This window comes from Allobosea sp. NPDC003192, from assembly GCF_050275675.1.
GTDB lineage: Bacteria > Pseudomonadota > Alphaproteobacteria > Rhizobiales > Beijerinckiaceae > Allobosea.
On record NZ_JBNNPK010000008.1, the window covers coordinates 114,325 to 170,651 of the forward strand.

Below are 56,327 nucleotides of genomic sequence, written 5' to 3' on the forward strand. Positions count from 1 at the left end.
AACTCGCCGAGGTCGAGGCGACGATCCGTGCGATCAACCCCTATGCCAAGCTGCACAAGACGACGCGCTGCGACCTGCCGATCGCCGACCTGCTCGACCGCAACGCCTTTGATCTCGACCGCATCCTCGACATCGAGCCCGACTTCCTCGAGGCCGGCCACCATCACCATCATTCGGAGGACGTCCGCTCGATGTCCTTCACCATCCCCGGCGATGTCGATCCCGAAAAGTTCATGCCCTGGATCAATGACATCAGCCAGGTTCAGGGCCCGAACATCCTGCGCTCCAAGGGCATCCTCGCCTTCAAGGACGAGCCGCGCCGCTTCGTCTTCCAGGGAGTGCACATGATCCTCGACGGCGACTTGCAGCGCGACTGGAAGTCCGGCGAGAAGCGCGAGTCGCGTCTCGTCTTCATCGGCCGCGATCTCGACGAGGCGGCGCTGCGCAAGGGGTTCATGGCCTGCGCGGCTTGAGCTAAAGCGTGGGCATGGATTCGATCACCAAACCCGTCTCGCTGCGCGAGCATGTCGTTCCCGTCGAAGCTGGCGAGCATGTCGTCGGCGCCGTCTGGCTGAAGCAGACGCTGGCGCTCGCCCTTGCCGATGGCCGGGTGCTGCGCTGGCGCGACGGCGAGACTGAAAGCATCGAGGCGCATGGCGGCGGCCTGCTCTGCACAGCTTCGGACGGCACGCGCCTGATCAGCGGCGGCGATGACGGCCGCGTGGTCGCGATCTCGGCCGATGGCGCGCCGGAGGAGCTCGCCCGCGATCAAAAGCGGCGCTGGATCGATGCCGTGACGGTGTCGGCCTCCGGCAGCATCGCCTGGAACAGCGGCCGTGATGTCCACGCCCGCGACGACAAGGGCAAGCTCAGGTCGCTCGACGTCGCCTCGACGCCGCAGGGGCTTAGCTTCGCGCCGAAAGGCTATCGCCTCGCCATCGCCCAGATGAACGGCGTGCTGCTCTGGTATCCGAACACCGAGGCCAAGCCCGATTTCCTGGAATGGAAGGGCTCGCATCTCGACGTGACCTGGTCGCCGGACGGGCGCTTTGTCGTCACCGCCATGCAGGAGAATGCGCTGCATGGCTGGCGCCTCGGCGAGAAGCCGAACCATATGCGCATGACCGGCTATCCGGCCAAGCCGCGCTCGCTGTCCTGGTCGCATGACGGGCTCTGGCTCGCCTCCAGCGGCGCGGATGCCGCGATCGTCTGGCCCTTCCAGGGCGAGGGGCCGACCGGCAAGGCGCCGCGCGAATGCGGCGCGCGCCATGCCAAGGTCACCCGCGTCGCCTTCCATCCCAAGGCGCTGGTGCTGGCCGTCGGCTACGACGATGGCTGCATTTTGATGATCCGCCTGACCGACGCCTCCGAACTGCTGGTGCGCCCGGCCCAGCGCGGCAGCGGCATCACCGCCTTCGCCTGGGACAAGCTCGGCAAGCGCCTCGCCTTCGGCGCCGAGGACGGCGCGGCCGGCGTGCTCACGCTGCCAGGGGGCTGAACGGCAATGCGCTTCGGCCTGTTCGGCAAGGACAAGCGCGAGGCCGCCGGGGCGGATGTTGCGGCGCAGGTCAAGCGGCAGGTGCGCGAGCTGCTGGCCCTGCCCGACAACGCCGTGATCGCCGTCAACGAGATACTCTGCGCCGATCCGGCCTGCCCGGGCACTGAGACGGTGATTCTGGTGATGAAGCCCGGCGAGAAGACCCGGGCCTTCAAGGTGCAGATGGCTCTGGCGGAGCTGACGCCCGAGGCGTTGGCGCAGGCGCTGTCCGAGGCAAGCTAGGCCGCGACGAGGCCACCGCCATGATGTGTCAGCAGATGGCGGCGATGCGCCTTAACCTTTCATGGTGGCATGGCTAGCTTGCTCCCATGGCGACGCGACCGCGAAAAATCCTGACACTCGACAAGGCGGAAGCGCGCCGGATCTGGCTTCGAGCCCAGAAGCTCGATGTTCGTGAACCATTCGGGGCAGGGCCGGCAGCCACCACAGCAGCTGTCGCCCATCTCGGATATGTCCAGATCGATACGATCAACGTCGTCGAGCGCTGTCACCACCACATCCTCTACAGCCGCATTCCGGGCTACAGCCGCGACGATCTCGCGCAGGCACAGTCGCAGGACAAGGCGGTGTTCGAGTACTGGACGCATGCGCTGTCCTATGTGCCGACCACCGACCTGCGCTATTTCCTGCCGGCGATGAAGGCGCATCGCGCCGAGCCCAAGCGCTGGGCCTCGGTCGGCAGCCGCGAGGAGACGCGCAAGCTGCTGCGCCGCATTCGCAAGGACGGCGCGCTAACCATCCGCGACATCGACACCGACGTGCTGGTCGAGAAGACGCATCTCTGGGCCAGCAAGAAACCGTCCAAGGGCCTGCTCGAACGCGCCTTCTACGATGGCGAGCTCGCGATCTCGGCCCGCTCCGGCATGCTCAAGACCTATGAGCTGATCGACCGGCATTTCGGCTGGGAGAAGCAGCCGGCGCCGGCCTCCGAACGCCAGGTTGCCGCCTACAAGCTCGACCGGGCGCTGCGGGCGCAGGGCATCGTCAGCCTCGATTCGATCTGCCATCTCGATGCGCCCAGCAAGAAGGCGATCGCGGAGCTGATCGCCGGCCGCGTCAGGCGCAAGGAACTGGTGCCGGTCGCGATCGAGGGTGCCGAGAAGACGCCACATTGGGCGATGCCGGAGGTGCTGGAGCCATCCGGGCCGGCCGATGACAGCCTGATCCACATCCTCTCGCCCTTCGACCCGCTGATCATCCAGCGCAAGCGGCTGAAGCTGTTCTTCGGCTATGACCATGTCTTCGAGGCCTATCTGCCGAAGGAGAAGCGCGTCTTCGGCTATTTCGGCCTGCCGGTGTTGGCGGGGGATCGCATCGTCGCCGTCGCCGACCTCAAGACCGACCGGGCGGCGCGCAAGCTCCTGGTGCAGCAATGGACCTGGCTGGGCGCCGAGCTGTCGGCGGAGCTGAAGCGGCAGGTCGACGAGGAGATGCAGCGCTTCGAGCGCTTTCAGCTGGCCTGAGGCGGCCTCAGTTCGGTCGCGGCCAGCGGAAATCGTCGGCGCGGCCGGGGCGCGGTTCGGGCGCGATACCTTGGCCGAAGACACGGTCGAGCCCAGCTGCGACATCGCCGCGACCGCGTGCCTCCTGGATCGAGGCGATCAGCGCGGTGTCGCCGCTTGCGGCGGCTGCGCCGGTCAAGGGCAGGATCGGGCCGGCGAGCGGCCTGGGCGGGATCACCGGCACGAGCGGAAGATCGGTCGGCACGCCACTGACCATGCGATCGATCAGGCGCTCGATGTCGGCGGGCTGCGGCGCCGGTGCTGGCGCGCCGCCTGCGTCCGACGGGACAGGCAGGGCGATAACGTTCTGCGTCGGCGTCTTTTCAAGGATTCGGCGGATGACGACGTCGACGAAATGCGCGGCCTTGCGGGCTCCGGCCTTGGTGAAATGCACGCCGTCGCCGAGCCGCAGGCGGGCGACCTGGCCGTTCACGTCCGGCCCCATGGCGGTGTAGCGGTTCTCGCTGTCGACATAGACGCCCCAGAGGTCGACGAACTCGCCGCCGGCTGCCTCCGCGCCCTTGCGGAAGAGGTCGTTCAGCGTGGTGAGATCGGCCGACAGGCGGGCATTCTGCATCGGCGGCGCGCCGACCCAGATCAGCGGCACGCGCTTGGCGCTGAAGGCGGTAGCGACGGCCTCGATCCGCGCCCTGTAGAGCTGGAGCCAGCGCTCGCTGAGCGGCTCATGGGTGATCTCGCCCTCGCGGATCACCTGGCGGTCGTTTGGGCCGAGCGTGATGACGCCGACAATGATCTTGGCGTCCGCCGCCAGGAGCTCGCCGGCCGCCTTGGGCCAGTCATAGAAGTCGGTGCGGACCAGCCCGCTATCGGCCTTGGCCTTGTTCTCGACGGCGACGTCGGCCCGGTCCTGCAGGCTGTCCTCGAGCCCTTCGGCGATCTGCCCGGCGAGTGTGTCGCCGACGACCAGGACATGGTGGTTGACGTCGACCTTTGGGATGACGGGATCGTCTCGGACGACGACGCGGGTTGGCGCCCGGCGCTGCACCGGGGCGACGCGCTGTCGCGGCTGACGCGGCTGAGCTGCCGGCTTTTCCGGAATCTGCCAGAACATGTTGAACAGGCTGCGGCCCTGCGGCGGCGCTTGCGGTATCCGACCGGGCGGCACAGGGTTCTGGGCGATCGAGATTGGCCCGCCAGTCACGAGCACGAGCAGGGCCGAGGCCAGAACCATGAAGAGCGAACGCGGGCGCATCGTGCTCTCGATCGGCGCCGGGCGAGGGTGGCGCCTCCCGGCAATATAGTCGCGATCTCCCGGTTCGTCAGCGTGGCGCCTTCATCCGCGCCAGCAGCGCCGGAGTCGGGTAGCCGTCGGCGAGCATGCCGACGCGCAACTGGTACTGCCTGACCGCCTCGCGCGTGCCCGTGCCGATGCGCCCGTCCGCATCGTGATTGTAGAGGCCGAGGCCTTTCAGGCGGCGCTGGACATCGGTGATCCCGACCTTGTCGAGGCGTGGCGCCTTCACCGGCCAGTCGCCCTGCAGGGCCGGGCGGCCGACGATGCGGTCGCCCAGATGTCCGACGGCAAGAGCATAGGCATCGGACGAGTTGTACTTCTTGATGACGTCGAAATTCGCGGTCAGCAGCATGGCCGGACCGGTATGGCCGGCGGGGTAGAATAGCCTGGCCTCGCCGGAGGAGGGCAGCGAGCCGCCATCGGCACGGCGGACTCCCGCCGAACGGAAGCTGGAGAAGCTGGCGCGGTAGAGATTGTGGTCGAAGCCTTCGGGCACCACGACCTCGATGCCCCAGGGCAGGCCGGGGGTCCAGCCATAGCCCTTGAGGTAATTGGCGGTCGAGGCAATGGCGTCGCTGGTCGAGGTCCAGATGTCGGCATGGCCGTCGCCGGTCTGATCGACCGCGTATTTCATGTAGCTCGACGGCATGAACTGGGTGTGGCCCATGGCGCCGGCCCAGGAGCCGCGCAGTTCGCTGCGCTCGACATAGCCCTTCTCGATCAGCTCCAGCGCGGTCAGGAGCTCGTCGCGAAAGAAGTCGCCGCGATAGCGGATGTTCGCCAGCGTCGCGAGCGAGCGGATCACGTCCTTGTCGCCCTTGAACGAGCCGTAATTGGTCTCCATCCCCCAGATGCCGAGAATGATCTCCTTGGGGACGCCGTAGCGGGACTCGGCCTGGGCCAGCACACTGGCATGGGCGTCCAGCATCTCGCGGCCGCGCGAGATGCGCGAGCCGCCGACCGCGCTGTTGAGATAGCTCCAGATCGGCGCGACGAATTCCGACTGCTTGCGGGTCAGCGCCACGATGGTGGGATCGGGCGTCACACCCTGGAAGGCGAGATCGAAGGTCTTGCGCGAGATGCCGCGCGCCTGCGCCATCGGCCAGAGCGTCTTCAGGAAGCCGTCGAGGCCCGGCGCGGCCGGGCGCGCCTCGGGCCTGGGAGTCTGCGCCCGTGCCGGATTGATCGAACCCGTCGTCTGCGCGAGCGCCGGCCCGAGGCCGAGCGCTACGGCGAAGGCGAGAACGGTGACGGGGCGCATGGTTGCTCCTCTGGCTCGGTCGCAGGCTGTTTCCAACACAGCGCCCGAACGAGGTTAACCATGGGTTAACGCCGAGCCAATTCCCGTTGCTCAGCTCGCATTGCGCTTGCGCAGGCTCTCCTCCCAGGCCAGCGCCTGGGTGACGATCTCGGTGAGATCGTCATGCTCCGGTCGCCATCCGAGCTCGGCGCGGATGCGGTCGGCCTTGGCGACGAGCGCAGCGGGATCGCCGGCACGGCGCGGCGAGAGCCGCACTGGGAAATCGACACCGGAGACCTGCTTCACCACCTCCGTGACTTCCTTGACCGAATAGCCGCGGCCATAGCCGCAGTTCAGCGTCAGGTTCTCGCCACCGGCGCGCAAATGGTCGAGCGCCGCCAGATGGGCGCGGGCGAGGTCGGTGACGTGGATGTAGTCGCGCACGCAAGTGCCGTCCGGCGTCGGATAGTCGGTGCCGAAGATGTCGAGTCCGGCGCGCTGGCCGAGGGCCGCCTGGCTCGCGACCTTGATCAGATGGGTCGCATTGGCGCTGGACTGGCCAGAGCGTCCCTTGGGATCGGCACCGGCGACGTTGAAATAGCGCAGCGCGACATAGGTCAGGCCATGGGCGCGGGCGACGTCCCCGAGCATCCATTCGCTCATCAGCTTGGAGCGGCCATAGGGGTTGATCGGGTTGAGCGCGATCTCTTCCGGCACCGGCGAGACCGGCGGCTCGCCATAGACGGCGGCGGTCGAGGAGAAGATCACATGCTTGACGCCGCCGCGTACCGCGCTCTCCAGCAGCGCGCGCGTCTTGACGGTGTTGTTGTGGTAGTAGCCGAGAGGATCGGATACCGAATCCGGCACGACGATCTTGGCGGCGAAATGGGCGATCTCGCTGATGCCGTGCTCGGCGATGGTGCGCTCGACCAGGGCCGGGTCGCCCATGTCGCCGCGCACGAGCGTCGCTTCCTGCGGCACCGCCCACCAGAAGCCGGTCGAGAGATCGTCGAGCACGACCACCTTCTCGCCGCGGTCCAGGAGTTCGAGGACCATATGGCTGCCGATATAACCGGCGCCGCCCGAAACCAGAATCGCCATCTTCTTCTCCTTGTCACGTGCCCCGCATAGACCGGAATCACGACAGTTCGATTCACCCTGTCGGCGCGAGATGGCTAATCTCGGGCAGGCCCTGGGAGAAGCCATGCAAGAATGATGGCCAGGGCAGCGGATGCGGCAGAGTACGGGAAAAGCATTGACGTATCGGCAAGGCCCGACTGGTATTCGATAACGGAGTTGGCCCGGCTTTCGCCAGAATCACCGGCCAGCCTGAACCGGCCGGCAGGAATGGGGCAAAGCCGGCTCTCCCTAAGCCCTCCGATTTTCAGCAGGCGCGCGCTGCAAGCGCGCGAGATGGACGCGCATGATCAAGAAAATCCGCAAGGCGGTCTTTCCCGTCGCTGGTCTCGGCACCCGTTTCCTGCCCGCCACCAAGGCGATCCCGAAGGAGATGCTGACCATCGTCGACCGGCCGGTGGTCCAGCATGTGGTCGACGAGGCGCGCGCCGCCGGAATCGAGCATTTCGTCTTTGTCACCGGGCGCAACAAGGGCGTGATCGAGGACCATTTCGACATGGCCTACGAGCTCGACGATACGCTCGCCAAGCGCGGCAAGGTGAAGGAGCTGGAGGCGCTCAAGCTCGATCTGCCGGCCGCCGGCACGGCGAGTTTCACGCGCCAGCAGGCGCCGCTCGGACTTGGCCACGCCGTCTGGTGCGCCCGCGACATCATCGGCGACGAACCTTTCGCCCTGCTGCTGCCGGACATGCTGCACCATGATCAGGGCAAGGGCTGCCTCGCCGAGATGATCGAGGCCTATGACAAGCATGGCGGCAACCACATCGCGGTCGCGCCGGTGCCGGACGACCAGACGCATCAATACGGCATCGTCGGCGTCGCCGACGCCAAGGCCAAGGTCTCGCAGATCAGCAAGATGGTCGAGAAGCCGCCGAAGGGCACGGCGCCGTCGAACCTGCACATCACCGGCCGCTACATCCTGCAGCCGACGATCTTCAACCTGCTCGCCAACCAGGAGACGGGCGCCGGCGGCGAGATCCAGCTCACCGATTCGATGATCGCCCTGTCCCACCAGGAGAAGTTCTTCGCCGTGCGCTTCGACGGCGACATCTACGATACCGGCTCGAAGATCGGTTTCCTAACCGCCAATGTCGCCTATGCGCTCGAGCGCGGCGACCTTGGCCCGCAGCTGCGCAGCGAGATCGAACGCCTGCTGGACCGGTAAGGGCAATGCCAAATCGCCATGGCCGGGGCAAACCCTGCCATGGCGAGATCGGTGCTGCGGGGCGTCAGCCCTACTTGGCCTTCTTCGCCCGCTCGATCGCCTCGACGATCAGCTGCTTGGCCTTGGCGGCGTCGCCCCAGCCGGTGAGCTTCACCCATTTGCCGGGTTCCAGATCCTTGTAGTGCTCGAAGAAGTGCTGGATCTGGTCGAGCGTGATCTGCGGCAGATCGGTGTAGTTCGTCACGTTCTCGTAGCGCTTGGTCAGCTTCGGGACCGGCACTGCGATGATCTTCTCGTCGCCGCCGCCCTCGTCCTCCATCATCATCACGCCGATCGGGCGGACAGCGATATAGGAACCAGGGACCAGCGGGCGCGTATTGGCGACCAGTACGTCGCAGGGGTCGCCGTCTTCCGACAGCGTATGCGGGATGAAGCCGTAATTCCCGGGGTAGCGCATCGGCGTATAGAGGAAGCGGTCGACGAAGAGCGTGCCCGCTTCCTTGTCCATCTCGTACTTGATCGGCTCGCCGCCGATGGCGACCTCGATCACGACGTTGACCTCTTCCGGGGGATTCTTGCCGATGGCGATGGCGTCGAGCCGCATGTACCTGACCTGTCTATGATAAAACTTCGGGGGCCTTATGCGCGCTCGCGCCCCAAAGGCCAAGCCCGGCTTTTAGTCGGAGTTACCGATTTGCGCAGCAAGGCTTGCGCTGCTATCGGGCCGGAATGACAGGTGCGATTCCATGCTGAACCGCTGGCGGCGGCCGGAAGACCGCTATGCGAGGCGCATGGCGCGGATCGCGCGCTGGGACCGGCCCTTGAATGGCCGGCTCGACCGTGTGCGAGCCTGGACCAACATGCTGTTGGCCGATCACGGCATCTTCCGGCTCGCCTATCTCAACGCCCATCGGGTCACGCCGCAGCTCTGGCGCGCGGCCCAGCCGGCGCCGACCGATATCGCCTGGTTCGCCCGCCAGGGCGTCAAGACCATCGTCAACCTGCGCGGTGGCCGTGAGCACGGCGCCTGGCCGTTGCAGAAGGAGGCCTGCGAGCGCCACGGCATCGCGCTCGTCGAGTTCATCCTGCGCTCGCGCGGTGCGCCCGACCGCGACACCATCCTCGCCGCGCCGGCCTTCTTCGCCGGGTTGAAGACGCCGGCGCTGGTCCACTGCAAGTCCGGCGCCGACCGGGCCGGTTTCTTCGCCGCGCTCTATCTGCTGGTCCATGAGAAGCGGCCGCTTGCCGAGGCCATGGCCGAGCTTTCGCTGCGTTACGGCCATTTCCGCTTCGCCAAGACCGGTATCCTCGACGCCTTCTTCGAGGCTTATGCCCGCGAAGGCGCAAGCAAGGGCACGCCCTTCCTCGACTGGGTGGCGAAGGAGTACGATCCCGAGCGGCTCGAGCGCGAGTTCAAGCCGGGCTTCTTCTCCTCGCTGCTCGCCGACCGTCTGATCCGGCGCGAATAGCTGGCGCTCCTAGCTGGCGGCTGCCATCCGCCGCTCGCCGATGGCGGTCCAGGTCAGGCGCAGGTGCAGCAGCAGCCGTCCCAGCGAGACCAGGCCGATTGCGGCAAGCAGCACCGGAGACAGGTTGCCGAACCCCCAGATCACGATCACCACCGTGGCCAGAGCCACCGCATTGGCCGTCATCTGGCTGTGCGGGCGCGACGAGAAGGCTCCCATCTCCTGAAGGGGCCCCGCCATCGCGCTGCAGCCATAGAACAGGGCCATGATCGCCATCACCTCGCCGATGCCGCCCCATTTCGTGCCGTTCAGGACGAACTCGTCCGTACCGATGGCGAACAAGGCGAGCGAGATGAAGAGCATGGTCACGATTGCCACCATGCCCAATGTGAGCAGGCGGGCGCGGCTCTGGCGATCACGGCCCTGATGCTTGCGCAGGTCGCTCATCACGAGGGGAACCGTCACGGCTCCGAACATTTGCGCGGGCATGTCGAGCAGGCGCGTTGCCAGCGCGACATGGGCTGCCAGCACCGGGTTGCTCGACATCGGCAAAGTCAGCAGCGGCGCGGCCGAGAAGCCGAATGAGAGCAGCGCCGAGGGCAGCAGGAAGGTCGGCGAGCTGCGCCATTGCCAGGCCGCCGAGGCCAGCTCGGCGGGCGACCAACCGGACGGCTGCATCAACCGCACCAGGGAATGGCGTCGCCGCCAGACGAGATAGCAGGCAGCGACGACATGGCCGAAGGCGTCCGCGGCGAACAAGGCCAGGGCAGTCGGCCCGAGCGGCCAGATCAGCAGAATCATCATCCCCGGCTGGACCAGGGCCTGGACGACGTTGCTGTTACCGATCGTGGCGAAATCGCCTTCCGCCGTGGCTTCCGCCAGAAGCAGCCGGATCACCGCCCGGCCCGCCAGGGAGATCAGGAAGAGCGCGCCGAAGCCACGCAGGATCCAGTCCTGCGATGCAGCGAACACGACCGCGACCGTAGCAGCGCCAAGGAAAACCGCACCGGCGACAACGGACAGGCGGAAGGCCCGGCCGAGCCGCAGCCGGTCGCTGTTCTGGAAGAATACGGCCTCGAACCGCAGCAGGGCGGCGATCGACCCGACATTCGCCAAGGCTGCGAAGATCGCAAAGTCGGCGAAGACCTTGGGTGGGCAAAGAGCCGCTGCCAGCAGCAGGCCCCAGACCGAAAGCAGGCGCGCCTGGACGAAACGCAGCGCCAGCATCGCCCCGTTGCGGAAGCCGGAATTCCGGGTGAGCGATGTCAGCACGGCCTTGGGACCGGTTGCGTGCGCTGTCGGGCTGGCAAGGGCCTTGGCCAGGCTGGCCCGTGCCAGGGCAAGCTGCGCTGCCATCTCAGCGTCCTCAGCCGGAGCCTCGTGCAGGTCTTCCGCGCCGGCCGGCTGGCCGTGGCGCTCGCCCGTCGGAGCCGGTGCGCGATCAATCGGATCGATCACGTCGCCTCGCTCCGCGGGTTGAAGGCTGCGCCTCTATGGTTAACGCTTGGTAAATTCTCGGTCTTTCACGGCTTTGCTGGACAGCGCCAACCGATATGGCGCTGCTTATGGCGGAAAAGAGGCGGCCGACGTCATTTATGGGTGATCGGCTGCGGTGTTCAGCGCGGCGGCCGACAAGAATGCGCCCCGCCGGCGGACGGAAGGAGGCTCGGATAGCCTGTCCGGGCAGCCGAAGCTACCCGTGTTCAGGCGAAGTCGCGCTTCAGCGCCTCGAAGCGGGCGACCTGATCGGCGAGCAACTCGCGCGCCTCGTCGCGGCGGACGAAGACCTTGAACATCGCCTCGCCGGCGCCGTTGAAGAACTGCACCGAGCAGGAGCGGCGGCCGTGGAACAGGCGATCGACCAGATAGATCGCGCTGCAGTTGCCGGCCTTGATGTGCCCGCCGATCGGGCTGTCGCCATGGATGTTGTAGTAGCCATGGCCGAAGGACCCGACCGGCAGCGAGCCCTCGCATTCGAGCACGATATCGGGCGTGTGCACGATGAACAGCACCGTGCCCCAGGTCGAAAGCTCCTGCCAGAGCGCCTCGAAGCGCTCGGCGGCGATGAAGCGGCGCTGCTCCTCGGGCGTTACCTCCAGTACGGCGAGCGTCGAGACGCCATGCTCGCGCGCGACCGCCTCGATCACCCCGTCCGGCTTGGCGGCGAGCGCTGCCCGGACCTTCTCCATGGCCTCGGCGGGGGCGGCCGCAGCCAATGTTTCAGCGAGCGACATGATGCTCAGCCTCTCACTCGGCCGCCTGGCGCGGCAGATGCGGGTTGTGCTCGGTCAGGATCGTCTCGAAGCCTTCGAATTCCGGATGGCCGAGATAGAGCGGCGTCGGCCGCGGCTGGCCAGCGCTCCGGTGCGACTCGCGGAACTGCTCCGACTTGGTCCAGGCGGTGAAGTCCTCCTTGGAGGCCCAGGTCGTGTGCGAGGAGTAGAGGGTGTGGTCTTCCTTCTCCGGGCCCTTGAGCAGGTGGAAGGCGATGAAGCCCGGCATCTCGTCGAGGCGGGTCTTGCGCGAGGACCAGACCGTCTCGAAGGCCTCCTCCTCCCCCTTGACGACCTTGAAGCGGTTCATGGCGATGAACATCAGGAAATCCTCGGCGGTTCCGGAAACAGGGTAATCGGGCAGCTGGCGCCGCTCTTGACCCTCCTTAGTAAAGCCGCATATCACCGTCAACAATGACTCAATTAATCGTTGTTTTGAACGGTTATAAATTGAGAAAATACTTTGGAATGACTTCAGCGTAGCGGAGGGCTCATGGCGCCGTTGCTGCGCGTCGTCGTACGCACGAGATCGAGCATGGGCACCCTGCCAGCGCCTTCGTCCACTTCGCTCGCGAGTTTCAGGGCCAAGCGCCTCGGCCGCGAGGTCGCAGCCGCGGCGATCATCACCCTGTTGGCGGTTGCCGGCCCAGCCGGACCGTTGGAACGGCTTGTCGGCGTCGTCGCCGCCCAGGCCCAGACTGCCGAGCGCATCGTCGCGGCAGGCGGCGTCGTCACCGAGGTGCTCTATGCCCTTGGCCTGCAAGACAAGGTCGTTGGCGTCGACACCACCAGCCAGTGGCCGCCCGAGGCGCAGAAGGACAAGAAGAGCGTCGGCTATGTCCGGGCGCTTTCGGCCGAGGGTGTGCTCTCGCTCAAACCTTCGCATGTCATTGCGGTCGAGGGCGCGGGGCCGCCTGACGCGCTCGCGCTGCTCAAGGAATCCGGCACCCCGATCACGATGATCCCGGAGGCGCTGACGCCTGAAGCCGTCGTTTCGAAGATCGCGGCCATCGGCAAGGCGGCCGGCGCCGCGGAGCCGGCGCAGCAGCTCGCCGCAAGCGTCAAGGCCCGCTTCGACGAGCTCGACAAGCTGCGCACAGGCCTGCCGAAGCAGAAGCGCGTCCTGTTCGTGCTCTCGCTGCAGAACGGGCGCACGATGGTCGGTGGCAGGAACACCACGGCCGACGCGATCATCGCGCTCGCCGGCGGCGTCAATGCAGCCAGCGCGGTCGAAGGCTTCAAGCCGATGACGGATGAGGCGATCATCACCGCCGGACCCGACGTCGTGCTGATGATGCGTCATTCCAGCGCACACAATGCGGGGCCCGACGAGCTCTTCGCCATGCCGGCCTTCTCGCAGACCCCGGCGGCGAGACAGAAATCGCTGATCCGCATGGACGGGCTCTATCTGCTTGGCTTCGGCCCGCGTACCCCCAATGCGGCGCGCGACCTGATGGCCGAGCTCTATCCCGAGGCCAAGGTCGCCCAGCTTTCCGCCGCGAAATGACTCTCGCCGTGAAGCAGACCGCGAATGCGAGCGCTGCCGCGCTGGCGGCGCTCACGGCCGGCCGCCGCCGCAAGGGCGTTATCGCCGTCGCGGCGCTGGTCGGGCTTTGCCTGCTGCTGATGCTGCTCTCGCTCGGGGCAGGGGCCTTTTCGATCGCGCCCGGCCGCGTCGCCGACATCCTGCTTGCGAAGCTCGGTTTCGGCCCCATCGATCTGCTCGACAGCCGCGAGGCGCTGGTCGTTCTCAACATCCGCATGCCGCGCCTGCTGCTGGGTGCGTTGGTCGGAGCGGCGCTCGCCATTTCCGGCGCCCTGATGCAGGGCCTGTTCCGCAATCCGCTTGCCGATCCCGGCCTGGTCGGCGTCTCCGCCGGTGCCGGCCTCGCCGCCGCCGCGACTATCGTCCTGGGCGACCGCTTCTTCGTCGCGGCTTTCGCGATGAAGCTGCCTTTCGCGGTGCTGCCTTTCGGCGCCTTCTTCGGCGGCCTGGTCTCGACGCTGGCGCTCTATCTGATCGCGACGCGCCAGGGCCGGACTTCGGTCGCGACCATGCTGCTCGCCGGTGTTGCGCTGGGTGCACTGGCCGGCTCGCTCACTGGCCTGCTCGCCTTCATCTCCGATGACCGGCAATTGCGCGACCTGACCTTCTGGTCGCTCGGCAGCCTCGGCGGCGCGAGCTGGACCAAGCTCTCGGTGGTGGCGCCGATCGTGCTGCCCCTGCTTTTCGCGGTGCCATTGCTGGCGCGCGGCCTCAACGCGCTGATGCTGGGAGAGGCCGAGGCCTATCATCTCGGCATCCCCGTCCAACGCATCAAGGCGCTCGCGATCCTGCTGGTCGCGCTCGCGGTCGGCGCCAGCGTCGCCGCGGCCGGCGTGATCGGCTTCGTCGGCATCGTCGTGCCGCATCTGATCCGGCTCTCGATCGGACCCGATCATCGCCTGCTGCTGCCGCTGTCGGCGATCGGCGGCGCAGCCCTGCTGGTCGGCGCCGACATCATCGCCCGCCTCGTCGTGGTGCCGGCCGAACTGCCGATCGGCATCGTCACAGCCTTCATCGGCGCGCCCTTCTTCCTCTGGCTGCTGCTGCGTCGCGGCCGGATCGCGGAGCTCTAGCGATGGCAGCGATCCTCGAAGCGGACGATCTCTCCTTTGCTGTGCGTGGCAGCACTCTCGTGCGCGGCGCCTCGCTGGCGCTCGAAGAGGGCGCGACCACGATCGTCGTCGGCCCCAACGGCGCCGGCAAGTCGACCCTGCTCAAGCTGCTGACCGGCGAGTTGTCGCCCTCGCAGGGCTCGGTCCGCATGGATGGCGCGGCGCTGCCGCAGATCCCGGCCTGGGAACTCGCCTGCCGCCGTGCCGTGATGGTGCAGAACCAGCGCCTCGCCTTCCCCTTCAGCGTCTACGAGGTCGCGCGCCTTGGTCTGGAGGGGGTCGGCCGGGCGCAGCCGCGCACCCGCAAGGAGCAGATCATCGCCCAGGCGCTGGAGACTGCCGGTGTGATCGGCCTCGCCGGCCGGCAGTACCAGACACTCTCCGGCGGTGAGCAGCAGCGCGTCCAGTTCGCCCGGGCGCTCTGCCAGCTCGAAGCCGGCCGCAGCGTCGCGCAGCGGCAGATCCTGTTCCTGGACGAGCCGATCGCCAGCCTCGACCTCTGCCACCAGCTCTCGCTGCTCGACGCTGCCCGCAGCATCGCGGCGCAGGGCGCGGCGGTGCTGGTCGTGCTGCATGACCTCAACCTCGCCGTGACCTATGCCGACCGGCTGGTGGTGATGCATGAAGGCGCGATCGTCGCCCAGGGCGAGCCGTCTGCGATCCTCGACGACAATCTGCTGCGCGGCGTCTTCCGCGTCTCGCTCTCCTTCAGCCGCCTGCCGCCGGCCGGCCAGCCCTTCCTGCTGCCGCAGCAGCACCTGACGCCGGTCCCGCCGGGCGGTGTCGTGCCGCTGCGCGCCGCGAGCGCCTAGCGGGAGGCCGGCGCGACAACTTTGCGGTTGTGCGCTGCGATAACAGGTCTATAGCGGGCGCTCCGGCGCCGTCCCGTCGACCAGGCGAGCAGGCGCATCGTTGGACTGTCGAGCGCGCCATGAACCTCCCCACCGACCGGCTTTCCTTTCCGAAGGACCGCCTCCGCGTCCTCCTGCTCGAGGGAATCAACGATTCCGCCGTCGCCGCCTTGCAGCAGGCCGGCTACACCAACCTGACCCGCCTGCCAAAGGCGCTCGACGAGGCCCAGCTCATCGAGGCGATCGAGAAGACGCATATCCTCGGTATCCGCTCGCGCACCCAATTGACTGAACCGGTCTTCGCCGCCGCCAAGCGTCTCTTCGCCGTCGGCTGCTTCTCGGTCGGCACCAATCAGGTCGATCTCGACGCCGCCCGCCTACGCGGCATCCCCGTGTTCAACGCGCCCTTCTCGAACACCCGCAGCGTCGCCGAGCTGACCATCGGCGAGATCGTCATGCTGCTGCGCCGGATCCCTGATCGTTCGCGCTCGGCGCATGAGGGCGGTTGGGACAAGTCGGCCAACGGCTCCTTCGAAGTGCGCGGCAAGGTGCTCGGCATCGTCGGCTACGGCAATATCGGCAGCCAGCTCTCCAACATCGCCGAGGCGATGGGCATGCGCGTGATCTATTACGATCACACCGACCGCCTGCGCCATGGCAACACCGAGCCGGTCGAGAGCCTGAAGGCGCTGTTCGCCAACAGCGACATCGTCTCGCTGCACGTGCCGGAGACGCCGGCCACGCACAATATGATCGGCAAGGCCGAGATCGCTGCGATGAAGCAGGGCGCCTATCTCATCAACAATTCGCGCGGCACCGTCGTCGATTTGGGTGCGCTCGCCGAGGCGCTGCGCAGCGGCGCGCTCGCCGGTGCCGCCGTCGATGTCTTCCCCAAGGAGCCGGCCTCCAACAGCGAGCGCTTCGTCACTCCCATCCAGGGCCTGCCCAACGTCATCCTGACCCCGCATATCGGCGGCTCGACGGAGGAAGCGCAGGAGCGCATCGGCGCCGAGGTGGCGCGCAAGCTCGTCGATTACTCCGATGTCGGCTCGACCGTCGGCGCGGTCAATTTCCCGCAGGTGCAACTGCCGGCGCGCCCGGCGGGCACGCGCTTCATCCAGGTCCAGCGCAATGCGCCGGGCATGCTGCGCCGCCTCAACGATGTCTTCGCCAGCCGCAACATCAACATCGCCGCCCAGAATTTCCAGACCGACGGCGAGATCGGCTATGTCGTGATGGAGGCCGATCCGGTCGGCGAGGTCGCGCGCGAGATCATTGAGGAGATCCGGGCCCTCGACGGCACGATCCGCGCCCGCCTGCTCTACGAGCGCGGCTGAACGGCTGGCGGCCGACGGACGCTAATCCCCGAAGGGCTCGACCACCATCTCCATCCGCTCGCCAGCGAAGACGCTGTTGACGATGTGGATCGGCGTCAGGTCGGGCAGGGCGTCGATCGCATCCGAGGTCAGCACGGCGGCTCCTACCTCGATCTTGAGCAGCGCCGCCTCGCGCTCGCCCGCGAGCCGCGCCGCCAGCCGCGTCGAACGCCGGACGTAATCAGGAATGCCGCAGGCCTTGAAGGCGGCGGTGATCGATGAGCCCGCCTGCGTCAGGATATCGTCGAAGCGCGGGAAGCGCGCGACGCTGAGAAAATGGATGCCGGTGCCGACCGGCGTGCCGCCGGCCCGGCTCAAGGTCTCGATCGCCCAGAGCGGCGTGCCCTCCGGCAGCCCGAGCAGTTCGCAATGCTGCGCCTCGCCGGCGACGATCTCTGAGGCCAGCACGGCGCCTGAGACCGCAATGCCAGCAGCGCCGAAATTGGTACGCATGCTGACCCGGCGGCCGAGCTTGTAGGGGAAGCGCGGCGCCGTCACCTGCGTGCCACGGCCGCGTGAGACCGTCACCAATCCGCGCTCGGCGAGATGCCGGAAGGCTTGGCGCACCGTGTGCCGGTGCACGCCATAGCGCTCTGCCAGTGCGACCGAAGCCGGCAGTGTGTCGCCGGGCTCGTATTCGCCCTGCTCGATCGAGGTTGCGAGCGCGTCGGCGATCCGCCGCCAGGCCGTGCCGCCATCGCCGCCCCGATTGTCCGGCGTCTCCGTCATCAAAGTTTCATCCAAAATGTATAGACCTTTTCCGGCAAGGGACTTATCTTAGTCTAGACATTAGCGCTTGGCGAGAGGCCGACACGGCATGACGGACATCGCGACACGCCAGCATTGGATGGCAGTCCTGGCCCGTGCGACGCAAGGCGAGATCGACGCCTTGCTGCAGCAGGCGGGGCCGCTGCCGACGCATGAAGTGCTCAAGGCGCCCGAGACCGGCACCGTCATGGTCGAAGGCCGGGCCGGCGGCGCTGGCCGCCGCTTCAATCTCGGCGAAGCCACGGTGACGCGCTGCGTTGTCCGCCTCGAAAGCGGTGCCATGGGCTTCTCCTACGCACTCGGCCGTGACGGCCGCAAGGCGCGGCTGGCGGCGGTCACCGATGCGCTTCTGCAAAGCGAAATCGAGACCGGCTCGCTGCGGCGCGGCGTCTTTGCCCTGGCGCAGAAGCAGCAGGCCGCCCGCGAGCTCGCTTCGCGCAAGGCGGCGGCCACCAAGGTCGATTTCTTCACGCTGGTCAGGGGCGGCTGATGGTTCACGACGACACCCTCATCGGCGCCGGCTTCGCCGATCCGGTCTTCCAGTCGCAAGGCGCCTTCCGCGCTCTGTTGGCGGCGCTCTCCGAACCGGGTCTCGCCTGCGACATCGGCATTTCCGTCGAAGCGCCAGCCGGGCTCGAGCCGGCGACTGCCGTCGCGCTGCTGACGCTGGCCGACTACGAGACCCCGATCTGGCTGCCGGCCGCCCTGCGTGACGGCCCGGTTGGCGCCTGGCTGCGCTTCCATTGCGGCGCCGCCCTCGTCGATGATCCCGCCCGCGCCGCCTTCGCGGTGATTGACGGCGTTGCGACCGAGCCGAAGCTCGCCGCTTTCAATGCCGGTGACGACCAGTTTCCCGATCGCTCGACCACAGTCCTCGTCCAGTGCGGCGGGCTCGCCGGCGGTGAGGCGGTCACGCTCGAAGGCCCGGGCATTCCCGGCCAGCGCGTCGTCGCTCCGACGGGCCTGCGTGCCGGCTTCTGGGCCGAGGTCGAAGACAACGCTGCGCTCTATCCGCTCGGCGTCGACCTGCTGCTGGTCCAGGGCGCGCAGGTGCTCGGCCTGCCGCGTTCGACGCAAATCGTGGAGACCCGTTGATGTATGTCGCGGTCAAAGGCGGCGAAGCCGCCATCCTCGCCACCCATGATCTCGTCGCCGAGGCAAGGCGCGGCGATGAGAGCGTGCCGGAGCTCGCCGTTTCGCAGATCCGCGAGCAGATGGGCGTCGCCTGCGGCCGCGTCATGAACGAGGGCTCGCTCTACGATCCCGATCTCGCCGCGCTGGCGCTGAAGCAAGCCCAGGGCGATGCGATCGAGGCTGCCTTCCTGATGCGCGCCTATCGCACCACCCTGCCGCGCTTCGGCTCCTCCGAGCCGCTCGATACCGCGAAGATGGCGATCCGCCGCCGGGTGTCGGCGACCTACAAGGATCTGCCGGGCGGCCAGGTGCTCGGCCCGACCTATGACTACACCCACCGGCTCTTCGACTTTTCGCTGATGGAACCGCGACAAGCCCCCTCTCCCCTTGCGGGAGAGGGCCGGGGTGAGGGGTCGCGCGACGCTTCCCGCAAAACCTCTACCGAGAGCGCCAACGATACCGGCTTCCGCGACCCCTCATCCGCCCCTTCGGGGCACCTTCTCCCGCAAGGGGAGAAGGAAAGGGAGCCGCTCGACGCTTTCATGCCGCGCGTGCCCGACATCCTCGGCGCCGAGGGGCTTATGGAAGAGGAAGCACCGCCCGCAGGCGATCCGCGCCCCTTCGATCTCACCCGCGAGCCCGTCACCTTTCCGGCCGAGCGCGATGTCCGCCTGCAGGCGATGGCGCGCGGCGACGAGGGCTTCCTGCTCGGCCTCGGCTATTCCGTGCAGCGGGGCTATGGCGGCAACCACCCCTTCGTCGGCGAGGTCCGGGTCGGCGAGGTCGCGGTCGAGTTCGTGCCGGAAGAGCTCGGCTTTTCCGTCGATCTCGGCGACGTCACCCTGACCGAATGCCAGATGGTCAACCAGTTCGCCGGCTCCAAGGAGGTCCCGCCGCAGTTCACCCGCGGCTACGGGCTCTCCTTCGGCCATAGCGAGCGCAAGGCGATGTCGATGTCGCTGGTCGATAGGGCGCTTAAATGCCGCGAATTCGGCGAAGCGGCGACCTATCCGGCCCAGCAGGACGAGTTCGTCCTCTACCACTCCGACAATGTCGAGGCGGCCGGCTTCGTCGAGCACCTGAAGCTGCCGCACTATGTCGATTTCCAGGGCGAGCTCGAACTGATCCGCCGCATCCGCAAGGAGCGCGAGCAGCGCCTTGCCGAGCAACAGGAAGCCCTGCCGGAGGCCGCGGAATGACCGTGCACCAGAGCATCGCCGACGAGACCAGGCCAGCCTACAACTACGCCTATCTCGACGAGCAGACCAAGCGGATGATCCGCCGGGCCCTGCTCAAGGCGGTCGCGATCCCAGGCTACCAGGTGCCGTTCGGCTCGCGCGAGATGCCGCTCGCCCGCGGCTGGGGCACCGGCGGCATCCAGGTCACCGCCGCGATCATCGGGCCCGACGATACGCTGAAAGTGATCGACCAGGGCGCCGACGACACCACCAACGCCGTCTCGATCCGCCGCTTCTTCGAGCGCACCGCCGATGCCCGGACGACCGAGGCGACGCACGAGGCGACGATCATCCAGACCCGCCACCGCATCCCCGAGGCGCCGCTGAAGGCCGGCCAGATCATGGTCTACCAGGTGCCGCAGCCCGAGCCGCTCAGGAAGCTCGAGCCGCACGAGGCCGAGACGCGCAAGATGCACGCCTGGGCCGAATACGGGCTGATGCAGGTCAAGCTCTACGAGAACATTGCCCGCTTCGGAGAGGTGACGACCACCTATGACTACCCGGTCATGGTCAATGGCCGCTATGTGATGGCGCCGTCGCCGATCCCGAAATTCGACAATCCGAAGATGCAGATGTCGCCGGCGCTGCAGCTCTTCGGCGCCGGGCGCGAGAAGCGCATCTATGCCGTGCCGCCGCATACCAGCGTGCGCAGCCTCGATTTCGACGACCATCCCTTCCGCATCCAGAGCTGGGAGCAGCCCTGCGCGCTCTGCGGCGCGGCCGATTCCTATCTCGACGAGGTGGTGATCGACGACCAGGGCGGGCGGATGTTCGTCTGCTCCGACAGCCATCACTGCGAGACGCGGCGGGCCGACGGCCATCGCGGAACGATGCTGGGTGACGCCACAGAGAGTGGGTTGGTTTCAAATTCCCACGTCGTGCCGGGCGACCCATCGGGTCCGACCTTCGGTCGGCCCGAAGACAGGCTCCGGGAGACCCGGGACCCATTCCGGACCCTATCCGATGAGCCCTCCGGAATGGATCCCGGGTCTGCGCTCCGCTCCGCCCGGGATGACGGCGCGAATGGAATATCGGGAGAGAGCCAATGACACTCCACGTCGCGCCGCCAGACCTCGCGCTCGATCCTGCCCCGCTGCTCTCGGTCGCCGGCGTCAGCCGCTTCTATGGCGAGCGCATCGGCTGCGCCGATGTCTCCTTCGACCTCTGGCCGGGCGAGGTGCTGGGTATCGTCGGCGAATCCGGCTCGGGCAAGTCGACCCTGCTGCGCTGCCTTGCCGGCATCGACAAGCCCGACGAGGGGCAGGTGCTGTTTCGGGGCGGAATCGAACCGCTCGACATCTACTCGGTCGCCGAGCAGGAGCGGCGCCGGCTGATGCGCACCGCCTGGGGCATCGTCCACCAGAACCCGCGCGACGGCCTGCGCATGGACGTCTCGGCCGGCGGCAATGTCGGCGAGCGATTGATGGACAATGGCGCCCGCCATTACGGCAGGATCCGCGAGACCGCCCTCGACTGGCTGCAGCGCGTCGAGATCGCCGGCGAGCGGATCGACGACCGGCCGCGCCAGTTCTCCGGCGGCATGCAGCAGCGTCTGCAGATCGCCCGCGTTCTGGTCTCCGAGCCGAAGCTGGTGTTCATGGACGAGCCGACCGGCGGTCTCGACGTCTCCGTCCAGGCCCGCCTGCTCGACCTGCTTCGTGTGCTGGTGCGCGATCTCGGCCTCGCCGCGATCATCGTCACTCACGACCTCGCCGTCGCGCGCCTGCTCACCGACCGGCTCATGGTGATGAAGGATGGCCGCGTCGTCGAGCAGGGCCTGACCGACCAGGTCCTCGACGATCCCCAGCACGCCTACACGCAGCTTCTGACATCCGCGGTGCTCACCGTATGAGTGCCGTCACAACCGCGTCACCCCGAACCCGCAAGGCATCTCGATCATGACCACGATGATTCACGTCGAGAACGTCGCCAAGGAATTCACCCTGCACAATCAGGGCGGCGTGCGCCTGCCGGTGTTCGACAACGTCAACTTCTTGGTCGCCGCCGGCGAGGCGCTGGTGCTGGCCGGCGCGTCCGGCGCCGGCAAGTCGAGCCTGCTGCGCATCCTCTACGGCAATTACCGGCCGACCTCCGGCACGATCGCCATCACCCATGCCGGCCGGCCGATCGACATCGTCTCGGCCGTGCCGCGCACCGTGCTCGACATCCGCCGCCGCACGCTCGGCTTCGTCTCGCAGTTCCTGCGGGTGATCCCGCGCGTCTCGGCGCTCGACATCGTCCGCGATCCGCTGCTCGCCCGCGGCGCCTCGCCCGAGGACGCGAGCGAGCGCGCCAAGGCGATGCTCGCCCGCCTCAACCTGCCGCAGCGCCTCTGGGACCTTGCGCCCGCGACCTTCTCCGGCGGCGAGCAGCAGCGGGTCAACATCGCCCGCTCCTTCGTCGATCCCTCGCCGATCATGCTGATCGACGAGCCGACCGCCTCGCTCGACGCCAATAACCGCAATGTCGTGGTCAGGCTGATCGCCGAAGCGCGCGAACAGGGCTCCGCCATCGTCGGTATCTTCCATGACGAAGCCGTGCGAGAGGCTGTCGCGACCCGCTATCTCGACATCACCGAATTCCGGAAGGCCGCCTGATGTCCACCATTCTGACCAATGCCTGTCTGATCCTCGAGGATGAGGTCGTCACCGGGACCATCGTCTTCGACGAGAGCGGCATCCGCTCGGTCGACCAGGGCCGTTCCTCCCTGCCGGAGGCGATCGACGTCCAGGGCGACTATGTCGCGCCCGGCCTCGTCGAGATGCACACCGACAACATGGAAAAGCATTTCATGCCGCGCCCCAAGGTCTTCTGGCCGAACGGGCTGGCGGCGGCGCTGGTCCATGACGCACAGATGGCGGCCGCCGGCGTCACCACCGTCTACGACGCGATCTGCGCCGGCACGCCCTTCTCGGCTAAGGACTACCGCAGGGACATCTTCGCCGATGTGATGGATGCGCTGCGGCTTGGCACCGCCGAAGGCGTCTTCCGCATCGACCACCGCATCCACATGCGCTGCGAACTGACGAGCCCGGGCCTGCTCAGGGACATCGAGCCCTATCAGGACGATGCCCTGGTCCAACTGGTCTCGCTGATGGACCACACCCCCGGCCAACGCCAATGGCGCAATCTGGAGGATCTGCGCACCTATGCGCTCGGCACCGGCAAGACCCAGGCCGAATTCGAGGAGGACGTCGTCGTCCGTCAGCGCGAGGGCGGGGCGAATGTCGCGCGCAACTGGAGCGCCGTGGTCGAGATGTTCCAGGCCCGCGGCATCCCGATCGCGACCCATGACGACACCACGATCGAGCATGTCGAGGCCGGCATCGCCTCGGGTGCGGTGATCTCGGAGTTCCCGACCACGGTGGAAGCAGCGGAAGCCGCCAAGCAACGCGGCCTCGCCACCATCGCCGGCGCCCCCAACGTCGTTCGCGGCGGCTCGCATTCCGGCGGCGTCTCGGTGGCAGAGCTCGCCGAGAAGGACCTGCTCGACGGGCTCTCCTCCGACTATGTCCCGGCTAGCCTGCTGCAGGCCGTGCTCAAGCTCCACGACAAGCACGGCATCACCCTGCCGGCGGCGATGGCCAAGGTCACCTGGAAGGTCGCCGACATCCTCGGCCTGAAAGATCGCGGCCATCTCAAGCCCGGCCTGCGCGCCGATATCGTGCGCTTCAGGGCGCTGGGCGCGACGCCGGTGATCGCCACCGTCTGGTCGCAGGGACGCCGGGCCTTCTGAGCGCAGCATGACTGAGGCCTTGCCGCGCTACGCGCTCTACTACGCTCCCGCCGCCGATAGCGCCCTTTGGCGCTTCGGCAGCGCGACGCTGGGCTATGACGCCGTCACCGGCGCGGACATCGATTTCGCGGTTCCGCTGGGCTGCGAGGGGCTGGATTGGCCGGAGGTGACGGCCGAGCCACGCCGCTACGGCTTCCACGCCACGCTGAAGGCGCCGTTCGAGCTCGCTCCAGGCCGGAACGAGGGCGCTTTGCGCGCCTTCGCCCGCAATTATGTCGCCGGCCGCCCGCCGGTCAGGCTCACCGGGCTCAGCGTCAACGCGCTCGGCCGCTTCATTGCGCTGACGCCGTCTGAGCCGAGCGAGGAACTCCAGCGCTTCGCCTTCGACATCGTCCAGGCCTTCGAGCCGTTCCGTGCGCCGCTCTCCGAAGCCGATCTGGCGCGCCGTCTGCAAAGCCCGCTGACACCGGCGCACCGGGCCTATCTCGAAGCCTATGGCTACCCTTATGTCGGCGATGCCTTCCGCTTCCACATGACGCTGACCGGCTCGCTGCCGGAAGAGCAGGTCGCTCCGATCAAGGCAGCATTGACTACGACCTATGCGCAGACCGTTCCGGCCGGCTCGGCGCTGATCGACCGCGTCGCCATCTTCAAGCAGGAAAGCCGCAGCAGTCGCTTCGTCTTGCTCGACAACATCCCGCTCGGCTGATTCATCCTCAGGGGAAGCCCGTCATGGCAGGCAAGAAGCTCGGGCTCGCGCCCGTGATCGATCCGACCGCCCGGGTCCGCGACGCCGTGCTCGGCCGCTATACCGAGATCGGCGCCCGCACCTCCTTCGCGGAATCGACGCTCGGCGACTATTCCTATGTCGTGAACGATTCCGACGTGATCTACACGACCATCGGCAAGTTCTGCTCGATTGCGGCCCATACCCGGATCAACCCCGGCAACCACCCGATGCAGCGGGCGAGCCAAGCGCATTTCACCTATCGCGCCAGCGCCTATTTCGAGGATGCGGAGGACGAGGCCGCCTTCTTCGACTGGCGCCGCTCGACGCCGGTGACGATCGGCCATGATGTCTGGATCGGCCATGGCGCCATCATCCTCGCTGGCCGCAGCATCGGCACGGGCGCGGTGATCGCAGGCGGTGCGGTCGTCACCAAGGACGTGCCCGACTACACCATCGTCGCCGGTAATCCAGCCCGCATCGTCCGCAGGCGCTTCCCGGAAGAGATCGCCGAGCGGCTGAAGGCGCTGGCCTGGTGGGATTGGGAGCATGCGCAGCTGCGCACCGCGCTCGACGACTTCCGGGCGCTGCCGGTCGAGGCGTTCCTGCAGAAGTACGAGGGCTGAGAGCAGGGCGCGATCAGAACTGCACTCTAAGGCCGACCTGCGCGACGTTCGCCGTGTAGTCGGAGCCGGGATTGGTCGAGTTCAGGCGCTCATGAGTGAAGCTGGCGCGGACCGAGAAGGTCCGGGTCAACTTGTATTCGATTCTGGCGCCGATGGTCGACAGGTCCTCGCGCAGGTCCTGGCCGTCATAGTCGGTGCGGCCATAGCTGGCGAAGCCGGTGACCGTCAGGTTGCGGCGCAGCGCATGCGCCACTTCGAGATTGACGCGGCGCGCCGTCGTGCCGCTGGAGCCGGCGATGGTGGTGTCGCCGAGCTCGGCGGTGCCGCGCAGCGTCACCGTGGTCAGCGGCGTCGGCGTCCACAGGATGGCAGCGTCGCCGACGAAGCCGCGCAGGTTCTTCAGGCGTCCGTCTTCGTATTTCCGGTCCTGATAGCCGCCCGAGACCTCGCCGGTCAGCATGCGGCTGATCTCGAAGCTCGAGCCGAGGCGGACGGTATAGCCGTCGGAGGAGCGCATATAGCCGCTGGAATCGACCTTCTCGTCGAACTGGCGGGTGTCGATCTCGGCCTGGATGAAGGGCTTGAAGCCGGGTGTCACCTCATAAGCGGCACGCAGCCGCAGGCCGTATTGCGTCTGGTTGCGATCGGCCTGGCTGAGCTTGCGGCCGTTACTGAGATCGGCGTCCTCATAGTCCTGCCGGTCGACCGAGCCGCGCAGCGTGAACTGCAGGCGGTTGATGTCATGGGTGACGCCGGCCGAGGCGCCATAGGCCCAGGTAATCGGCCGGCCCTGCACGGCGGCGGACAGATCGGGCGAGCCCGGCCGCTGCGTATCGAGCTTCAGGCGCGATTCGAGCAGGATGCGGGTGTCGCGCGTCGCATCGAGGCGCAGGGACATGTTGCCCTCTGCATCCGGGCGCGAGGCGCTGTCGTCGCGATAATAGCGGCTGTAGCCGCCGCGCAGCATGCCGGTGAGCTCGTGCACGTTCCAGTCGGACTGGATGCCGAGCTCGCCCTCGCTGCGGGTGTAGAGCGAGCCCTTGCTTGGCCCGGAGACGCGCCCGGGATTGCTGTCATAACCGACCGAGCCAGTGATCGCCGGGCGCAGGATGACATTGCCGAGACGCAGGCCGAGCGGCGCATAGGGGTCTTCTTCCGGCCGCTTGCGCTTGCGCGGCTCGGGAGCCGGCGGAATCGGCGGCGGCAGGGCGGTTATCGTCGGTTGCGGGGGGCGGGTATCGCGCTGGGTGGTGCCGCGCAGGCGCGAGGACTGGATCGGCTGGCTGGCGCGCGAAGGCTGCGCGCGCGAGATCGCGCTGGAGCGGGCAGGGGGCGGATCGATCGACTCGCCGGCGGCATCCGGCAAGGCCGAGCTGTTGCTGGGGGCGGTGTTCTGTCTTTGAGCGACATCGGGCGTGCCGGTCCGCAAGGCCGGGGCGCGCGGCCGTGTCGGCGTGACGGCCGGCTGCGTCTGCATTTGCGCCGATGCCAGCTCGGGCCAGGCTGTCAGCCCGGCGACGCCGCAGCAGCCTGCGACACCGGCCAGCCAGCAGATCTGGGCGAAACGGGACACGGGCGCGACGGTGCTCCGGCGAGGCAAAGGCTTCGCGCGCCAGGAGGGCGCGCATGGTTAATGGAGTTAGAACGAAGACGGTTAATGCCGCGTCAACGCAGCGGCGATGGTGGCCAGCGTGGCGTTCGGCATGTTAGAGGCGCGCTCCATGACCGCGACCATCAGCGCCTCCGCCCTCCGCACCATCGCCACCGAACGCGCTGGCCTCGACGCCTTGCACGCGGCGATCGGCAACGGCCTCGCCGAGCCCTTTGCCGCCGCCGTCGAGATGATCCGCAACTCCGCCGGCCGGGTGATCGTCACCGGCATGGGCAAGTCCGGTCATGTCGGCCGCAAGATCGCGGCGACGCTGGCCTCGACCGGCACGCCCTCGCATTTCGTCCACCCGGCCGAGGCCAGCCATGGCGACCTCGGCATGGTCCAGCCCGAGGACGTCGTCGTCGCCTTGTCCTGGTCGGGCGAGGCGGTCGAGCTCTCGGCCATCGTCGGCTATACCCGCCGCTTCCGCGTCGGCCTGATCGCGATCACCGCCAACCGCGACAGCGCGCTCGGCCGGGAGGCCGACATCCCGCTCGTCCTGCCCAAGGCCGAGGAAGCCTGCCCGAACGGGCTCGCCCCGACGACCTCGACGACGATGCAGATGGCGCTCGGCGATGCGCTTGCGGTCGCGTTGCTCGAGGCGCGCGGCTTCTCGCGCCAGGACTTCTACGTCTACCACCCCGGCGGCAAGCTCGGGGCGCAGCTCAAGACCGTTGCGACCATCATGCATTCCGGCGAGCACTTGCCGGTCGTTGGCGAGACCGCGGCGATGGCCGATGTCGTTTCGATGATCACCGCCAAGGGCTTCGGCTGCGCCGTCGTCATCGACGCCGACGGTAAGCTCACCGGCGTCGTCACCGACGGAGATCTGCGCCGCAAGCTCGGCACCGGCTGGGGCGGCCGCTTGGCACGCGATGTGATGACCAGGGACCCGCGCCGGATCGCACCGGATGCGCTCACCGCCGAGGCGCTGGAAATGGTCAACCGGCTGCGCGTCACTGCGCTGATCGTCGCCGACGCGGACGACAAGCCCGTTGGCCTCGTCCATGTCCACGATCTCCTGGCGCTGGGCGTCGCCTGATCCGGAGCACCTGGCGAGGAGGCTCATGGCCGCGCTCGAATGGGATGATTTGCGTTATGTCCTCGCCGTCGCCGAGGCCGGCTCTCTGGCCGGCGCGGCCCGCGAATTGCGCGTCAATCATTCGACGGTGCTGCGCCGCATCGCTGCCTTCGAGCAGCAGCTGGCCTTGCGCCTCTTCGAGCGCCTGCCGACCGGCTATGTGCTGACCCCCGGCGGCGAGGAGCTGGTTGCGGCGGCGCGCAGCATCTCCGGCACCGTCACCGAGCTCGAACGCAGGATCGCCGGGCAGGACCTGCGCCTCTCCGGCACGCTTCGGATCACCGCGACCGATACGCTGATGGGCTCGATCCTGCCAGAGATCCTGGCCGAATTCGGCGAGGCCCATCCCGGCATTGCCCTGGAGGTCGCCGTCTCCAACCTGATGTTCAACCTGACCAAGCGCGATGCCGATATCGCCTTGCGTACCGCCGATAATCCGCCGGCGACCTTGGTCGGGCGCCGGGTCGGCAAGATCGCCTTCGCGATCTACGCTGCGCCCTCATATCTCGCGCGGCGCGACCATGTCGATCTCGCCGAGCATCGCTGGGTCGGTCCGGACGACACGCTCGGCGGCACCTCGGTCGCCCGCTGGATGCAGGCGAAGCTGCCCAGGAGCGAGATCGTGCTGCGGGCCGATTCGCTGCTGGCAATGCAGCAGGCAGCATTGGCGGGGTTGGGTCTGGTGGCGCTGCCCTGCTATCTCGGCGACAGCGTCCGGGCTCTGACTTGCGTGCGCCGCCCGATCTCCGAGATGGAGACGGCGCTCTGGATCCTGACCCACGAGGACCTGCGCGCCGCAGCGCGGGTCCGCGCCTTCACCGATTTCGCCTATGGCGCCTTCCGGAAGCGCCGCGCCCTACTGGAGGGGGAGGACACGCCCTCCGCTTGAGGTCAGGTCTCGACCAGCTTGAGGCCGATCACGCCGATCAGGATCAGCGCGAGCAGGCCAAGACGCGCGGGCGAGGCGCTCTCGCCAAGGGCGAGGATGCCGGCGAGCGCGACGCCGAGCGCGCCGATGCCGACCCAGACCGCATAGGCGGTGCCAACCGGCAATTGCTTCAGCGCCAGCGACAGCATGACGAAGCTGACGACCGCCGAGACGATGCCGATCAGGCTCGGCCAGAAGCGGGTGAAACCGCCGGCCTGCTTCAGTGCGATCGCCCAGACGATCTCGAGCAGTCCGGCTCCGGCGAGCAGCAACCAGGACATGGGATGTCTCCTTGGAATGGGGAGGACGGCGCCGGGTCGGCGCCGTCAGGAGGTCGCAGGTTCAGAAGACCTTGATCGCGGCGACGCCGAGGAGCAGGACGACGACACCGGCGAAGCGCAAGGCGGAGATCTCGCGCTGGGGCAGGCGGAACCAGCCATGGCGATCGACGAAGAGCGAGACGATCTGCTGGCCGGCGACGGTCAGGCCGACGGTCGCGGCAGTGCCGATCGCAGGGATCGCTACGAAGACGGTGGTGACATAGGTCGCGCCGCAGACCGCGCCGATCCAGCCCCACCAGGGCATGGTCCGGAGGCCGCCGAGCTGGGGCTTGGCACCGTTCATCAGCAGCGATGTCACCAGCACAACGATCATCGAGAGCGTCGCGACCACGAAGCTGATCGTGCCGACGACGAAGGGCGCGCCGAGATCCTGCCGCAGCAGTCCGTTGATCGCGCCCTGCGCCGGCAGAACTGCGCCGGCAATGAGGGCGAGCAGCATCCAGCCGAGCTTGGAGCCGGACAGCTCCCTGGTCGCGCCTTTCTGGCCGAAGACGATCGCGATCACGCCGATGAGCACGGCAGCCGTGCCGATCAGGGTCGCGGGCTTTGGCGCCTGCTGGGGCACGCCCAGCAGGCCGAAACTGTCGAGCCCGAGCGAGGCCAGCATCTGCCCGGCGATGAACAGGCCGACCGCGACGACCGCGCCGAGTCGCGGGAAGACCAGGATGGTCGAGGCGACATAGAGCGCCGTCGCGACGCCTCCGATCGCATGCCACCAGGGCACGGCCGAGAGGCGACCGAAGGCTGTGCTCGTGCCGGTCGCGATCGCGACGATCAGCAGGAGGAGTGCGGCGAGGACGACCTGGATCGTCGTCGCGGCGAAGGGGCTCCCCGTCGTTTTCGACAATTGCGCGTTGGCGCCGGCCTGGACCGCCAGCAGGCCGCCGGCGGCGAGGGAGAGTGGAATGAAGAGGGTATCCATGACGAAATCCTGTCGGGAGCGATGCGCTCAGGCTTCGGCGTGCGCGAGTGCCGGTACGGCAAGGCCGCGCTGCACGGCCGGGCGGGCCGCGATCGTCTCGTGCCAGCGCTGGAGATGAGAGGTGTCGGTCAGGCTCACATTGAGCTTGGACAGGGCGTTGATCCAGGGCCAGACCATGATGTCGGCGATGCCGTAGCTGGCCTCGACCAGATAGGGCCGCAGCGCCAACTCGCCGTCGAGGACACGCAGGATGCGGGCGGTCTCGCGCTCATAGCGCTCGATCGCATAGGGCAGCTTCTCCCCCGCGAAGACCTTGAAGTGCCAGAGCTGGCCGATCATCGGCCCGACATGAGCCGCCTGAAAGAAGCTCCACTGCAGCGTCTTGCCGAGCGCCTGCGGGCCGTTGGGCTGGAGCACGCCGGAGCGCTCGGCGAGATAGAGCAGGATCGCGCCGGATTCGAAGATCGTCCGGTCATGGTCGTGATCGACGATGACCGGGATCTTGTTGTTCGGGTTGAGCGCGAGGAAGCTCGGCCGATGCTGGTCGCCCGCCTCGATGTCGATGACATTGACGGCATAGGGCAGCCCGGTTTCCTCGAGCATGATCGAGGCCTTGTGGCCGTTCGGGGTCTGGTAGGTGTAGAGGTCGATAGGGGTCATCGGCTTGCTCCGAAGTGTGGATGCCGATGAGATAGATTGTGCGATGGCGCATCGCGATGTGCGATGCGGCCTTCAGATTATGCGAAATCGCACAGCCAAGATAATCGCGCGGGGGCGCAGTATTTAGGCGCCATGGCCGAGCCTGTGGCTTCGGCCATGGCAGTACCGAGGATCAGATCGCCCGCTTGCCGATGATGGCGAAGCGCAGCTTGTTCGAGAGGAAGTCGATCGCCGTCACCGCCGCCAGGATCAGCAGGATCAGGAACGAGACCTGCTGCCATTCGAGCGTGCGGATGGTCTCGGCGAGATAGAGGCCGATGCCGCCGGCCCCGACGATGCCGATGATGGTCGAGGAGCGGGTGTTCGACTCGATGTAGTAGAGCACCTGGCTCGCGATCACCGGCAGAACCTGCGGGATCAGGCCGAAGCGGATCTCGTGGAACTTGCCGCCGCCGACCGAGGCGACGCCCTCGACCGGCTTGCGGTCGGCGGATTCGATCGCCTCGGAGAACAATTTGCCGAAGGCGCCGAGATCGCTGGTCATGATCGCGAGCATGCCGGCGAAAGGGCCGAGGCCGACGACATTGACCCAGATCAGCGCCCAGATCAGCGCATCGACGCCGCGCACCGTGTCCATCGAGCGCCGCGCCAGGAAATGCACGACGCGGTTGGCGATGACGTTCTTGGCGGCGAGGAAGCCGAGCGGGAAGGCGAGGATCGCCGCCAGGATCGTGCCGAGGAAAGCGATGGCGATGGTCTCGAACAGTGCCTTGACGAAGATGATGGCGCGGGCGAACGAGCCGGGATCGGGTGGCAGCATCAGCACGACGAAGGTGCCGAGATTGGCGAAGCCGGCGATGATCTTCCAGAGCGAGGTTTCGAGTGTCGTTAGCCCGTAAAGGAACAGCCCGACGAGGCCGCCGACGACGGCGATAGTCATGAGCTTGGTCTTCAGCGAGCCGTCGATCGCGGCCTTGTGGCGGGTGATCAGTGCAGCGCGGTCGCTAGGCGAGAGGGCGAGCGTCATTTGCCGTGCTCCAGGCTGAGCAGCGCATGGCGCAGGCGCTCGGTGCCGTAGTCGATCAGCATCACCGTGACGATGATCAGCAGCAGGATGGCGCTGACATCGGTGAAGTAGAATTTGCGGATCGCCTCGATCAGGTCTTGGCCGATGCCGCCGGCGCCGACGAAGCCCATGATCGAAGCGCCGCGGACATTGATCTCGAAGCGCAGCAGCGCGTAGCTGGCGAAGTTCGACAGCACCTGTGGCACCACCGCGAAGCGGATGGTCTGCCACCAGCCGGCGCCGGTCGCGGTCAGGCCGTCGACCGGCTTCATGTCGATGTTCTCGACGACTTCCGAGAAGAGCTTGCCCATCGCGCCCATGGTGTGGATGGCGATGGCGAGCACGCCGGGCAGCGGGCCGAGGCCGAAGGCGATGACGAAGATCAGCGCGAAGACGATCTCGGGGACGGTGCGGCAGAATTCGAGGAAACGGCGCGTGCTCCAGCGCAGCCAGTGTGAGCGGCCGAGATTGCTGGCGGCGGTGAAGCAGAGCAGGAAACCGCCGATGGCGCCGAGCACGGTGCCGATATAGGCGATCAGCAGCGTCTGCCAGAGCAGCTTGAGCCAGCCGTTGAGGCCCCAATACCATTCCTTGAGATCGGTCCCGAGCGTCGCGAAGCGCAGGGTCGGCATGGTCTCGAGGATGTATTTCGGGAAGCGCCAGGCGTTCTCGGCGAATTTCGCGAAGTCGACCTCGGCGCCGATGCCGGCGAGCACGACGCAGGCGATGAAGACTGCCGCGCCAAGCAGGGTCTGCAGCCGCCTGGCCGCCATTTCGCGCCGATAGAGCTCGGCATGGGCGGCGATGGCCGGGTCGTTGCGATCGATCGCGAGTGTCATGGGATATGCCCTGGCCGAAAGAGGCGCGGGGAACCCCTCTCCCGGATGGGAGAGGGGTAGGGGTGAGGGCCTGCGGGCAAACGCCGAAGCGCGGCGCGGCTACCTCAATGCTGAGAATCGTGCGGTGAGGGCGGTCCCTCACCCCCGCCTCTCTCCCATCCTGGAGAGGGGCGAGAGCCCAGACTTACGACGACTTCTTCTTGCGGAGAGCGTCGACGAACTTGTTCAGCTCGATGATCGGGTCGTAGGCCTTGTTGTCGACGGCGACGAGCGGGCCCTGCTTACCTTCATAGATCTTGTCGAAGGCGGCCTTGTCCTTGGTGGCGAGGTTGAGGACGGCGTCGCGGATCTTGGTCTTCAGCTCGGTCGGGAGTTCGCTGAGGTAAGCCATCGGCGAGTTCACGATCTGCTCGGACTTGTAGATGATCCGGAAATCGTCCGCCTTGACCATCTTCTTGCGGTCCATGCGCAGGAGGTTCGACTCCTGTTCGTCATTCCACCAGTTGGCGGCGATGTCGACGGTGCCCTGCTGCAGGGCGATGACCGCGTTCTCGTGGCTGCCGGTGTAGACGACCTTGCCGAAATAGGTCTCCGGCTCGATCTTCATGCCGTCGAGCGCGAAGCGCGGGACGTTGTTGCCGGAGGTCGAGTTCGGGTCGACCAGGCCGAGGTTCTTGCCCTTCAAGTCCTCGATCTTCTGATAGGGCGAGTCCTTCTTCACGTAGAAGACCGAGTAGTAGCCCTTGGTGCCGTCGAGATTGGTCTCGATCGCAAAGGCGTCGATCTTGGCGCCGGTCATCAGCGCGCGGGCGAATGAGGCGGGGCCGTACATGCCGATATGGATGTTGCCGGCGCGCTGGCCCTCGATGATCGCGGCGTAGTCATTGGCGATGCGCAGCGTCACCTTGGTGCCGAGCTCCTTCGCGAGATAGTTCACGAAGGGGGTATAGCGCTCGACGACGCCAGAGGCGTTCTCGGCCGGGATGATGGCGAAGACGAGCTCGGGATACTTGGCTTTCCAGTCCTGGGCGAAAGCCGGGGCGGCGAGCGACGCGGCGAGGCCGGCCGCGGCGAGCGTGAGGGTATGACGACGGGTCAGCATGTGGTGCTCCTTTGGAAAGGTCGGCGATGACGGGGCAGGCTTAAGGGCAGGCTCGGGCGTGCGCCGGCTGTCTCAGGCGGCGGTCTGCTTGGCGCGCTTGGCTTCCTGGCTGGCGATGGCCTCGAGCGCATCGAGCGCTTCGGCGCCGGCGTCCCTGGCCTCGATGCCGTAAAGCTCGGCGGCGAGCTCGCTGGTCAGCGCATGCGGCGGGCCGTCGAACACGACCCTGCCGCCGGCCATGCCGATCAGCCGGTCGCAATACTTCGCGGCGATGTCGAGATGGTGGAGATTGCAGACGATGGTGATGCCGTCCTCGCGATTGATGCGGAACAGCGCATCCATCACGACCTGCGTGTTGCGCGGGTCGAGCGAGGCGATCGGCTCGTCGGCGAGGATGATCTTCGGCTCCTGCACCAGAGCGCGGGCGATCGCGACGCGCTGCTGCTGGCCGCCGGACAGCGTCTCGGCGCGCTGGGCGAGCAGATGACCCATATCGAGCCGCTCGAGCGCGGCGATGGCGCGGACCTTGTCGTCCTGGGAGAAGCTCTTGACCAGCGTCAGCGCAGCCGAACGATGGTTGAGGCGGCCGAGCAGGACATTGGTCAGCACGTCCAGGCGGCCGACCAGGTTGAACTGCTGGAAAATCATCGCCGTATCGCGCCGCCAGGCCCGCAGCGCCGCGCCGCGCAGGGCGGTGACGTCGCGCTCCTCGCTGAGGATGCGGCCCTCGCTCGCATCGGCGAGGCGGTTCAGCATGCGCAGCAGCGTCGACTTGCCGGCGCCCGAGCGGCCGATCACGCCGACCATCTCGCCACGCGGAATCGACAGGGTGACGTTGTCGACGGCGGCCTTGCCACCGAAACGCTTGGTCAGACCCTCGATACGCAGCATCAACACTCTCCCGCGATTGCGGGACGATGCGGTATCGAGGGCAGATGACAGCGCCGTGACAGGAGGCGCAGTTCGGTGTGGTCAGAGCCGAAGGATGGTCATCGACCGTCAACCATACTGCTTCGAACCGCCGCTAGGCCGACTCCTCAGGCCCGCAGGAGCAGATCGACGCAGGCGGCGACGTAAGTCTTGCGCTCGGTCTCGGCAACGGGAGCGATGCCGAGCAGGCCGCGTACCTGATGGAAGCCGCGCAGCATGCCGATGAACTGTTCGGCCAGCGTCGCAGCCTCGCCGGGAGTGAGCTCGCGCGACAGCCCATCACTTGATCGTGACCGCTGTTCCAGCAGGGTGGAGAGTTCCGTGATCATCCGCCCCGCTCCGGCATCGTACGCTGCCTGTCCCAATTCGGGAAAGCGGGTGGATGCGCCGACGATCAGGCGATGCAGATCGAGCGAGGCCGGGTGCAGCATCATCGCCAGAGCGTCCTCGCCGAGGCGTGTCAGAATGGCCCGCAGATCGCCGGTTTCGCTGCGCGGACGGCGCAGCGGAATCGTCAGCTTTTCAGTGAGTTCACTGCAGATCGCCAGGAACAGCGCCTGCTTGTCGGCGAAGTGGCTGTAGATGGTCTGCTTGGAGACGCCGGCGCGCTGCGCGATCTGGTCGAGGCTGGCGCGGTCGAAGCCCTCGGCCAGGAAGGTTTCCGAAGCGGCCCGGGTGATCGCATCATGTTTATCCGGCCGTGATTTTTCGGCCGGCATCTGTCTTGCTTCTGCAGCGGTGGCGCTAGAGCGTCCGTGCATCGATCATTCCGTCACGCTTCCGCCCTTAAAGGGTGCTTATCAAACTAGACCGTCCAGTCTAGAATATGTCCGTCTTACCGGAGCGTCCAGCCTGATGAAGCGTTTTCTCCTTCTTGTCCTGATCGCCGGGCTGGCGGGTGGCGGGTATTACGGCTACCGCTACCACTACAAGGCGCCCAACCAGCAGGCGCAGGCGCAGGGTGTCGCCGGCGCGCAGAGCCCTGCCATCCCGGTCGAGGTCGGGACGATCGAGCTCACCTCCGTGGCCGAGGAAGTCGAGGCGCTCGGAACGCTGGCGGCCGACGAATCCGTAGTGATCGCTCCCGAGATCGCGGGCCGCGTCGTCTCGCTCGGCTTCAAGGAGGGCGAGCGGGTCAACAAGGACCAGCCGCTGGTCATGCTCGACACCGCCATCCTGGATGCGGAGCTCAAGCAGGCGCAGGCCGACCTTTCGCTGGCGCGCGACACCTATGACCGCAACCGCTCGCTGGTGCAGCGCGGCGCCGGCACGCAGGTTGCGCTGGAGCAGGCGACGGCGCAGCTCGCCTTGCAGGAAGCGCGCCTGCAACTCGTCCAGGCCAAGCTCGCTCTGGCGACGATCAAGGCACCGTTCACCGGCGTGGTCGGCCTGCGCGCGGTCGGCGTCGGCGACTATGTCTCGATCGGCAAGCAGTTGATCACACTGACCAACATCGACCCGATCAAGGTCGATTTCCGCGTGCCCGAGATCTACATGACGCAGCTCAAGGTCGGCCAGCCGATCCAGCTCAAGGTCGACGCGGTGCCGGATCGGCCCTTCGCCGGCAAGATCTTCGCGATCGATCCCGTCGTCGACGTCAACGGCCGAGCGGTCAAGCTGCGCGCCACCGTGCCCAATGCCGACCTCGTCCTGAAGCCCGGCCTGTTCGCCCGCGTCACCATCATGGTCGACAAGCGCGAGAATGCGCTGGTGATTCCGGAGACGGCCGTCGTGCCGGATGGTCTCAGCAAGACGGTCTTCATCGTCGAGAACGGCAAGGCCAAGCGCCTGCCGGTCGAACTCGGCAAGCGCCTGACCGGCAAGGTCGAGGTGGTCAAGGGCCTCAAAGCCGGCATGCAGATCGTCACCGCCGGGCAGATGCGCCTGCGCGAGGGCGCGACCGTCGCGATCAAGGAGCGGACCGTGGTCCAGACCAGCTCGCTGCCGGGCGCCGTGCAGCGATGAGCCTGTTCGAGCTCTTCGTCCGCCGGCCGGTCCTCTCGACCGTCCTCAGCCTGCTCGTCGTCCTGATCGGTTTCGTCTCCTATACGCGCCTGACGGTGCGCGAATACCCGAACATCGACGAGCCGATCGTCTCGGTGCAGACGACCTATCGCGGCGCCAGCGCCGAAATCATCGAGACGCAGGTCACGCAGATCCTGGAGAACTCGATCGCCGGCATCGAGGGCATCGAGATCATCAACTCGACCAGCCGCCAGGAGCGCAGCCAGATCTCGGTGCGCTTCCGGCCCGACGTCGATCCCGACGTCGCCGCCTCCGATGTGCGCGACCGCGTCAGCCGCGTGCGCGGCCGCATGCCCGACGAGATCGACGAGCCGATCATCGCCAAGGTCGAGGCCGATGCCCAGCCGGTGATGTATCTCTCGCTGACCAGTTCGCGGCATTCGCCGCTGGAGCTCACCGACTTCGCCGACCGCTTCATCGCCGACCGTGTCCAGAACATCACCGGTGTCGCCGAGGTTCGCATCCTCGGCCAGCGCCAATATGCCATGCGCATCTGGCTCGATCGCGCCAGGCTTGCCGCCTACAACATCACCGTCCAGGAGATCGAGGCGGCGCTGAGGGCGCAGAACGTCGAGATTCCCTCCGGCCGGATCGAGAGCAACGACCGTGAATTCACGGTGCTGTCGCAGACCAGCCTGAACACGCCCGAGCAGTTCCGCGAGATCACGGTCAAGGACGCCAACGGCTTCCCGGTCAAGCTGCGCGACATCGCCAAAGTCGAGCTCGGTGCGCGCGAGGAGCGCAATGCCGCCTGGTTCCGTGGCAATCCCTCGGTGACGATCGGCATCGTCAAGCAGGCGACGGCGAACCCGCTCGACGTTTCCGCCGGCGTCGTCGCCGCGCTGCCGAGCATCCGCGAGGACCTGCCCGACGGCATGGCGATCGCGACCTCCTACGACACCTCGATCTTCATCGATCGCTCGATCAAGGCGGTCTACACCACGATCGGCGAGGCGGTCGTCCTCGTCGTCCTGATCATCTTCCTGTTCCTGCGCTCGCTGAGGGCGACGCTGATCCCGCTCGTCACCATCCCCGTCTCGCTGATCGGCGCCTTCGCGCTGATGTACGCAATGGGTTTCACGGTCAACACCCTGACCCTGCTCTCGATGGTGCTCGCCATCGGCCTCGTCGTCGACGACGCGATCGTGGTGCTGGAAAACATCCACCGCCATATCGAAGACGGCATGGAGCCGAACAAGGCTGCGATCAAGGGCATCAACGAGATCGCCTTCGCGGTGGTCGCGATGACGCTGACGCTGGTCGCGGTCTACGCGCCGATGGCGTTCTCGACCGGGCGCACCGGCAAGCTCTTCGTCGAGTTCGCGCTGACGCTGGCCGGCGCGGTGCTGGTCTCCGGCTTCGTCGCGCTGACGCTGACGCCGATGATGTGCGCCAAGCTGCTGAAGCATCACGAGAAGCACAACTTCGTCTATAATATCCTGGAGCGCTTCTTCGAGGCGCTCGCCCGCGGCTATCGCAGCTCGCTACGCTTCGCGCTGTCGATCCGGCCGGTCATCGTGCTGCTCGCGCTCGGTGTCGCCGGCGGCAGCTGGTGGTTCTTCACCAATCTGCGCTCGGAGCTCGCCCCGGTCGAGGATCGCGGCACGATCACCGCGATCGGCGTGGCGCCGGAAGGCGCGACCATGGCCTTCACCGCCGACTATGCCCGGCGGGTCGAGGATTATTTCAGCAAGATCCAGGAGGTCGAGACCTATCTCGTGATCGTCGGCTTCCCCGACGTGACGCGGGCGATCGCCTTTGCGCGCCTCAAGCCCTGGGAAGAGCGTCATCGCAAGCAGCAGAACCTCGTCGCCGAGATCAACAAGGGCCTGTCGCAGATCCCGGGCATCCGCCTCTTCGCGACCAACCCGCCTTCGCTCGGCCAGGGCGGCGCCAACAGCAAGCCGGTCGAGTTCGTGCTGCGCTCTTCGGACCCTTACGTCACGATCAAGGAGAACGTCGACAAGCTGATCGCCGAGGTCCAGGGCAATCCGGCGCTCACCAATATCGAGACCAACCTCATCCTCGACAAGCCGCAGATCAAGGTCTCGATCGACCGCCAGCGCGCCGCCGATCTCGGTGTCGGCGTCGACGTGATCGGGCGCACCATGGAGACGCTGCTCGGCGGCCGCCAGGTCACCCGCTTCAACATGAACGGCGAGCAGTACGACGTCATGCTGCAGGTCGCCGGCGCCGAGCGCAGTACGCCACAGGCGCTGCAGTCGATCTATCTGATGGGCCGCGGCGGCCAGGCGGTGCAGCTCTCCAGCCTGGTTCAGATTGAGGAGAACGTCGCGCCCAAGGAGCTGATCCGCTTCAACCAGCTGCGCTCGGCGACGATCACCGCCGTGCCGGGGCCGGGCTATTCGCTCGGCGATGCCTTGAACGTGCTCGAGCAGGGTGCCGCGAAGGTGCTGCCGGCCTCGTTCCAGACCGACTATTCCGGCCAGAGCCGCGAATTCAAGCAGTCGGGCTCGTCGATCCTGCTCGTCTTCCTGCTGGCGCTTGGCTTCATCTATCTGGTGCTGGCGGCGCAGTTCGAGAGCTTCGTCGATCCCGTCGTGATCATGGTCTCGGTGCCGCTCTCGATCACCGGTGCGCTGGCGGCGCTCTACTTCTCCGGCGGCACGCTCAACGTCTACAGCCAGATCGGCCTGATCACCCTGGTCGGCCTGATCACCAAGCACGGCATCCTGATCCTCGAATTCACCAACCAGCTGCGCGAGGAAGGGCACGAGATGATCGACGCCCTGGTCGATGCGGCGGAACTGCGCCTGCGGCCGATCCTGATGACGACGGGCGCGATGGTGCTGGGCGCGGTGCCGCTGGCGCTGGCGGAGGGAGCCGGTGCCGAGAGCCGCTCGCAGATCGGCTGGGTCATCGTCGGCGGCATGACCTTTGGCACGTTGCTCACGCTCTATGTCGTGCCGGTGGCCTATAGCTACATGGCGCGGACCAAGCACGGTTCGCGCCACGCGCCCGCCGAGGCGCATCCGCAGCCGGCGGAATGATCAGCGATCCGGGTAAATGATCAGCGATCCGGGTAGAGGATATCCGGATAGCCCATAGCGGAAACCTCTATTCGCTTTCACCGCCGCCCGACGCTAACCGTCGCGGCGGCGGCGCCCAATGAGCGAGAACTCAGGCAGCCGCCCGTAACTTGAACGGGAGGAATGGCATGAGGATCGGTTTCTGGCTCAAGGCTGCGGCGTTTGCTGCCTGCATGACGAGCGCGATCGCGCAGGCGCAGACTTTTCCGAGCAAGCCGGTCACCATGCTGATCCCGTTCGCCGCGGGAGGTCCCACGGATGTGGTTGGGCGTCTCGTCGGCGAGCATATGAGCCGCACGCTCGGCCAGCCGGTGATCATCGAGAATGCGGTCGGCGCCGCCGGCACGCTCGCCGGGCAGCGCCTGATGGCCTCGCCGGCCGATGGCCACGTCATCCTGATTGGCCATACTGGCACGCATGCCGCTGCCGTCTCGCTCAACCCGAACCTGAAATACCGCCCGGTCGAGGACTTCGCTCCCGTCGGGCTGGTCAACACCAACCCGATCTTCCTGACCGTGCGCAAGACGCACCCGAGCAGCACGCTCAGCGAGTTCGTCAGCTGGGTGAAGGCGAACGAGAAGGCCGCGAGCAACGCCCATGCCGGCGTCGGCTCGGTCAGCCACACCACCTGTCTGCTGTTCAACACCGTCGTCGGGGTGAAGCCGAACGGCGTGCCCTATCGCGGCACCGGCCCGGCGATGAACGATCTCGTTGCCGGCCAGGTCGATTATCTCTGCGACCAGGCGGTGAACGTCGCTCCGCAGCACCGTGCCGGCACGATCAAGACGCTCGCCGTCGCCTCAACCGCCCGGGCGACCGCGCTGCCGGATGTGCCGACCAGCACGGAAGCGGGCGTACCCGGCTTCAAGGTCGAGGTCTGGAACGCGATGTTCGCGCCGAAGGACACGCCTGCGCCGGTCGTCGCCAAGCTGAACGGGGCGCTGAAGGCAGCGCTCGCCGATGCGACGGTCAAGGCCAAGCTCAACGAGCTCGGCGCCGAAATCCCCTCGGCCGAATTGCAGGAGCCGGCTGGACTACGTTCCTTCGTCGGAGCCGAGATCGAGCGCTGGGCTCCGATCATCAAGGCGAGCGGCGTCAAGATCGAATGAGGGCTATTGCAGCCTGACCGAGACGCTCTCGCTCGCGCCGGCGGCATCGATCACCGAAATCCGGACGAAGCCCCTGCCGGGCGGCTGCCAGGCGGCCTCGCGGCGCTTCACCGCCGCCAGCACCGGCGCGCCGTCGACCAGCCAGGTGAACGGCGCGATGCCGCCGGAGACCTTGAGGTTGAGCTGCGGGGCGCCGTCGACCGAGGAGGCGGCGAGATCGATCTTCGCGCCCTCCGGCGGGAAGGCGAGCTTGAGGCCGGGCGTCGCCAGCGCGGCGACCGTCTTGGGCACATCCTGGCGCAAATGCCGCAGCGGCGGCGGCAGCGTCGCGCTGCTGGCGGTAATGGTGCCGGGCGGTTGCATGAAGGGGTGCGGATCGAGGCCGATGCGGGCGAAGGCGTCGAACAGGATCGGAGCCGCGACCACGCGCCCGACGAGGCCGGGCACCGCGCCATTGTCGGGGCGGCCGACCCAGACGCCGATCGTGTGCTTGCGGTCGAAGCCGACGGCCCAGGCATCGCGATAGCCATAGGAGGTGCCGGTCTTGTAGGCGATCCGGCCCGGCGGAGCATTGAGCGGCGGCGGCGCGCCGAGCAGCGTATCGGCGACATACCAGGCGGCGACAGGCTCGACGAGGCGCAAGGGCGGCTCGGCCACGCCGCTCGCCGGCTTCACATGCAGCGGCACCACCTCGCCGCCGCGGGCGAGGCCGACATAGAGCCGGGTCAGGTCGGAGAGGGTGATGCCGAGGCCGCCGAGGCCGATGGCGAGGCCCGGTGCGCCGCCATCCCTGGGCAGGGCGATAGCGGCGCCGGCATCCTTCAACCGCGACAGGAAACGCTGCGGGCCGAGAGCCGAGAGCAGTTCGACCGCCGGCAGGTTGAGCGAGAGCTGCAGCGCCTTGCGGGCGCTGACCATGCCCTGGAAGCCGAGATCGAAATTCTCGGGGACGTAGAGGCCATAGCGGGTCGGCCGGTCCTCCAGCATGGTCTCGGGATGGGCGAGGCCGTTGTCGAAGGCGAGCGCGTAGATGAAGGGCTTCAACGCCGAGCCGGGCGAGCGCAGCGCCTGAGTCAGGTCGAGCGAGCCGGCGCGCCCGGCGTCGAAATAATCGACGCCGCCGACCGAGGCGCGGATCTCGCCGGTCTCGTTGTCGGCGACGAGGATGGCGATCGAGAGCTGCGGCCCCTGGCCGATGGCGCGCTCGCGGGCGAGCTGCTCCAGGCTAGCCTGCCAGCGCGCATCGATGGTCAGGCGCTGGCTGCGCTGTTCCGGCGCCTCGGCGACGATCTGTTCGGCGGTGTGCGGGGCGAGATTGGGGAAGGGCTTTCGGGCGGTCGGGATCGGCTCCTCGCGCGCTGCGGCGACCTCGTCCGGCGTCGCAAGTCCCGCGGCTTCGACGCGCGCGAGCACACGCTCGCGGGCCTTGCGCGCGGCCTCGGGGAATCGGTCGGGCCGGCGCGTCTCCGGCGATTGCGGCAGGGCGACCAGCAGTGCGGCTTCGGCGGTCGAGAGCCGTTTCGGCTCCTTGCCGAAATAGGCGAAGCTCGCGGCGCGCACGCCTTCGAGATTGCCGCCGAACGGGGCGAGGGTGAGATAGAGGTCGAGAATCTCGGTCTTGCTGAAGCGCCGTTCGAGCTCGACCGCGCGCACCGCCTGCCTGAGCTTGGCCGGGAGCGAGCGCTCCTGGCGCGGTTCGAGCAGACGGGCGACCTGCATGGTCAGGGTCGAGCCGCCGGAGACGATGCGGCCATTGCCGAGCATCTGCGCGGCCGCGCGCAAGGCACCGAGCGGGTCGATGCCGGCATGATCGTCGAAGCGCTTGTCCTCGAAGGCCTTGAGCATCGAGAGGTAGCGCGGATCGACATCGTCGACACCGACCGGCAGCTTCCAGCGCCCGTCCGCCGTGACGAAGGGGCGCAGCAGCTTGCCCTCGCGGTCGAGCACCACGGTCGAGCGATCGCGTGCGGCGGTGAGGTCGAGCGGGGGGAGGGTGGAGGCGTACCAGAAGAGGGAGGCGGCGGTGGTCGCGGCCAGCGCGACGACGCCGAGGCCGGCATAGGCGAGCCGGCACGGCCAGACGCGCCTCCCTTCTCCCCTCGGGGGAGAAGGTGGCAGCGCGAAGCGCTGACGGATGAGGGCGGTCCAGCCTGCGACAAGCCCACCATCTGTCGCGCTGGCCCTCACTCCATCCCTCTCCCCCGAGGGGAGAGGGGGCTCTGTCGCGCTTGGCCTGTCGTGCGGCGCGCTCACCTCAGACCTACCGCGCCGACGTGATCTCGATCGTGCCGAAGCCGGTCCGGCCGAAACGATCGGGGCGGTACATGTCCTCGATCACCGCCGCCGGCGCGACATAGCGGCCGGGCGAGACGGCCCTGGCGATATAGGCGACCGTGTAGCTCAACGGATCGTTCTTGCCGCCATAACGCTGGAACGCCGCGACGAAGCGGTCGTCGCGCGCCTCGGTATGAACAGGCGAGACCTCCTGCTTCAGCCAGTTCAGGCCCTCGACCGAGGCGCCCTCGGTCAGCTTGGCGTTCTCGATCTCGAGTCCGGCCGGGACGGGGTCGACCAGCAGCAGGCGGCCATAGCGCGCCGCCGGCTCGGTCACCTTGAGCGCGACGACATAGCGCTCGTTCTGGCGCAGGCGCGAGGGATCGACGCGCTCGCCCTTCATGGTGAAGAGTGTGCGCTCCAGTCCAAAACCCTGGTTCAGCGCGGGCTCCGGCGTCGCCGGGATGCCGGAGACGGTGATCACCGCATTGGCCGAGGCGGTGCCGGGATTGCCGATGACCAGCGGCTTGGCTTCCAGCGAGGCCTGCGGGATCGTGCGGTAGAAGGCGCCCTTGCGCTCGGTGCCGTCGACGGTCAGCGTCAGGCCGTCGGCATCCTTGGCGATGGCGGCCGCGGCCATCGCCATCCACATGTTCTCCTGCGTCGAGGTGTAGCGCGCGTTCTGGCGGGCGTTCTGGACGATGTCGGCGGCGCGAGAGAGATCGGCGCGCTCGCCATTGCTCTCGGCGATCAGGGTGAGGATGCCGGCGCCGTCGCGCAGCCGCGAGCCGTAATCGGCGCGCGACAGACCGTCGTCGTTGGCTTGTTGAAGCGTCCCCAGCGCGCTGCTGAAAGCCGCGCGGCCGCGGGTGCGGTCGCCGAGCAGCGAGAGCGCGGCGCCGATCTGGGCGCGAGCCAGCGGCGAGCCGAAATCAGCGAGCTTGTTGTCGGCGAGATAGCGCAGGTCGCCCATCACCGGCCGCCCGTTCCGGGCGAGCACGTAGAGGGCATAGGCGATGCCGGCCGCCTCCTCCTTGTTGATCTCGCTGGTGTTGACGACCTGGTTGCGCAGGCGATCGAGCGCCATGTTGAACGCGGTCTGCGGCACCGCGAACTGGCGCTCGCGGGCACGGGTCAGGAAGTCGGTGACGAAGGCGTCGAGCCAGAGATCCTCGCCGCCGACGCTCCACAGGCCGAAGGAGCCATTATTGCCCTGGCGGGCGAGCACGCGCTCGATCGCGGCGGTGACGCGCTCATCGGCATTGCCGTCGAGCGCCAGCTGCTGCATCGAGGCGAGCCGGTTGACGACCAGCAACGGCAGCGCCCGGCTGATCGTCTGCTCGGTGCAGCCATAGGGGTAGCGGTCGAGCGCTGCGAGGACAGCCGCGACATCGAGCGCCGCGACCGGCGAGACCGAGACGGAGACCGCACCGGAATCCGGCACGAGATCGGCCATCAGGTCCGATGAGACCGTGAGCGAGCCACCGCCCGGGATCGGTCTGACGATCCGGCGCGCGATCGTCTGGGTCGAGGGCTGCACGCGCACGGCGAGGTTCTGCACCGTGCCGATGCCGTTCGGACCGGTGACCTTCACGTCGAAGGAGGCGCGACCGATGCCGGCGGCGGTGACCGGGATCGTCAGCGAGCTCTTGGCACCGACAGCCATGGTCATGCTGCGGCGGGTGGCGTCGGCAGCGACGACGACCGGGCCCTTGACGTCGAGGTCGACGAGATAGGAACCGGCCGGCCCCTCGACATTGTCGATCTGCAGGTGGAAGCGCGACTGGTCGCCGAGCGCCAGGAAGCGCGGCAGCGTCGCCTGCGCTACGATCTGGTCGCGCACGAAGACGTCGGCGCTGGCCTGGCCGGTGCGGCCGGCGCTCCAGGCGACGGCCATCACGCGGACCGAGCCGTTGAAGGCCGGCAGTTCGAAATCGACCTTGGCGGTGCCATCAGGCCCGAGCTTGACCACGCCGGAATAGCGCGCCAGCGGCTCCTGCGTCGGCGCCTCGCCATTGAGCTGCGGGGCGGCGTCGCCGCCGGAGCGGATCGCGCCGCGCACGCCCTGCATGCCGTCGATCAGATAGCCGTAGAGATCGCGGAGCTCATGGCCGAGCTGACGCTGGCCGAAGAAGTACTTGCTCGGATCGGGGCTCTCGAAGCGGGTCAGGTTGAGGATGCCGATATCGACCGCCGCGACGGTGATGAAGGCTTCCTCACCGGCCCTGGCACCTGCCACCTTGACCGGCAGCGACAGCGTCGAGAGCGGGCGCACCAGATTGGGCGCGCCGAGATCGATGGCGAGGTTGCGCTCTTCCTTGCCGACGCTGAACCAGGCGAGGCCGATGGCGCGGCCGGGCATGCGCTGCGCGGCCGTGTCCATCGGGCGGTGGGCGAGCACGACGAGATAAGCGCTGGCGCCCCAGTCCGATTTGGCGGGGATGGTCACGGTGGTGCCATTGGCCGGCACGTCGACGGTGCGGATCTCGGCGACACGGTCGCTCATCACCGCCAGCGTCGCCTTGCCGGCGAAGCGCGGCGTCAGGCGCACCTGCATGCTCTCGCCATTGGCATAGGACGGCTTGTCGAGGGCGACGTCGAGCACATCGGGCTGGTCGGCGGTCTTGTCGGTCTCGTAGCCGACATTGAAGGAGACGCTGGTCTCGGTCGCCTCACCGCCGTCGGCGCTGACGTCGAGCCGGTAATTGCCCCATTGCACGGGGGCGGCGATGCGGGCCGGGGCGTTCTCGGCGACGGCGATCTCGCCATCGGCGACACGGCGGGTCGTCTTCACGCCCTCATAGTTCCAGCGGCCGTCCTGGTAGAACCACTGATAGTTGCGGGTGACCTTGGACAGCGTCCATTTCACGCCCTGGCGGGCGATGCGGCGCCCGTCGCCCTGGGCCATGATCACGTCGAAGCTCGCGGTCTGGCCGTTGCCGAGCTCGCCTTCCTTGAAGGTCTTGCGCACGCCGATGGCGGCGCCCTTGGGCACGATCGGCAGGGTGACCGAGCGGGCGATGGCGCGCCCGCCGGGCTCGCCGACGCGCACGGTCAGTTCGACCTCGAGTGGCCGGTTGGTCTCGGGCTGGGCGACCGGGTTGGCGATCGTGACCTTGCCGTCGGCGCCGGTCTTTGCGGCGTCCTCGAACTCGCTTTGCTGCGGTTCGAAGGCCTCGTCGGTCAGGCCGACCTCGTAGCCGGAGAAGCCGGGGATCGCGGTTTGCGCCGCCGAGCGCACGGTCATCGAGCCGGTGACGTCGAGATCGGAGCCGGGCGCGCCGTAGAGATAGCGGGCATTGACGTCGATCTCCGCGGGCTCGCCGGCCTGCAGCACCTGCTTCTTCGGCGCGAGGGTCAACTCCAGCCGCTCGGGGACATAGTCCTCGACCAGGAAGGAGATCTCGCCGATCGCGGCGCCCTTCGGATCGGAATAGGCCTGGACGCGCCAGGTGCCGGTCTGGGCGCCGGAGATCAGCGGGATCGAATGGGCGCGGCCGCCGGCGCCCTGGTCCTCGACCTGGCGGCGGCGATACTCGACGCCATCGGGCCGCCTGACGACGAGGGTCAATGGCAGGCCGGAGACGGCGGCGCCCTTGGCGTCGCGCAGCAGCGTCGTCAGATAGACGGTCTCGCCGGAGCGATAGACGCCGCGCTCGGTGTAGAGGAAAGCGTCGAGCCCGGCCGGGGCGACACGGCCCTTCACGCCGCGATCCGACAGATCGAACGCGGTCTGCTTCAGGTCGAGGAAGCCGTAATCCTCGCCGAGGCCGGCGGTGACGAGGCCGGGCGCATTGCCGCCCTGGCCCTTGGCCAGCGCGGCGTCGAAGCGGGCGTAGCCGTTACTGTCGGAGCGGACGGTCGCCAGCACCTCGTTGTTGCGGGCGATGAGGCGCAGTTCGGCATTGGCGACGGGCGAGGCGTCGGCGAGCGAGCGCACCAGCACATGCACGCCATCAGGCCCGGAGAAGGAGGTCAGGCCGAGATCGGAGACGACGAACCACTGCGTCGCGCGGGTGGTGCCGTCGTAGTCATAGTCGCCATCGCCGTCCGAGGTGCTCGCTGCCTTCGTGCCGGTCGGCTTGGCGAACATGACGTAGACGCCGGGCTGGAGCCGGCCGACCGCCTCCAGCACAGGGAAGGCGGTGGTGACGTCCTTGTTGAGCTCGGACTTCACCGCCATCGTGCCCTTCCAGACGCTCGAACCCTTGTCCGAGGCGATCTGGCTGGCGTTGTAGCTGCCGAGCTGGCTGAGGAAGTCGTCGGAATGGACCGAGCCGATCAGGTTGCGGTCGCCGATGCGCATCACTTCGAGATCGAGGCTGTCGGCATTGACCGAGACGACCGGCACGCCCTGCTGGCCGGTGCGCGGCAGCACATAGTTCTTGCCGGTGAAGCGCACCGATGGCGCGCGATCGCGGACATAGACCTCGTAATCAGCCGATTTCAGCAGCTTCTCGTCGGGGAGCGCCGAGGGCACGCCCTGGCGGATGACGAAGCCGTAGCGCTCGCCATGGCGCAGGCCGTCGACGCAGAGCTGGCGATCCTCGCCGCTGACGGCGAAATCGCCCTTGCCGGTGATGGCGACGTAGGGCGCGAAGTCGACGCCGCTGCGCGCCAGGGGGTCGGAAAACTGGAAGCAGGCGCGCGGGCTCGCCGCGTCGGAATCGACCTTGTTGGAGAGCAGGCGGAAGCCGCGCTGGGCCCGCAGCGCCTCGTAGTCGGCGCGCAGCGAGGCGTTGTCGGAAAGGTCGAGGCTGAGGCGATAGGTGGTCAGCGCCGGGCGCCAGAGCTCGTGCTTCTCGAAGACGCGGGCGAGCACGCCAAGCGAGGAGGCCTCGTCCGGACGCGAGGTCGAGCGCTGATAGGCGAGATAGGCTGAGCTGATCGCGCGCTCGCGCAGTTCGTAGCGCTCGCGATAGTCGCGCGGCTCGATGCCGCTCGCCGCCTGCGCCATCAAACGCCAGCCGCCGGGATTGGCGGGATCGGCGACTGCCGCGGCATTGGCGAGCGGGAGTGCTGCACGGGCATCGCCGCGATTGAGGGCGGCGGTGCCGTCGCGCAGCAAGGTGGCGAAGGGGCGCTGGCCGACCGAGACCTCGCGCTTCAATCGCTCCTCCAGGCGCTGGCCGTCGCTGGCGAGATCGGGCCGGACATAGGCCTTCTGAGCGAAAGCAGGTCCGGCGGCGACAGTCAGGCCGAGCAGGAGGGCGAGACGGACGAGATGGCGCATGGCTCGGTCTCCGAGAGGCGGGCGGCCGGATAGTTGCCGCGGCAGGCGTCGACGCGATGACGGGTCATCACGTTGCGCTGCGCGAAGCTAGCACCCGGCGCGTCGGGCGCAACTCGGCTTGCGATCGGTTGAGCCCTTCTCGCCTCTCGCTGGTGCGTGCCGGAATGGGCTCTGCCCTTCCTCCTTGGGGGGAAGGGCATGGGGATTGGGGGGCGAACGACCGGGCGCGATGTCGATTGTAGGAGCGGAGCTGATTGATTGGCCAAGATCGAGTTCAGACTTTGCGCCCCCCACCCCTATCCCCTCCCCGCAAGGGGGAGGGGTTTCCCGCGCTTGTCACCCTTGTGCTCAAAATGAACAGGCTGGTCTTGCCTCTGCGGCAAGCCTGACGCTGAATGGCGCCGCGTCGCGGCGCGGTCTGGATGAGGAGAAGGTCGTGCTCAAGGTTTCCTCTTGGATCGGTATTGCCGGTGTTCTTGTCTGCCTGAACGCCGCACAAGCGCAGCAGCCTGCCGATCCGCGCCTGGCCGCGGCGACGCAGGCCTATGCCGCGCTGCCGGAGGCTGAGCGCAAGGCGATCCAGTCCGACCTGATCTGGACAGGGCATCTCAACAGCGCCGCCACCGGCAATTTCGGCCCGCTGACCTTCCGCGCCGTGAACAGTTTCAAGGCCGGACGGGGCCAGCCCGACGGGCAATTGACCCCGGCTGAGCGCCAGGAACTGGCGCGAATCGCCAAAACGGCGCGCGATGCGGCGGGCTTTACCGTGATCACCGACCAGCCGACCGGCGTGCGCATCGGCATCCCGCAAAAACTCCTGCCGAAGCGCGAGGCGACGCCGGCCGGAGGCAGCCGCTGGCAGAGCGCCGACGGCAAGATCACGCTCGACGTCAACGCGGGACCCGCGAGTGAGCCGCTTCCGGCCATCTTCGAGCGTGCCATTGCGGTCACGCCTCATGTCCCGCGCCGGATCACCTACAAGCTGTTGCAACCGACATTCTTCGTCGTCGCCGGCGAGACGCGAGACGGGAAATTCTTCCGGCGCCAGGCGCTCGGGCCGTCGGGTCTGCGCGGCTTTTCTGTCGGCTACGACAAGGGCGTCGCGGCGACCTTCGACAAGGTGGTGACCGCTATCGCCGACAGTTTCGAGCCATTCCCGAGCGGGGCGGCGCCGGCTCCCGCGCCGACGCCTGCAGCGCCCGGCGCCCCCGCCGTGGCAACGACCCCGGCACAGCCGGCGACAGAGCGCTTCGGCGTCGGTCTCGTCATCGGCAGGGAACTGGTGCTGACGGCCCGCGCCGCTGTCGATCCCTGCAAGGGGCTCAAGGTTGGATCGCGCCCGGCGAAACTGCGGGCGCAGGATCAGGCGAGCGGGCTCGCGCTGCTCGACGTGCCCGGGCTCGCCTCCGGCACACTGCCGGGGCTGCGCGAAAGCGCGCCCGCCACGAAAGAGGCAGTAGTCGTGCTCGCCTATGACGGAACGGCCGCCTCGCGCACCGCGGTCGCTTTGCCCGGCGAGGTGATGAGCGATGCCGTGCTTGCGCCCTTGCAGCCGGGCGGCGCGGGCAGCCCGGTCTTCGACCGGCAGGGCCGGCTCGCGGGGCTGGTCACCGCCAATCCCTCAGACAAGGCCCTGATCGCCGGGGTCGCGCCGCAGCGCAATCATGCGATCGCCGGAGTCGCGCAGCTCAAGGCGATGCTGGAGAAGGCCGACGCGAAGCCTGCCGCTACCGCAGCTGGCGGTGAGCTGAGCACCGGTGCGATCGCCGAGGCTGCCGGCAAGAGCGTGGTAGCGATCGCCTGCGGGCTCTGACACCAGCTGCGTGATCGTGCATACAGCATACAAAGACTGTTGCCTCGCCAGCGGCAATCGGTTCTGATAGCGAGAAATCAAGGAAGCCGCGCCGCCAGGCGAAGAAGCTTTCAAATTTTAAATCGATTGAACGGGGAGGAGACCATTATGAGCAGAATCAGCAGACGTTCGGTCCTCAAAGGCGCGGCGGCAGCTGGCGCGGCAGGGCTGATCACACGCCCGGCGCTCGGCCAGGCGCAATGGCCGAACCGGCCGGTGACCCTGGTCTGTCCCTGGGGTGCGGGCGGCGGCACCGACGCGACGGCGCGCATCGTCGCCTCGCTGCTCGAGAAGAACATGGGCCAGCCCTTCAACGTGGTGAACCGCACCGGCGGCTCCGGCGTCGTCGGGCATTCCGCGATCGCGACTGCAGCGCCAGACGGCTACACGATCGGGATGATCACCGTCGAAATCACGATGATGCATCATCAGGGCCTGACCGATCTCAACCCGACCAGCTACACGCCGCTGGCGCTGATGAACGAGGACCCGCCGGGCGTGCAGGTCTCGGCATCGAGCCCCTACAAGGACATCAAGGCGCTGGCCGAGGCGATCAAGGCGGCGCCGGCCGGCAAGTTCAAGGCGTCCGGCACGGGCCAGGGCGGCATCTGGCACCTGGCGCTGATCGGCTGGCTCGTCGCCATGGGCCTGAAGCCCGACCATGTCGCGTGGGCGCCGTCCAACGGCGCCGCACCGGCCATGCAGGATCTGGCTGCCGGCGGCATCGACATCGTCACCTGCTCGGTGCCGGAAGCGCGCGCAATGATCGACGCCGGCAAGGCGAAGGCGCTTGCGATCATGGCCAAGGAACGCAATCCGCAATTCAAGGACGTGCCGACGCTGAACGAGACGCTCGGCATCAACTACTCGGTCGGCGCCTGGCGCGGCATCGCCGGTCCGAAGGGGCTGCCCGCCGACGTCCAGACCAAGCTGATCGCCGAGCTGAAGAAGGCCTACGACTCCAAGGAGTTCAAGGACTTCATGAACGCCCGCGGCTTCGGCATGACCTTCGCCGACCAGGCCGGCTTCACCAAGTTCATGGCTGATGGCGACAAGGCGATGGCGGCGGCGATGAACGCGGCGGGCCTCGCCAAGAAGGCCTGACCCGACCCTGCCACCCGTGAAGGGCCGGCCCCGCGCCGGCCCCGTTCCGTGCGAGGAGACAGCGCACGGGCGCTTGGAGAGATTGCCGATGCGCTTCAACGACGCCGTGATCGGAGCCGCGTTCATCCTGATCGCCGCCGCGATGATCGCGATGACCTTTTCGTTTTCCGCCTTTCCCGGCCAGCAATACGGGCCGAGCCTGTTCCCGCGAATTCTCGGCGCCGGCATCATCGGCTGCTCGGCCCTCCTGATCGTCCGCGGCCTGCGCGAGCGCACGGCCGGCGGGCGCTGGCTCCAGCTCGACGAGTGGACCGGCGTGCCGCGCCGCGTCGCCTCCTTCGCACTGATGCTCGGGGCGATGGCGTTCTATGTCCTGGCCTCGGAGCCGCTCGGTTTCATCCCCTGCGCTTTTCTGATCCAGCTCATCCTGTTTCTCTGGTTCGGCGTCAGGCCGATCACGGCCGTCGTGGTCGCTGTCGTCATGACCGGATTGGTGCACTGGTTCTTCTCGTCGCTGATGCGCGTGCCGCTGCCGCGCGGCATCCTCGACAGCGTGCTGTGAGGAGCCGGCCATGACTGCGATCGCAACCGCCTTCGGCCTGGTCTTCGACCCTTATGTGCTGGCCGTGATCATGGGCTCGGCCATCTTCGGCATGTTCGTCGGGGCGATGCCGGGCCTGACCGCGACGATGGCGACGGCGCTGCTGGTGCCGGTTACCTTCTTCATGTCGCCGGTGCCGGCGCTCGGTGCCATCGTCACCGCTACCGCCATGGCGATCTTCGCGGGCGACATCCCGGCGGCGATGCTGCGCATGCCCGGCACGCCCGCCTCGGCCGCCTATGCGGACGAGAGCTACGAGATGACCAAGAAGGGCCAGCTCGACCTGTGCATGGGCGTCAACCTGGTTTTCTCCGTGCTCGGCGGCATCTTCGGCGTGATCATCCTGGTCGTGCTCGCGCCGGTTCTGGCCGAGGTGGCGATCAACTTCTCCTCCTTCGAGTATTTTTGGCTCGCCTGCCTTGGCCTGACCTGCGCGGTCTTCATCGGCACCGGCGACCCGCTCAAGGGTCTGCTCTCGCTGTTCATCGGTCTCGCCATCGGCACGATCGGCATCGACCCGGCTGCTGGCCAGCCGCGTTTCACCTTCGGCAATGTCGACCTGCTCTCCGGCATCAATTTCATCCCGACCCTGATCGGCATGTTTGCGGTCTCCGAGCTGTTGCGCGGGGCCGTGACCATGGAGAAGTCCGGGATCATGGTGAAGCAGGCGGTCGGCAACATGTTCGCCGGCCTCGGCGCGGTGACGCGCAAATACTGGAAGAACTTCATCCGCGGCTCGGTGATCGGCACGGTGATCGGCGCCCTGCCGGGCGCTGGCGCAGATATCGCTGCCTGGGTCTCCTATGCAGTCTCGAAGAAGCTGTCGAAGGAGCCGGAAAAGTTCGGCACCGGCCATATCGAGGGCATCGTCGATTCGACCTCGGCCAATAATTCCGCACTCGGCGGCGCTTGGATTCCGGCACTGGTCTTCGGCATTCCCGGCGATTCGATCACCGCGATCGTGATCGGCGTGCTCTACATGAAGGGCATGAATCCGGGCCCGACCGTCTTTCTGCAGACGCCGGAGCTGATCTACGCCGTCTTCATCATCTTCATCCTTGCCAATCTGCTGATGTTCCCGCTCGGCTGGGCGGCGATCAAGTCCGCCAAGCAGATCCTGCGGGTGCCGCGCAACATCCTGCTGCCGATCATCCTGATCTTCTGCATGGTCGGCTCCTTCGCCATGACCAACTCGCTCTACGGCGTCGTGCTGATGGTGGTGATGGGCCTGTTCGGCTGGCTGCTCGAGGAACATGGCATCCCGGTCGCGCCGTTGATCCTCGGCCTCGTGCTCGGCGAGATGCTGGAGCAGAACTTCATGAGCTCGATGATCAAGGCAAACGGCTCCTTCATCGGCTTCCTCGATCGGCCTATCGCCGGCACGCTCGGCGTGCTGACCATGCTGCTCTGGGGTGCGATGCTGTGGAAGGCGCTGCCCTTCGGCCGGCGCCAGCCGGCGGCGGCGTGAGATTGCAGCCGGCGGCGACTGCTGCCGGCGATGATCCCGAATCAGTGCTAGAGACGGGCGCATGGACGATGCGCTCGACGAAGGGCAGGGCGGCGGCACGGTCGAGGTGCTGATCCCGCTCGGCCTCGACCAGGCCTATAGCTATGCCGTGCCGCCGGGGCTCACGCTCGCGCCGGGCGATGTCGTGCAGGTGCCGCTGGGGCCGCGCGAGACGGTCGGAGTCGTCTGGGAGGCCGGTTCCGGCCGCGGCGGCAATCTGAAGAAGGTCGTCGGCAAGCTCGACATGCCGCCGCTCGATCCGGCCCTGCGCAAGCTGGTCGACTGGGTCGCCTGGTATACGCTTGCCGCCAAGGGCTCGGTGCTGGCGCTCGCCTTGCGCCGCCCGCCCGACGACATGCCGGAGCGGCCCAAGCTCGGCGTCAGGCTGGTCGGTGCGCCGCCCACGCGGATGACGCCGGCCCGCGCACGGGCCATCGCCGCGGCCGAGGGCGGTTTGCTGATCGGCAAGTCGGCGCTGGCGGAAGCCGCCTCGGTCAGCACGGCGGTGATCGATTCGCTCGTCGATGCCGGCACCTTCTTGGTCGAGGCGCTGCCGCAGGAGGCGATCGCGGCACGGCCCGATCCTGACTATGCCCAGCCACAGCTCTCCGACGACCAGCGCGCGGTCGGCGATGCGCTGGCCGAGCTCGTGCGCAAGCAATCCTGGCAGGTCGCGCTGCTCGAGGGCGTCACGGGGTCGGGCAAGACCGAGGTCTATTTCGAGGCGGTCGCCGAGGCGGTCAGGCTCGGGCGTCAGAGCGTGATCCTGATGCCGGAGATCGCGCTCACCGCGCAGTTCATCGACCGCTTCGAGGCCCGCTTCGGCGTCCGGCCGGGCCTGTGGCATTCGGCGGTGAGCGGGCGCCGGCGCGAGCGCCTGCAGGCGGCGATCGCCAAGGGGGAGGCGCTGGTCGTGGCTGGTGCGCGCTCGGCCCTGTTCCTGCCTTATCGGGATCTTGGCCTGATCGTCATCGATGAGGAGCACGAGGCCGCCTACAAGCAGGAGGACGGCGTCGCCTACCACGCCCGCGACATGGCGGTAGTACGCGGCAAGATCGAGAACGCGCCGGTGGTGCTGGCCTCGGCGACCCCGTCGCTGGAAACCCGCGTCAACGCCGAGCGTGGCCGCTATATCCATCTCAAGCTACCCGAGCGCTATGGCGGGCGTGAATTGCCGACGCTCGGTCTGATCGACCTGCGCAAGGACAAGCCGGAGCGCGGGCGCTGGCTCTCGTCGCAACTGATCAAGGCGGTCGAGGCCAATATCGAGGCGAAGGAGCAGTCGCTGCTCTTCCTCAACCGACGCGGCTATGCGCCGCTGACGCTCTGCCGCGACTGCGGCCACCGCTTCCAGTGTCCGAACTGCTCGGCCTGGCTGGTCGACCATCGCTTCCGCCGGGCGCTGGTCTGCCATCATTGCGGCCATGTCGAGCGCAGGCCGCATGAATGCCCGGCCTGTCATCAGCCGGAGAGCCTCGTCGCCTGCGGGCCCGGTGTCGAGCGCCTGGCCGAGGAGGTCGCGACCCTGTTCCCGCAGGCGCGCTCGATCGTGCTGTCGAGCGATTTCCCGGGGGGAACCGAACGCCTGAAGCAGGAGCTGATGGCGGTGGCCGAGGGCGAGTTCGACATCGTCATCGGCACGCAGCTCGTCGCCAAGGGCCATAATTTCCCGGGGATGACACTGGTCGGGGTGATCGATGCCGATCTTGGCCTGACCTCGGGCGATCCGCGCGCCGCCGAGCGCACCTTCCAGGTGCTCAGGCAGGTCACCGGCCGGGCTGGGCGCGGCGAGAAGCCGGGGCGGGCGCTGCTGCAGACGCACGACCCCAATCATCCCGTGCTGAAGGCGCTGATCTCCGGCGACCCCGAGCGCTTCTATGCGGCGGAGACGGCAGCGCGCGAGGCCGCCGGCCTGCCGCCCTTCGGCCGGCTCGCCGGGCTGATCGTTTCGGCGAACTCGCAAGCCGAGGCCGAGACCCATGCGCGGGCGCTGGCGCGCTGCGCCGAGGCACCGGCCGGCGTCGCCGTGCTCGGCCCGGCCGAGGCGCCGCTCGCCATCTTGCGGGGACGTCATCGCATGCGGCTGATCGTGCGCACGGCGCGCGAGATCAACCTGCAGGATTACCTGCGCGCCTGGCTCCGGCGGGCGCCGCGGCCGAAGGGCTCGGTCAGGGTCGCGGTCGACGTCGATCCGCAGAGCTTCCTTTAGCCGGATTCGCATTGCGCGCCCGTGCAGGCCGCCGCGCCCTGCGCTGCCTGCTTCTTTCGACCGCATCCAAAGCATGTGGGGCGGGTATTTCGTCGGTTGCGCCCCCCGAAACCCCATGCTATCGCACCGCCGCAATCCAAGCGCCGCAAGCCCTGGAACGGGCTTGCCGTGCGCTTGATCATCGCAGCGTCGGGGCCGTGCACTCCACCTTCGTCAGAAGGTCGCCGGAGCGGTCCCCTGGAAGAGAGAGCGAGAGCGTGGCCGAGGGCGGATCGCAGGAACAGTCCCCAGTCTCGGGCGTGGCCGAGCGTTACGCGACGGCTCTGTTCGAACTGGCCAGCGAGGCCAAGACGGTCGACGCCGTCGCCAAGGACCTCGACGGCTTCGCCGCGATGATCGCCGAGAGCGATGACCTCAAGCGCCTGATCGAGAGCCCGGCTTTCTCGGCGCAGGATCAGGTTTCCGCCATCACCGCGCTCACCGCCAAGGCCGGTATCACCGGGCTTGCCGCCAACTTCATCGGTTTCGTCGCCAGCAAGCGCCGCCTCTTCGCGCTGCCGGGCATGATCCGCGCGTTCCGCGCCAAGGTCGCCGAGGCCAAGGGCGTCGTCAGCGCCGAGGTCACGCTCGCCGAGCAGCCTTCCGCCGCTCAGCTCAAGGACATCACCGCCGCCCTCAAGGAGGTTGCAGGCAAGGATGTCGACGTCTCGCTCAAGGTCGACCCGGCCATCATCGGCGGTCTCGTCGTCAAGATGGGCTCGCGCATGGTCGATGCGTCCCTGAAAACCAAGCTCAATTCTATTCGTCTTGCCATGAAAGAGGTCGGCTGATGGACATCCGCGCCGCTGAAATCTCCGCTATCCTGAAGTCGCAGATCTCGAACTTCGGCTCGGAAGCCTCGGTTACCGAGGTCGGTCAGGTTCTCTCCGTCGGTGACGGCATCGCCCGCGTCTACGGCCTCGACAAGGTCCAGGCCGGTGAGATGGTCGAGTTCGAGACGGGCGTGCGCGGCATGGCCCTCAACCTCGAGAGCGACAATGTCGGCGTCGTCATTTTCGGCTCCGACCGCGAGATCAAGGAAGGCCAGACCGTCAAGCGCACCGGCGCCATCGTCGACGTCCCCGTCGGCAAGG

Annotated in this window: 49 protein-coding genes and 1 pseudogene (2 of these 50 only partly in view); 31 read left to right on the plus strand and 19 right to left on the minus strand. The window is 67.6% G+C overall.

The genetic code is table 11. The features are described 5' to 3' along the window. The 4 genes from ACQKLX_RS13140 to ACQKLX_RS13155 form a co-directional block, all read left to right on the plus strand. Positions 1 to 473, plus strand: the 3' end of a protein-coding gene (locus ACQKLX_RS13140) for a CobW family GTP-binding protein (RefSeq protein WP_427362012.1). It extends 490 nt beyond the left edge of the window; only the last 473 of its 963 coding nucleotides appear in the window; its start codon lies beyond the left edge, outside the window; the stop codon is at positions 471 to 473. A 14-nt stretch (positions 474 to 487) separates the two neighbouring features. Then, on the plus strand, positions 488 to 1,498 hold the full coding sequence (locus tag ACQKLX_RS13145) for a WD40 repeat domain-containing protein (RefSeq protein WP_427362013.1): 1,011 nt from the start codon (positions 488 to 490) through the stop codon (positions 1,496 to 1,498). A gap of 6 nt (positions 1,499 to 1,504) precedes the next feature. Then, a complete protein-coding gene (locus ACQKLX_RS13150; RefSeq protein ID WP_427362014.1) occupies positions 1,505 to 1,780 on the plus strand; it encodes a hypothetical protein in 276 nt (91 codons plus the stop codon). An 86-nt stretch (positions 1,781 to 1,866) separates the two neighbouring features. After that, positions 1,867 to 3,021 (plus strand): winged helix-turn-helix domain-containing protein, encoded by a 1,155-nt coding sequence (locus ACQKLX_RS13155; protein ID WP_427362015.1) that lies wholly within the window; start codon positions 1,867 to 1,869, stop codon positions 3,019 to 3,021. A gap of 7 nt (positions 3,022 to 3,028) precedes the next feature. Here the strand turns inward: ACQKLX_RS13155 and ACQKLX_RS13160 are convergent, their stop codons facing one another. The 3 genes from ACQKLX_RS13160 to galE all read right to left on the minus strand — a co-directional run bounded on the left by ACQKLX_RS13160 (position 3,029) and on the right by galE (position 6,656). Next, positions 3,029 to 4,273: an SGNH/GDSL hydrolase family protein gene (locus ACQKLX_RS13160; protein WP_427362016.1), complete on the minus strand. Its 1,245-nt coding sequence runs from the start codon at positions 4,271 to 4,273 to the stop codon at positions 3,029 to 3,031. A 67-nt stretch (positions 4,274 to 4,340) separates the two neighbouring features. Then, entirely contained in the window at positions 4,341 to 5,576 is a 1,236-nt protein-coding gene (locus ACQKLX_RS13165) for a lytic murein transglycosylase (RefSeq protein ID WP_427362017.1), read from the minus strand. Positions 5,577 to 5,666: 90 nt separating this feature from the next. Further along, positions 5,667 to 6,656 carry a UDP-glucose 4-epimerase GalE gene (gene galE / locus ACQKLX_RS13170; RefSeq protein ID WP_427362018.1) on the minus strand — a complete coding sequence of 330 codons (990 nt, stop codon included), beginning with the start codon at positions 6,654 to 6,656 and terminating at the stop codon, positions 5,667 to 5,669. A 322-nt stretch (positions 6,657 to 6,978) separates the two neighbouring features. Here galE and galU point away from each other — a divergent pair, with 322 nt between their 5' ends. After that, positions 6,979 to 7,857 (plus strand): UTP--glucose-1-phosphate uridylyltransferase GalU, encoded by an 879-nt coding sequence (gene galU, locus ACQKLX_RS13175; RefSeq protein WP_427362019.1) that lies wholly within the window; start codon positions 6,979 to 6,981, stop codon positions 7,855 to 7,857. 70 nt (positions 7,858 to 7,927) lie between these two features. Here the strand turns inward: galU and ppa are convergent, their stop codons facing one another. Continuing rightward, entirely contained in the window at positions 7,928 to 8,461 is a 534-nt protein-coding gene (gene ppa / locus ACQKLX_RS13180; protein ID WP_427362020.1) for an inorganic diphosphatase, read from the minus strand. 142 nt (positions 8,462 to 8,603) lie between these two features. On the opposite strand from ppa, the gene ACQKLX_RS13185 reads away from it, so the two are divergent. After that, entirely contained in the window at positions 8,604 to 9,326 is a 723-nt protein-coding gene (locus tag ACQKLX_RS13185) for a fused DSP-PTPase phosphatase/NAD kinase-like protein (protein WP_427362021.1), read from the plus strand. A 9-nt stretch (positions 9,327 to 9,335) separates the two neighbouring features. On the opposite strand, the gene ACQKLX_RS13190 is transcribed toward ACQKLX_RS13185, so the two are convergent. The 3 genes from ACQKLX_RS13190 to hmuQ form a co-directional block, all read right to left on the minus strand. Continuing rightward, a complete protein-coding gene (locus tag ACQKLX_RS13190) occupies positions 9,336 to 10,781 on the minus strand; it encodes an MATE family efflux transporter (RefSeq protein ID WP_427362022.1) in 1,446 nt (481 codons plus the stop codon). A gap of 245 nt (positions 10,782 to 11,026) precedes the next feature. Continuing rightward, positions 11,027 to 11,557: a heme utilization cystosolic carrier protein HutX gene (hutX, locus tag ACQKLX_RS13195; RefSeq protein WP_427362023.1), complete on the minus strand. Its 531-nt coding sequence runs from the start codon at positions 11,555 to 11,557 to the stop codon at positions 11,027 to 11,029. A gap of 13 nt (positions 11,558 to 11,570) precedes the next feature. Further along, complete coding sequence (hmuQ, locus tag ACQKLX_RS13200; protein WP_427362024.1) at positions 11,571 to 11,918, minus strand: heme-degrading protein HmuQ; 348 nt, start codon at positions 11,916 to 11,918, stop codon at positions 11,571 to 11,573. Between the two features lie 213 nt (positions 11,919 to 12,131). Between hmuQ and ACQKLX_RS13205 the strand changes: the two genes are divergently transcribed. From ACQKLX_RS13205 to serA, 4 genes are all read left to right on the plus strand, one after another. Continuing rightward, positions 12,132 to 13,103 (plus strand): heme/hemin ABC transporter substrate-binding protein, encoded by a 972-nt coding sequence (locus ACQKLX_RS13205; protein WP_427362025.1) that lies wholly within the window; start codon positions 12,132 to 12,134, stop codon positions 13,101 to 13,103. Beyond that, on the plus strand, positions 13,100 to 14,215 hold the full coding sequence (locus ACQKLX_RS13210) for a FecCD family ABC transporter permease (protein ID WP_427362026.1): 1,116 nt from the start codon (positions 13,100 to 13,102) through the stop codon (positions 14,213 to 14,215). Before ACQKLX_RS13205 ends, ACQKLX_RS13210 begins: the two co-directional genes overlap by 4 nt. A gap of 2 nt (positions 14,216 to 14,217) precedes the next feature. After that, positions 14,218 to 15,066 carry a heme ABC transporter ATP-binding protein gene (locus tag ACQKLX_RS13215; RefSeq protein ID WP_427362027.1) on the plus strand — a complete coding sequence of 283 codons (849 nt, stop codon included), beginning with the start codon at positions 14,218 to 14,220 and terminating at the stop codon, positions 15,064 to 15,066. 119 nt (positions 15,067 to 15,185) lie between these two features. After that, the gene (gene serA / locus ACQKLX_RS13220) at positions 15,186 to 16,442 is read left to right on the plus strand and encodes a phosphoglycerate dehydrogenase (RefSeq protein WP_427362028.1); all 1,257 of its coding nucleotides are present in this window, start codon (positions 15,186 to 15,188) and stop codon (positions 16,440 to 16,442) included. A gap of 21 nt (positions 16,443 to 16,463) precedes the next feature. Here the strand turns inward: serA and phnF are convergent, their stop codons facing one another. Then, positions 16,464 to 17,210, minus strand: coding sequence for a phosphonate metabolism transcriptional regulator PhnF (gene phnF, locus ACQKLX_RS13225; protein WP_427362029.1), 747 nt, complete (start codon positions 17,208 to 17,210; stop codon positions 16,464 to 16,466). Between the two features lie 88 nt (positions 17,211 to 17,298). Here phnF and phnG point away from each other — a divergent pair, with 88 nt between their 5' ends. From phnG to ACQKLX_RS13270, 9 genes and pseudogenes are all read left to right on the plus strand, one after another. Beyond that, positions 17,299 to 17,739, plus strand: coding sequence for a phosphonate C-P lyase system protein PhnG (phnG, locus tag ACQKLX_RS13230; protein WP_427362030.1), 441 nt, complete (start codon positions 17,299 to 17,301; stop codon positions 17,737 to 17,739). Then, entirely contained in the window at positions 17,739 to 18,344 is a 606-nt protein-coding gene (gene phnH / locus ACQKLX_RS13235) for a phosphonate C-P lyase system protein PhnH (protein ID WP_427362031.1), read from the plus strand. The genes phnG and phnH overlap by 1 nt, the downstream gene beginning before the upstream one ends. Further along, the gene (locus ACQKLX_RS13240) at positions 18,344 to 19,582 is read left to right on the plus strand and encodes a carbon-phosphorus lyase complex subunit (RefSeq protein ID WP_427362032.1); all 1,239 of its coding nucleotides are present in this window, start codon (positions 18,344 to 18,346) and stop codon (positions 19,580 to 19,582) included. The genes phnH and ACQKLX_RS13240 overlap by 1 nt, the downstream gene beginning before the upstream one ends. Next, positions 19,579 to 20,448 (plus strand): annotated as a pseudogene (locus ACQKLX_RS13245) (alpha-D-ribose 1-methylphosphonate 5-phosphate C-P-lyase PhnJ); the annotation flags it as partial. The gene ACQKLX_RS13240 and the pseudogene ACQKLX_RS13245, both read left to right, overlap by 4 nt. A 218-nt stretch (positions 20,449 to 20,666) precedes the next feature. Beyond that, the gene (gene phnK, locus ACQKLX_RS13250) at positions 20,667 to 21,473 is read left to right on the plus strand and encodes a phosphonate C-P lyase system protein PhnK (protein ID WP_427362033.1); all 807 of its coding nucleotides are present in this window, start codon (positions 20,667 to 20,669) and stop codon (positions 21,471 to 21,473) included. A gap of 46 nt (positions 21,474 to 21,519) precedes the next feature. Then, a complete protein-coding gene (gene phnL / locus ACQKLX_RS13255; protein WP_427362034.1) occupies positions 21,520 to 22,218 on the plus strand; it encodes a phosphonate C-P lyase system protein PhnL in 699 nt (232 codons plus the stop codon). Then, a complete protein-coding gene (locus ACQKLX_RS13260; RefSeq protein ID WP_427362035.1) occupies positions 22,218 to 23,357 on the plus strand; it encodes an alpha-D-ribose 1-methylphosphonate 5-triphosphate diphosphatase in 1,140 nt (379 codons plus the stop codon). The genes phnL and ACQKLX_RS13260 overlap by 1 nt, the downstream gene beginning before the upstream one ends. Before the next feature lie 7 nt (positions 23,358 to 23,364). Next, positions 23,365 to 24,066, plus strand: a complete 702-nt coding sequence (locus ACQKLX_RS13265) for a DUF1045 domain-containing protein (protein ID WP_427362036.1) — start codon at positions 23,365 to 23,367, stop codon at positions 24,064 to 24,066. Positions 24,067 to 24,089: 23 nt separating this feature from the next. Next, complete coding sequence (locus tag ACQKLX_RS13270) at positions 24,090 to 24,710, plus strand: LbetaH domain-containing protein (protein ID WP_427362037.1); 621 nt, start codon at positions 24,090 to 24,092, stop codon at positions 24,708 to 24,710. Positions 24,711 to 24,723: 13 nt separating this feature from the next. Here ACQKLX_RS13270 and ACQKLX_RS13275 read toward each other — a convergent pair whose 3' ends face one another. Beyond that, positions 24,724 to 26,283: an outer membrane beta-barrel protein gene (locus ACQKLX_RS13275; protein ID WP_427362038.1), complete on the minus strand. Its 1,560-nt coding sequence runs from the start codon at positions 26,281 to 26,283 to the stop codon at positions 24,724 to 24,726. Between the two features lie 148 nt (positions 26,284 to 26,431). On the opposite strand from ACQKLX_RS13275, the gene ACQKLX_RS13280 reads away from it, so the two are divergent. Together ACQKLX_RS13280 and ACQKLX_RS13285 are read left to right on the plus strand one after the other, a co-directional pair. Next, complete coding sequence (locus ACQKLX_RS13280) at positions 26,432 to 27,403, plus strand: KpsF/GutQ family sugar-phosphate isomerase (RefSeq protein WP_427362039.1); 972 nt, start codon at positions 26,432 to 26,434, stop codon at positions 27,401 to 27,403. Positions 27,404 to 27,428: 25 nt separating this feature from the next. Then, complete coding sequence (locus tag ACQKLX_RS13285) at positions 27,429 to 28,331, plus strand: LysR family transcriptional regulator (RefSeq protein WP_427362040.1); 903 nt, start codon at positions 27,429 to 27,431, stop codon at positions 28,329 to 28,331. A gap of 2 nt (positions 28,332 to 28,333) precedes the next feature. Here ACQKLX_RS13285 and ACQKLX_RS13290 read toward each other — a convergent pair whose 3' ends face one another. The 8 genes from ACQKLX_RS13290 to ACQKLX_RS13325 all read right to left on the minus strand — a co-directional run bounded on the left by ACQKLX_RS13290 (position 28,334) and on the right by ACQKLX_RS13325 (position 34,949). After that, the gene (locus ACQKLX_RS13290) at positions 28,334 to 28,651 is read right to left on the minus strand and encodes a DMT family transporter (RefSeq protein WP_427362041.1); all 318 of its coding nucleotides are present in this window, start codon (positions 28,649 to 28,651) and stop codon (positions 28,334 to 28,336) included. A gap of 61 nt (positions 28,652 to 28,712) precedes the next feature. Beyond that, entirely contained in the window at positions 28,713 to 29,633 is a 921-nt protein-coding gene (locus tag ACQKLX_RS13295; RefSeq protein ID WP_427362042.1) for a DMT family transporter, read from the minus strand. 27 nt (positions 29,634 to 29,660) lie between these two features. After that, entirely contained in the window at positions 29,661 to 30,293 is a 633-nt protein-coding gene (locus ACQKLX_RS13300; RefSeq protein WP_427362043.1) for a glutathione S-transferase family protein, read from the minus strand. A gap of 172 nt (positions 30,294 to 30,465) precedes the next feature. Continuing rightward, the gene (gene phnE, locus ACQKLX_RS13305; RefSeq protein WP_427362044.1) at positions 30,466 to 31,320 is read right to left on the minus strand and encodes a phosphonate ABC transporter, permease protein PhnE; all 855 of its coding nucleotides are present in this window, start codon (positions 31,318 to 31,320) and stop codon (positions 30,466 to 30,468) included. Further along, entirely contained in the window at positions 31,317 to 32,198 is an 882-nt protein-coding gene (gene phnE / locus ACQKLX_RS13310) for a phosphonate ABC transporter, permease protein PhnE (RefSeq protein WP_427362045.1), read from the minus strand. The genes phnE (ACQKLX_RS13305) and phnE (ACQKLX_RS13310) overlap by 4 nt, the downstream gene beginning before the upstream one ends. A 184-nt stretch (positions 32,199 to 32,382) precedes the next feature. Beyond that, entirely contained in the window at positions 32,383 to 33,300 is a 918-nt protein-coding gene (gene phnD, locus ACQKLX_RS13315) for a phosphonate ABC transporter substrate-binding protein (protein ID WP_427362046.1), read from the minus strand. Between the two features lie 72 nt (positions 33,301 to 33,372). Beyond that, positions 33,373 to 34,191 (minus strand): phosphonate ABC transporter ATP-binding protein, encoded by an 819-nt coding sequence (phnC, locus tag ACQKLX_RS13320; protein ID WP_427362047.1) that lies wholly within the window; start codon positions 34,189 to 34,191, stop codon positions 33,373 to 33,375. A 146-nt stretch (positions 34,192 to 34,337) separates the two neighbouring features. Beyond that, on the minus strand, positions 34,338 to 34,949 hold the full coding sequence (locus tag ACQKLX_RS13325) for a TetR/AcrR family transcriptional regulator (protein ID WP_427362048.1): 612 nt from the start codon (positions 34,947 to 34,949) through the stop codon (positions 34,338 to 34,340). 136 nt (positions 34,950 to 35,085) lie between these two features. On the opposite strand from ACQKLX_RS13325, the gene ACQKLX_RS13330 reads away from it, so the two are divergent. From ACQKLX_RS13330 to ACQKLX_RS13340, 3 genes are all read left to right on the plus strand, one after another. Next, positions 35,086 to 36,195, plus strand: a complete 1,110-nt coding sequence (locus tag ACQKLX_RS13330; RefSeq protein ID WP_427362049.1) for an efflux RND transporter periplasmic adaptor subunit — start codon at positions 35,086 to 35,088, stop codon at positions 36,193 to 36,195. Continuing rightward, positions 36,192 to 39,266, plus strand: a complete 3,075-nt coding sequence (locus ACQKLX_RS13335; protein ID WP_427362050.1) for an efflux RND transporter permease subunit — start codon at positions 36,192 to 36,194, stop codon at positions 39,264 to 39,266. The genes ACQKLX_RS13330 and ACQKLX_RS13335 overlap by 4 nt, the downstream gene beginning before the upstream one ends. 167 nt (positions 39,267 to 39,433) lie before the next feature. Continuing rightward, on the plus strand, positions 39,434 to 40,414 hold the full coding sequence (locus ACQKLX_RS13340; RefSeq protein ID WP_427362051.1) for a tripartite tricarboxylate transporter substrate-binding protein: 981 nt from the start codon (positions 39,434 to 39,436) through the stop codon (positions 40,412 to 40,414). 3 nt (positions 40,415 to 40,417) lie between these two features. Here the strand turns inward: ACQKLX_RS13340 and pbpC are convergent, their stop codons facing one another. After that, positions 40,418 to 42,601 carry a penicillin-binding protein 1C gene (gene pbpC, locus ACQKLX_RS13345; protein WP_427362052.1) on the minus strand — a complete coding sequence of 728 codons (2,184 nt, stop codon included), beginning with the start codon at positions 42,599 to 42,601 and terminating at the stop codon, positions 40,418 to 40,420. Between the two features lie 73 nt (positions 42,602 to 42,674). Further along, complete coding sequence (locus ACQKLX_RS13350; protein WP_427362053.1) at positions 42,675 to 47,921, minus strand: alpha-2-macroglobulin family protein; 5,247 nt, start codon at positions 47,919 to 47,921, stop codon at positions 42,675 to 42,677. Between the two features lie 436 nt (positions 47,922 to 48,357). Between ACQKLX_RS13350 and ACQKLX_RS13355 the strand changes: the two genes are divergently transcribed. From ACQKLX_RS13355 to atpA, 7 genes are all read left to right on the plus strand, one after another. Then, the gene (locus tag ACQKLX_RS13355; protein WP_427362054.1) at positions 48,358 to 49,734 is read left to right on the plus strand and encodes a trypsin-like peptidase domain-containing protein; all 1,377 of its coding nucleotides are present in this window, start codon (positions 48,358 to 48,360) and stop codon (positions 49,732 to 49,734) included. A gap of 147 nt (positions 49,735 to 49,881) precedes the next feature. Next, positions 49,882 to 50,877, plus strand: coding sequence for a tripartite tricarboxylate transporter substrate binding protein (locus ACQKLX_RS13360; protein WP_427362055.1), 996 nt, complete (start codon positions 49,882 to 49,884; stop codon positions 50,875 to 50,877). Positions 50,878 to 50,965: 88 nt separating this feature from the next. After that, a complete protein-coding gene (locus tag ACQKLX_RS13365) occupies positions 50,966 to 51,439 on the plus strand; it encodes a tripartite tricarboxylate transporter TctB family protein (RefSeq protein ID WP_427362056.1) in 474 nt (157 codons plus the stop codon). Between the two features lie 10 nt (positions 51,440 to 51,449). Further along, positions 51,450 to 52,946 carry a tripartite tricarboxylate transporter permease gene (locus tag ACQKLX_RS13370; protein WP_427362057.1) on the plus strand — a complete coding sequence of 499 codons (1,497 nt, stop codon included), beginning with the start codon at positions 51,450 to 51,452 and terminating at the stop codon, positions 52,944 to 52,946. 61 nt (positions 52,947 to 53,007) lie between these two features. Continuing rightward, complete coding sequence (locus ACQKLX_RS13375) at positions 53,008 to 55,194, plus strand: primosomal protein N' (RefSeq protein ID WP_427362058.1); 2,187 nt, start codon at positions 53,008 to 53,010, stop codon at positions 55,192 to 55,194. A gap of 257 nt (positions 55,195 to 55,451) precedes the next feature. Beyond that, positions 55,452 to 56,024 (plus strand): F0F1 ATP synthase subunit delta, encoded by a 573-nt coding sequence (locus ACQKLX_RS13380; RefSeq protein WP_427362137.1) that lies wholly within the window; start codon positions 55,452 to 55,454, stop codon positions 56,022 to 56,024. Then, on the plus strand, positions 56,024 to 56,327 hold the 5' portion of the coding sequence (gene atpA, locus ACQKLX_RS13385) for a F0F1 ATP synthase subunit alpha (RefSeq protein ID WP_427362059.1). It continues 1,229 nt past the right edge of the window; only the first 304 of its 1,533 coding nucleotides appear in the window; the start codon lies at positions 56,024 to 56,026; its stop codon lies off the right edge, out of view. The genes ACQKLX_RS13380 and atpA overlap by 1 nt, the downstream gene beginning before the upstream one ends.

What these genes read in the sequence shown, in the direction of transcription:
- phnE (WP_427362044.1), bottom strand. Translation starts at nt 31,320, where the DNA reads ATGACGCTCGCCCTCTCGCCTAGCGACCGCGCTGCACTGATCACCCGC.
- phnF (WP_427362029.1), bottom strand. Translation starts at nt 17,210, where the DNA reads ATGACGGAGACGCCGGACAATCGGGGCGGCGATGGCGGCACGGCCTGG.
- phnK (WP_427362033.1), top strand. Translation starts at nt 20,667, where the DNA reads ATGACACTCCACGTCGCGCCGCCAGACCTCGCGCTCGATCCTGCCCCG.
- ACQKLX_RS13340 (WP_427362051.1), top strand. Translation starts at nt 39,434, where the DNA reads ATGAGGATCGGTTTCTGGCTCAAGGCTGCGGCGTTTGCTGCCTGCATG.
- ACQKLX_RS13285 (WP_427362040.1), top strand. Translation starts at nt 27,429, where the DNA reads ATGGCCGCGCTCGAATGGGATGATTTGCGTTATGTCCTCGCCGTCGCC.
- ACQKLX_RS13270 (WP_427362037.1), top strand. Translation starts at nt 24,090, where the DNA reads ATGGCAGGCAAGAAGCTCGGGCTCGCGCCCGTGATCGATCCGACCGCC.
- ACQKLX_RS13160 (WP_427362016.1), bottom strand. Translation starts at nt 4,273, where the DNA reads ATGCGCCCGCGTTCGCTCTTCATGGTTCTGGCCTCGGCCCTGCTCGTG.
- ppa (WP_427362020.1), bottom strand. Translation starts at nt 8,461, where the DNA reads ATGCGGCTCGACGCCATCGCCATCGGCAAGAATCCCCCGGAAGAGGTC.
- ACQKLX_RS13185 (WP_427362021.1), top strand. Translation starts at nt 8,604, where the DNA reads ATGCTGAACCGCTGGCGGCGGCCGGAAGACCGCTATGCGAGGCGCATG.
- ACQKLX_RS13300 (WP_427362043.1), bottom strand. Translation starts at nt 30,293, where the DNA reads ATGACCCCTATCGACCTCTACACCTACCAGACCCCGAACGGCCACAAG.
- ACQKLX_RS13325 (WP_427362048.1), bottom strand. Translation starts at nt 34,949, where the DNA reads ATGCCGGCCGAAAAATCACGGCCGGATAAACATGATGCGATCACCCGG.
- ACQKLX_RS13375 (WP_427362058.1), top strand. Translation starts at nt 53,008, where the DNA reads ATGGACGATGCGCTCGACGAAGGGCAGGGCGGCGGCACGGTCGAGGTG.
- ACQKLX_RS13260 (WP_427362035.1), top strand. Translation starts at nt 22,218, where the DNA reads ATGTCCACCATTCTGACCAATGCCTGTCTGATCCTCGAGGATGAGGTC.
- hmuQ (WP_427362024.1), bottom strand. Translation starts at nt 11,918, where the DNA reads ATGTTCATCGCCATGAACCGCTTCAAGGTCGTCAAGGGGGAGGAGGAG.
- ACQKLX_RS13335 (WP_427362050.1), top strand. Translation starts at nt 36,192, where the DNA reads ATGAGCCTGTTCGAGCTCTTCGTCCGCCGGCCGGTCCTCTCGACCGTC.
- phnD (WP_427362046.1), bottom strand. Translation starts at nt 33,300, where the DNA reads ATGCTGACCCGTCGTCATACCCTCACGCTCGCCGCGGCCGGCCTCGCC.
- ACQKLX_RS13210 (WP_427362026.1), top strand. Translation starts at nt 13,100, where the DNA reads ATGACTCTCGCCGTGAAGCAGACCGCGAATGCGAGCGCTGCCGCGCTG.
- ACQKLX_RS13365 (WP_427362056.1), top strand. Translation starts at nt 50,966, where the DNA reads ATGCGCTTCAACGACGCCGTGATCGGAGCCGCGTTCATCCTGATCGCC.
- phnC (WP_427362047.1), bottom strand. Translation starts at nt 34,191, where the DNA reads ATGCTGCGTATCGAGGGTCTGACCAAGCGTTTCGGTGGCAAGGCCGCC.
- ACQKLX_RS13350 (WP_427362053.1), bottom strand. Translation starts at nt 47,921, where the DNA reads ATGCGCCATCTCGTCCGTCTCGCCCTCCTGCTCGGCCTGACTGTCGCC.
- ACQKLX_RS13265 (WP_427362036.1), top strand. Translation starts at nt 23,365, where the DNA reads ATGACTGAGGCCTTGCCGCGCTACGCGCTCTACTACGCTCCCGCCGCC.
- ACQKLX_RS13370 (WP_427362057.1), top strand. Translation starts at nt 51,450, where the DNA reads ATGACTGCGATCGCAACCGCCTTCGGCCTGGTCTTCGACCCTTATGTG.
- phnH (WP_427362031.1), top strand. Translation starts at nt 17,739, where the DNA reads ATGGTTCACGACGACACCCTCATCGGCGCCGGCTTCGCCGATCCGGTC.
- phnE (WP_427362045.1), bottom strand. Translation starts at nt 32,198, where the DNA reads ATGACACTCGCGATCGATCGCAACGACCCGGCCATCGCCGCCCATGCC.
- ACQKLX_RS13205 (WP_427362025.1), top strand. Translation starts at nt 12,132, where the DNA reads ATGGGCACCCTGCCAGCGCCTTCGTCCACTTCGCTCGCGAGTTTCAGG.
- serA (WP_427362028.1), top strand. Translation starts at nt 15,186, where the DNA reads ATGAACCTCCCCACCGACCGGCTTTCCTTTCCGAAGGACCGCCTCCGC.
- ACQKLX_RS13280 (WP_427362039.1), top strand. Translation starts at nt 26,432, where the DNA reads ATGACCGCGACCATCAGCGCCTCCGCCCTCCGCACCATCGCCACCGAA.
- ACQKLX_RS13150 (WP_427362014.1), top strand. Translation starts at nt 1,505, where the DNA reads ATGCGCTTCGGCCTGTTCGGCAAGGACAAGCGCGAGGCCGCCGGGGCG.
- galU (WP_427362019.1), top strand. Translation starts at nt 6,979, where the DNA reads ATGATCAAGAAAATCCGCAAGGCGGTCTTTCCCGTCGCTGGTCTCGGC.
- phnG (WP_427362030.1), top strand. Translation starts at nt 17,299, where the DNA reads ATGACGGACATCGCGACACGCCAGCATTGGATGGCAGTCCTGGCCCGT.
- galE (WP_427362018.1), bottom strand. Translation starts at nt 6,656, where the DNA reads ATGGCGATTCTGGTTTCGGGCGGCGCCGGTTATATCGGCAGCCATATG.
- ACQKLX_RS13215 (WP_427362027.1), top strand. Translation starts at nt 14,218, where the DNA reads ATGGCAGCGATCCTCGAAGCGGACGATCTCTCCTTTGCTGTGCGTGGC.
- ACQKLX_RS13240 (WP_427362032.1), top strand. Translation starts at nt 18,344, where the DNA reads ATGTATGTCGCGGTCAAAGGCGGCGAAGCCGCCATCCTCGCCACCCAT.
- ACQKLX_RS13290 (WP_427362041.1), bottom strand. Translation starts at nt 28,651, where the DNA reads ATGTCCTGGTTGCTGCTCGCCGGAGCCGGACTGCTCGAGATCGTCTGG.
- ACQKLX_RS13360 (WP_427362055.1), top strand. Translation starts at nt 49,882, where the DNA reads ATGAGCAGAATCAGCAGACGTTCGGTCCTCAAAGGCGCGGCGGCAGCT.
- hutX (WP_427362023.1), bottom strand. Translation starts at nt 11,557, where the DNA reads ATGTCGCTCGCTGAAACATTGGCTGCGGCCGCCCCCGCCGAGGCCATG.
- ACQKLX_RS13165 (WP_427362017.1), bottom strand. Translation starts at nt 5,576, where the DNA reads ATGCGCCCCGTCACCGTTCTCGCCTTCGCCGTAGCGCTCGGCCTCGGG.
- ACQKLX_RS13330 (WP_427362049.1), top strand. Translation starts at nt 35,086, where the DNA reads ATGAAGCGTTTTCTCCTTCTTGTCCTGATCGCCGGGCTGGCGGGTGGC.
- ACQKLX_RS13145 (WP_427362013.1), top strand. Translation starts at nt 488, where the DNA reads ATGGATTCGATCACCAAACCCGTCTCGCTGCGCGAGCATGTCGTTCCC.
- ACQKLX_RS13295 (WP_427362042.1), bottom strand. Translation starts at nt 29,633, where the DNA reads ATGGATACCCTCTTCATTCCACTCTCCCTCGCCGCCGGCGGCCTGCTG.
- ACQKLX_RS13155 (WP_427362015.1), top strand. Translation starts at nt 1,867, where the DNA reads ATGGCGACGCGACCGCGAAAAATCCTGACACTCGACAAGGCGGAAGCG.
- phnL (WP_427362034.1), top strand. Translation starts at nt 21,520, where the DNA reads ATGACCACGATGATTCACGTCGAGAACGTCGCCAAGGAATTCACCCTG.